Origin of the sequence: Nonomuraea sp. C10 (assembly GCF_008017515.1) — a bacterium.
Taxonomy (GTDB): Bacteria; Actinomycetota; Actinomycetes; order Streptosporangiales; family Streptosporangiaceae; genus Nonomuraea; species Nonomuraea ferruginea.
This window is the reverse complement of record NZ_VPFF01000001.1, coordinates 5,325,566-5,383,236: the sequence shown is the minus strand read 5'-3', so window position 1 is coordinate 5,383,236 and position 57,671 is coordinate 5,325,566. Positions and strand designations below refer to the sequence as shown.

31 protein-coding genes (2 of these 31 running past the window's edge) are annotated in these 57,671 nt (G+C 73.4%); 25 read left to right on the top strand and 6 right to left on the bottom strand.

What is annotated here, in order from left to right:
• The 3 genes in view from FR742_RS24670 to FR742_RS44695 are tightly spaced (at most 7 nt apart) and all read left to right on the top strand, a layout consistent with a single transcriptional unit that may run on beyond the window.
• Positions 1-1,107, top strand: partial view of an ABC transporter ATP-binding protein gene (locus FR742_RS24670; RefSeq protein ID WP_148033140.1) — the 3' portion only. Its footprint begins 579 nt before the window's first position; 1,107 of the gene's 1,686 nt are visible here — the last part of the coding sequence; the start codon falls outside the window, past its left edge; it ends in the stop codon at positions 1,105-1,107.
• Positions 1,104-2,885, top strand: a complete 1,782-nt coding sequence (locus FR742_RS24665; protein ID WP_148033139.1) for an ABC transporter ATP-binding protein — start codon at positions 1,104-1,106, stop codon at positions 2,883-2,885. The genes FR742_RS24670 and FR742_RS24665 overlap by 4 nt, the downstream gene beginning before the upstream one ends.
• Before the next feature lie 7 nt (positions 2,886-2,892).
• A complete protein-coding gene (locus FR742_RS44695) occupies positions 2,893-25,362 on the top strand; it encodes a non-ribosomal peptide synthase/polyketide synthase (protein WP_187281290.1) in 22,470 nt (7,489 codons plus the stop codon).
• Here the strand turns inward: FR742_RS44695 and FR742_RS24625 are convergent.
• The gene (locus tag FR742_RS24625) at positions 25,355-26,350 is read right to left on the bottom strand and encodes an ABC transporter substrate-binding protein (RefSeq protein ID WP_148033138.1); all 996 of its coding nucleotides are present in this window, start codon (positions 26,348-26,350) and stop codon (positions 25,355-25,357) included. The genes FR742_RS44695 and FR742_RS24625 overlap by 8 nt on opposite strands.
• Before the next feature lie 74 nt (positions 26,351-26,424).
• Here FR742_RS24625 and panD point away from each other — a divergent pair, with 74 nt between their 5' ends.
• On the top strand, positions 26,425-26,832 hold the full coding sequence (gene panD / locus FR742_RS24620; protein ID WP_148033137.1) for an aspartate 1-decarboxylase: 408 nt from the start codon (positions 26,425-26,427) through the stop codon (positions 26,830-26,832).
• On the opposite strand, the gene FR742_RS24615 is transcribed toward panD, so the two are convergent.
• Positions 26,819-27,760 carry a methionyl-tRNA formyltransferase gene (locus FR742_RS24615; protein ID WP_148033136.1) on the bottom strand — a complete coding sequence of 314 codons (942 nt, stop codon included), beginning with the start codon at positions 27,758-27,760 and terminating at the stop codon, positions 26,819-26,821. The genes panD and FR742_RS24615 overlap by 14 nt on opposite strands.
• Before the next feature lie 357 nt (positions 27,761-28,117).
• On the opposite strand from FR742_RS24615, the gene FR742_RS24610 reads away from it, so the two are divergent.
• From FR742_RS24610 to FR742_RS24570, 9 genes are all read left to right on the top strand, one after another.
• On the top strand, positions 28,118-28,384 hold the full coding sequence (locus FR742_RS24610; protein ID WP_148033135.1) for a phosphopantetheine-binding protein: 267 nt from the start codon (positions 28,118-28,120) through the stop codon (positions 28,382-28,384).
• Positions 28,381-29,556: a glycosyltransferase gene (locus FR742_RS24605; protein WP_148033134.1), complete on the top strand. Its 1,176-nt coding sequence runs from the start codon at positions 28,381-28,383 to the stop codon at positions 29,554-29,556. Before FR742_RS24610 ends, FR742_RS24605 begins: the two co-directional genes overlap by 4 nt.
• 37 nt (positions 29,557-29,593) lie before the next feature.
• Positions 29,594-31,024, top strand: coding sequence for an amino acid adenylation domain-containing protein (locus FR742_RS24600; RefSeq protein ID WP_148033133.1), 1,431 nt, complete (start codon positions 29,594-29,596; stop codon positions 31,022-31,024).
• Positions 31,021-31,200, top strand: coding sequence for an MbtH family NRPS accessory protein (locus FR742_RS24595; protein WP_148033132.1), 180 nt, complete (start codon positions 31,021-31,023; stop codon positions 31,198-31,200). Before FR742_RS24600 ends, FR742_RS24595 begins: the two co-directional genes overlap by 4 nt.
• A gap of 6 nt (positions 31,201-31,206) precedes the next feature.
• Positions 31,207-32,508, top strand: a complete 1,302-nt coding sequence (locus FR742_RS24590; protein ID WP_148033131.1) for an NAD(P)/FAD-dependent oxidoreductase — start codon at positions 31,207-31,209, stop codon at positions 32,506-32,508.
• Positions 32,505-33,155, top strand: coding sequence for a DUF6875 domain-containing protein (locus FR742_RS24585; RefSeq protein ID WP_148033130.1), 651 nt, complete (start codon positions 32,505-32,507; stop codon positions 33,153-33,155). Before FR742_RS24590 ends, FR742_RS24585 begins: the two co-directional genes overlap by 4 nt.
• Entirely contained in the window at positions 33,152-37,696 is a 4,545-nt protein-coding gene (locus FR742_RS24580; protein ID WP_148033129.1) for a non-ribosomal peptide synthetase, read from the top strand. The genes FR742_RS24585 and FR742_RS24580 overlap by 4 nt, the downstream gene beginning before the upstream one ends.
• Positions 37,693-38,982, top strand: a complete 1,290-nt coding sequence (locus FR742_RS24575; RefSeq protein WP_148033128.1) for an MFS transporter — start codon at positions 37,693-37,695, stop codon at positions 38,980-38,982. Before FR742_RS24580 ends, FR742_RS24575 begins: the two co-directional genes overlap by 4 nt.
• A 109-nt stretch (positions 38,983-39,091) precedes the next feature.
• Positions 39,092-40,102 (top strand): methyltransferase, encoded by a 1,011-nt coding sequence (locus FR742_RS24570; protein ID WP_148033127.1) that lies wholly within the window; start codon positions 39,092-39,094, stop codon positions 40,100-40,102.
• A 125-nt stretch (positions 40,103-40,227) separates the two neighbouring features.
• On the opposite strand, the gene FR742_RS24565 is transcribed toward FR742_RS24570, so the two are convergent.
• The 3 genes from FR742_RS24565 to FR742_RS24555 all read right to left on the bottom strand — a co-directional run bounded on the left by FR742_RS24565 (position 40,228) and on the right by FR742_RS24555 (position 43,204).
• Positions 40,228-41,469 (bottom strand): pectate lyase, encoded by a 1,242-nt coding sequence (locus FR742_RS24565; RefSeq protein WP_261808723.1) that lies wholly within the window; start codon positions 41,467-41,469, stop codon positions 40,228-40,230.
• Between the two features lie 276 nt (positions 41,470-41,745).
• The gene (locus FR742_RS24560) at positions 41,746-42,453 is read right to left on the bottom strand and encodes a hypothetical protein (protein ID WP_148033126.1); all 708 of its coding nucleotides are present in this window, start codon (positions 42,451-42,453) and stop codon (positions 41,746-41,748) included.
• 10 nt (positions 42,454-42,463) lie between these two features.
• Positions 42,464-43,204 carry a FadR/GntR family transcriptional regulator gene (locus tag FR742_RS24555; RefSeq protein WP_261808722.1) on the bottom strand — a complete coding sequence of 247 codons (741 nt, stop codon included), beginning with the start codon at positions 43,202-43,204 and terminating at the stop codon, positions 42,464-42,466.
• 69 nt (positions 43,205-43,273) lie between these two features.
• Between FR742_RS24555 and FR742_RS24550 the strand changes: the two genes are divergently transcribed.
• Genes FR742_RS24550 through FR742_RS24530 form a run of 5 tightly spaced genes read left to right on the top strand, consistent with a single transcriptional unit; the run spans position 43,274 to position 48,760 of the window.
• Positions 43,274-44,464 carry a (Fe-S)-binding protein gene (locus FR742_RS24550; protein ID WP_148033124.1) on the top strand — a complete coding sequence of 397 codons (1,191 nt, stop codon included), beginning with the start codon at positions 43,274-43,276 and terminating at the stop codon, positions 44,462-44,464.
• Positions 44,465-44,504: 40 nt separating this feature from the next.
• Complete coding sequence (locus tag FR742_RS24545) at positions 44,505-46,004, top strand: FAD-binding oxidoreductase (RefSeq protein ID WP_148033123.1); 1,500 nt, start codon at positions 44,505-44,507, stop codon at positions 46,002-46,004.
• The gene (locus tag FR742_RS24540) at positions 46,001-46,255 is read left to right on the top strand and encodes a hypothetical protein (RefSeq protein ID WP_148033122.1); all 255 of its coding nucleotides are present in this window, start codon (positions 46,001-46,003) and stop codon (positions 46,253-46,255) included. Before FR742_RS24545 ends, FR742_RS24540 begins: the two co-directional genes overlap by 4 nt.
• Positions 46,239-47,714: an APC family permease gene (locus FR742_RS24535; RefSeq protein ID WP_148033121.1), complete on the top strand. Its 1,476-nt coding sequence runs from the start codon at positions 46,239-46,241 to the stop codon at positions 47,712-47,714. Before FR742_RS24540 ends, FR742_RS24535 begins: the two co-directional genes overlap by 17 nt.
• Positions 47,711-48,760: an LLM class flavin-dependent oxidoreductase gene (locus tag FR742_RS24530; protein WP_148033120.1), complete on the top strand. Its 1,050-nt coding sequence runs from the start codon at positions 47,711-47,713 to the stop codon at positions 48,758-48,760. The genes FR742_RS24535 and FR742_RS24530 overlap by 4 nt, the downstream gene beginning before the upstream one ends.
• 38 nt (positions 48,761-48,798) lie before the next feature.
• On the opposite strand, the gene FR742_RS24525 is transcribed toward FR742_RS24530, so the two are convergent.
• Positions 48,799-49,485, bottom strand: a complete 687-nt coding sequence (locus tag FR742_RS24525) for a TetR/AcrR family transcriptional regulator (protein WP_396989727.1) — start codon at positions 49,483-49,485, stop codon at positions 48,799-48,801.
• A 152-nt stretch (positions 49,486-49,637) separates the two neighbouring features.
• On the opposite strand from FR742_RS24525, the gene FR742_RS24520 reads away from it, so the two are divergent.
• From FR742_RS24520 to FR742_RS24490, 7 genes are all read left to right on the top strand, one after another.
• Positions 49,638-50,852: an oxygenase MpaB family protein gene (locus FR742_RS24520; RefSeq protein WP_148033119.1), complete on the top strand. Its 1,215-nt coding sequence runs from the start codon at positions 49,638-49,640 to the stop codon at positions 50,850-50,852.
• 40 nt (positions 50,853-50,892) lie between these two features.
• Positions 50,893-52,113, top strand: a complete 1,221-nt coding sequence (locus FR742_RS24515) for an oxygenase MpaB family protein (protein WP_148033118.1) — start codon at positions 50,893-50,895, stop codon at positions 52,111-52,113.
• Positions 52,113-54,425 carry a molybdopterin cofactor-binding domain-containing protein gene (locus FR742_RS24510; RefSeq protein ID WP_148033117.1) on the top strand — a complete coding sequence of 771 codons (2,313 nt, stop codon included), beginning with the start codon at positions 52,113-52,115 and terminating at the stop codon, positions 54,423-54,425. The genes FR742_RS24515 and FR742_RS24510 overlap by 1 nt, the downstream gene beginning before the upstream one ends.
• A gap of 15 nt (positions 54,426-54,440) precedes the next feature.
• Positions 54,441-54,917 carry a (2Fe-2S)-binding protein gene (locus FR742_RS24505; protein WP_148033116.1) on the top strand — a complete coding sequence of 159 codons (477 nt, stop codon included), beginning with the start codon at positions 54,441-54,443 and terminating at the stop codon, positions 54,915-54,917.
• Positions 54,918-55,235: 318 nt separating this feature from the next.
• Positions 55,236-55,754, top strand: a complete 519-nt coding sequence (locus FR742_RS24500; RefSeq protein WP_261808721.1) for a flavin reductase family protein — start codon at positions 55,236-55,238, stop codon at positions 55,752-55,754.
• Positions 55,755-55,767: 13 nt separating this feature from the next.
• Positions 55,768-56,679 carry a glutathione S-transferase C-terminal domain-containing protein gene (locus FR742_RS24495; protein ID WP_148033115.1) on the top strand — a complete coding sequence of 304 codons (912 nt, stop codon included), beginning with the start codon at positions 55,768-55,770 and terminating at the stop codon, positions 56,677-56,679.
• On the top strand, positions 56,676-57,671 hold the 5' portion of the coding sequence (locus tag FR742_RS24490) for an NtaA/DmoA family FMN-dependent monooxygenase (protein WP_148033114.1). It continues 324 nt past the right edge of the window; 996 of the gene's 1,320 nt are visible here — the first part of the coding sequence; it begins with the start codon at positions 56,676-56,678; its stop codon lies beyond the right edge, outside the window. Before FR742_RS24495 ends, FR742_RS24490 begins: the two co-directional genes overlap by 4 nt.

Sequence of the window (57,671 nt, the reverse complement as noted above, 5' to 3'; positions counted from 1 at the left end):
GGCGAGGCCACGTCCCTGGCGGCCAACGTGGTCAGCGGGGTGCGCCCGCTGCGCGGCATCGGCGCCGAGGGCGCGGCGGCCCGCCGCTACGACGAGGTCAGCAGGCGCTCCCTGCGGGCGGCGCTGCGCGCGGCCCGCACCCAGGGCGGCTACCTGTCCGCCTCCATGTCCAGCGGCGCGTTGCTGGCGTGCGGCGTCGCGATCCTGGCCGGGTGGTTCGCGCTCAACGGGCGGATCACGGTCGGCGAGCTCATCACCGTCATCGGTCTCGCGCAGTTCCTGATGGAGCCCATCGGCCTGCTCGCGGTCGTCCCCGGCTGGGTGGCCGAGGCCAGGGCCTCCGCCGACCGCGTCGCCGGCGTCCTGGACGCCGAGCCGCTGCTCCCCGAGGGTACGGAGGAGGTCGCGGGCCCGTCCGGCCTGGAGCTGCGGACGCTCAGGTACGGCCCGCTGGACGGGGTCGACCTGCGGGTGCGGCCGGGCGAGTTCGTCGGCGTGGTGCCCCACCGGGCCGCCGACGGGGAGGCGCTCGTCAAGATCCTCTCTGGACAGGTGGCGCCGGAGGAGTACGAAGGCGGTGTGCTCGTCGGCGGCGCGCACCTGTCGCGGCTCGCGCCCGCTGACGCCCGCCGGGTGATGCTGGTGGAACCCCATCTCACCGACCTTTTCACCGGGACCGTCGAGGAGAACGTCACCGCGGGCGGGCCGCTGGACGAGGCCGCGCTGGAGGCGTCCGCGGCCGGCCAGGTCGTCTCCGCCCATCCCGACGGCCTCGCCCACCTGGTCGCCGAGCGCGGCGCCAGCCTCTCCGGCGGGCAGCGGCAGCGGCTCGCGCTCGCCCGCGCGCTGATGGCCCGCCCGCCGATCCTCGTGATGCACGACCCCACCACCGCCGTCGACGCGGTGACCGAGCACGAGATCGCCCGGGGCCTGCGCGCGCTGCGCGGCACCGGGGAGCTCACCACCGTGGTGGTGACGAGCAGTCCGGCGCTGCTCGCCATGACGGACCGGGTCGTGGTCCTCGACGGCGGCCGGGTCGCCGCCGAGGGAACCCACGCCGACCTGGCCGTGACGGACGACGACTACAACCGGGCGGTGCTGAGATGACGGCCTCCGACCAGGCGACGGGCCCGGAGCGGCTGCCCGTCGCGGACGCGCGCAGGACATGGGCGTGGCTGCGGGCGGAGCTGCGCGGGCGGTGGCGGGCCGGGGCGCTCGCCGTGCTGGTGGGCGCCGTGGGCGCCGCCGCGTCGGTGGTGCCCGTGTACGCGCTCGGCAGGCTCGTCGACCTCGTCACGGAGCGGGCTCCCGGCTCGGCGATCGTCCCCGTCGCCGCGGTGATCCTCGTGGGGGCGCTCGTCGGCGGCCTCGCCGCCGGGCCCGGCACGTACCTGATCAGCCGATTGTGCGAGCAGGTGCTCGCCGACCTGCGGGAAAGCACGGTGGCCCGCGCGCTCTCCCTCCCCGTCACCACCCTGGAACGGGTCGGCAAGGGCGACCTGCTGTCACGGGTCAGCACCGACACGGCCGCGATCGGCAAGGCGGCCTCCAACGTCGTGCCCACGATGATCTCCGCGTTCCTGCTGGTCGTGGTGAGCGTCGCCGCGATGGCAGGGCTCGACTGGCGGCTCGGGCTCGCCGGCGCGGTCGCGATCCCGCTGTACGTGATGGCGCTGCGCTGGTACCTGCCACGCGCCGCGCCGAAGTACGCCGAGGAGCGGCGCGCGGTGGCGGACAACTCGCAACTGCTGGTGGAGAGCATGCAGGGCGTCCGCACCGTGCACGCCTACCGGATGGAGCAGCGGCGCCTGCACGGCATCGGGAACGCCTCGCACGAGGTGCGCGACATCTCGGTGTCCGTCTTCACGCTGTTCACCCGGTTCGTCGGACGCGTCAACCGCTCGGAGTTCTTCGGCCTGGCCGCGATCCTCGTCACCGGCTTCCTCCTCGTCCGCCAGGGGCACGTGACCGTCGGCGAGAGCGCGGCGGCGGCGGTCCTGTTCCACCGCCTGTTCAACCCCATCGGCATGCTGCTGTTCACCTTCGACGAGGTGCAGGCGGCGGCGGCGAGCCTGGCCAGGCTCGTCGGCGTCATCGACCTCGCCCCCGCGGAGGATCCCCGCGACGGGACGGGAGAGCCGGTCGACGCGTCCCTTGAGCTGGCGGACGTGCACTTCCGTTACGACGGCGCCCCCGAGGTGCTGCACGGCGTCTCCATCAGCCTGCCGGCCGGCTCGCGGGTCGCGCTGGTCGGATCGACGGGCGCGGGCAAGTCCACCATCGCGGCGATCGCCGCGGGCATCCTCACGCCCGGCAGCGGCTCCGTACGCGTCGGAGGAGCGGCGCTCCCGCCCGGGAGCCTGCGCGAGCATGTCGCGATCATCACCCAGGAGGTGCACGTCTTCGCCGGCCCGCTCATCGAGGACCTGCGCCTGGCGCGGCCGGACGCCTCGCCGGAGGAGGCCGCCGCCGCGCTCGCCGCCGTCGGCGCCCTGGACTGGGCGACGGACCTGCCCGACGGCCTCGGCACGGTGGTCGGCGAGGGCGGGCACGAGCTCACCACCGCCCAGGTCCAGCAGCTCGCCCTCGCCCGCCTGATCCTCGCCGACCCCCCGATCGCCATCCTCGACGAGGCCACCGCCGAGGCCGGCAGCCTCGGCGCCCGCAAGCTGGAGGAGTCCGCCGCCGCGGCCACCCGCGGACGCACCACCCTGATCGTCGCCCACCGCCTGACCCAGGCCGCCTCCGCCGACCGGGTGGTCGTCCTGGAGCACGGCCGGATCGTGGAAGAGGGCGGGCACCGGGAGCTCGTCGCCGCGGGCGGCCGGTACGCGGAGCTCTGGCGTGCCTGGGAGGCGCGCACCCCCACGTCGTCATCACGTTAGGGCAGCCATGGAAGCGAACCGTCCCGCCAGGATCACCACCATCGCCGACCTTTTCATCGACCAGGTGCGCCGGACCCCCGGGGCGCCGGCCGTGGTCGCCCCCGACGTGCGGCTGACGTACGCGGAGCTGGGCACGTACGTCTTCCAACTCGCGCGGCACCTGCGCGCGCGCGGGTTACGGCCCGAGGACGTCGTCGCCGTCTCGACTCCCCGCTCCGCCGAGATGGTGGTCTGCGTGCTGGCCGTCATGGTCGCCGGCGGCGCGTTCGTGCCCGTCGACCCGTCCTGGCCGCAGGCTCGGCAGCGGCAGGTGCGCGCCGAGGCGGGGGTCGTCCACGTGCTGGACGCGCGCGAGGTCGATCTCGCCTCCTGGCGGTACGGCGACGAGCCCGCCGAGCCGCCGGCCGTGTCCATCCAGGGCGGCCGGCTCGCCTACGTGATGTTCACCTCCGGCTCCACCGGCACGCCCAAGGGCGCCATGATCCGCCACGAGGCGATCAGCCACCGCCTGCTCTGGCAGATGGAGGAGATCCTCGGGTTCGGGCCCGGCGACGCGTCGCTGTTCAAGGCGCCGCTGTCGTTCGACATCTCCGTCAACGAGATCCTGCTGCCGCTCGTCTCCGGCGGGTACGTGGTGGTCGCGGAACCCGGCGGCGAGCGCGACCCCCAGTACCTGCTGGACCTGATCGCCCGCGAGGGCGTCACGTTCGTCTACCTCGTGTCGTCGATGCTGGACGTGCTGCTGGAGATGGCGCGCGGCACCTCGCTGCTGTCCGGGCTGAAGCACGTCTGGTGCGGCGGCGAGGTGCTCACCCCGGAGCTGTTCGAGCGCTTCCGCGGCCAGCTCTCCACGACGCTCTACCACGGGTACGGGCCGGCCGAGGCGACCATCGGCGTCTCCCACGTCATCTACCGCGACACCGCCGAGCGCATCGCGACCTCGATCGGCCGCCCCAACCCGCACACCCGGCTGTACGTGCTCGACGAGCGTCTGGAGCGGGCGCCCGAGGGAGCCGTGGGGGAGCTGTACGCCGCCGGGTTCCTGCTCGGCCGCGGCTACGTCAAGGCGCCGTCGCTGACGGGCTCCCGGTTCGTCGCCGACCCGTTCGCCGCCGACGGCTCCCGGATGTACCGGACCGGCGACCTGGCCAGATGGGCGCCCGACGGGTCGCTGGAGTTCGTCGGCCGCGCCGACCACCAGGTGAAGATCCGGGGCATGCGGCTGGAGCTGGAGGAGGTCGAGGCCGCCCTCGCCGCCCACCCCCAGGTGCGGCAGGCCGTGGTCGTCGTGGACGCCACCGGCCGGCGACTCGTGGGGTACGTCCGGGCCGACGGGCCCGTCCCGGCCGCTGCGCTGCGCGACTGGTGCGCCGGCCGGCTGCCCGCGTACATGGTGCCGGAGTCGTACGTCGTCCTGGACCGTTTCCCCCTCACCGCCAACGGCAAGGTGGACCGGCAGGCGCTGCCGGAGCCCGCCGTGCGCGCCCGCACGCGCTTGCCCCGCACCCCGCGCGAGCGCGCGATCTGCGAGATCTTCGCGCGGGTGCTGGGGGTGGCCGAGGTGGGGGCGGACGACGACTTCTTCGCGCTGGGCGGTGACAGCATCGTCGCGATCGGCGTGGTCAGGCAGGCGCGGCGCGCGGGCCTCGGGGTACGTGCCAGTGACCTGTTCGCCCATCCCACGCCCGCCGCGCTCGCGGCCGTGGTCACGCCTGTGGATGTCGTCGCGGTGCCTGGAGTGAACGGGGTCGGCGCGGTCCCCGCCACTCCGATCACGTCGTGGCTCCAGGACGTCGGCCCCTCGATGGACGGCTTCGTCCAGTCGATCACCGTCCGCACGCCTCCGGGGCTCACGGGCGGCCAGCTCGAAACGCTGGTCGACGCCCTGCTGGACACCCACGACATGCTCCGCGCCCGAACGGTCGACGTCGGTGATCAGGTCGTGTCCGGGGGAGTGGGGGCGGTCGGTGGTGACGGTGGTCAGGGCGTCTCTGGGGGGTTGGGGTTGGGGGCGGTCACTGGTGATCAGGCCGGATCTGGGGGTGTGGGGCCGGTCGGTGGTGACGGTGGTCCCGTCTCCGGGGGGTTGGGGGAGCGCGGGGGGCCGTCCGGTGGTGGTCGGGATGGTCGTGGTGAGGTGCGGTGGTCGCTGGTGGTGGGGGAGCCCGGGTGGCCGCGGGCCGCGGAGGTGATCACTCGGGTCGCGACGGAGGCGGAGCTGGAGCGCCAGGCCGCCGTGGCGGCGGAACGGCTTGACCCGGGCCGTGGACGGATGATCGACCTGGTGTGGCTGGACGCCGGGGCGCACGCGCAGGGGCGGCTGACCATCGTGATCCATCACGTGGTCGTGGACGGCGTGTCGCTCCGCGTGCTCCTGGAGGACCTGAGCCAGGCGTGGGAGGCGGTGCGGGCGGGGCGTCCCGTCGAGCTGCCCCCGGTGCCCACGTCGTTCCGGCAGTGGGCGACGCTGCTCCGGGCCCGCGACTTCGCCGCCGAAGAGGACCACTGGCGGGGCGTCTGCTCGGCGCCCGACCCGATGATCGGCGACCGGCCCCTGGACCCGCGCCGCGACGTGGTCGCCACGGAGGAGTCCCTCACGGTCGAGATCCCGGCCGAGATCGCCGGGCGGCTGCTCGGCGCGGTCCCCGCCGCCGTGCACGGCGGGGTCAATGACGTGCTGGTGACGGCGGCGGCGCTCGCGCTGGGCCGATGGCGTGGTGCCGGTCCGGCCGTGCTGCTGGAACTGGAAAGACATGGACGGGAGGAGGAGGCCGTCGGGGACGTGGACCTCTCCCGTACCTTCGGCTGGTTCACCACCCTGTACCCCGCGCTGATCGACCCCGGCTCCGGCACGCCGGGCGAGGCGGTGAAAGCGGTCAAGGAACAGCTCCGCCGCGTGCCGAACCGCGGGCTCGGCTACGGCGCGCTCCGATACCTGGGGGACCGGCCCCGCCCCGACCTGACGGTCACCCCACAGGTGCTCGTCCACTACCTCGGCCGCTTCGACGCGACCCCCGACACCGACCCGGACGCCGGGCGGGGTGTCGGGGTGGTCGGTGACTGGGCGCCTGTGGGGGAGGGCGAGGTCGTGGGGGAGCGGCGCGATCCTCGGATGCCGCTGCCGCGGGTGCTGGAGATCAACTCCGTTGCCGTGGACGGGGCCGGTGGGCCGGTCCTGACGACCAGGTTCAGCTGGCCGGCGGGTGTGCTGGACGCCGGGCGCGTGCGGGAGCTGGCCGCGATGTGGACGCGGGCGCTCACCGCCATCGCCACCAGTGACACGGTCACCGGGCACACGCCGTCCGACTTCCCGCTCGTACCGCTGGACCAGGAGGACGTGGCCGCCATCGAGGCCGAGTCGCCGGGCCTGGAGGACGTGCTTCCGCTGTCGCCCCTGCAGACCGGGCTCTACTTCCACGCCACCTTCGACCCCGGACGCGACCCGTACGTCGTCCAGCAGATCATCGAACTCGACGGCCCGCTCGACGGCGAGCGCCTGCGCCTGGCCGCCGACCGGCTGATCGGCCGGTACCCCAACCTGGGCGCGGCCTTCCGCACCACGGGTGACGGGCACGTCGTGGCCGTGATCGCGGGCCGTCAGACGGTGCCGTGGCGTACCGAGGACGTGAGCCACCTCGACCACCCGCGGCCCGCCGTCGAGGCGGCGGCCAGGGCGGAGCGGTCGGCGCCGTTCGACCTCGCCCGGCCTCCCGCCATGCGCTTCGCGCTGCTCAAGCTCGGCCCTCGGCGGCACGCGCTCGTCCACACCGTGCACCACATCCTGGCCGACGGCTGGTCGGTGCCCCTGATCCTGCGCGACCTGCTCTCCCTGTACGAGGACAGGGACCTGCCCGCACCGCCGCCCTACCGCGAGTTCCTGAGGATGCTCGCGACGCGCGACCCCGGACCGGCCATCGAGGCGTGGACCGCCGCCCTGGCAGGAGTCCACGAGCCCACCCGGCTCGCCGAAGCCCTCACCGGCCCCGCCGACGGTCCAGCCGGTGGAGCCGGGTTCGGGCGTGTTGTACGGGAGTTGCCGGGGGAAGTGGGGGAGCGGCTGCGGGGGTGGGCGCGGGAGAACGGGCTCACGGTGGGGTCGGTGCTCGCCGCCGCGTGGGGGATCCTGCTCGGACGTCTGACCGGCCGGGACGATGTGACGTTCGGATCGACCGTTTCCGGACGGGCGTCCGGAGAGGTGCCGGGCATCGACGCGATGGCCGGGCTGCTGATCAACACGGTCCCGGCGAGGTTGCGGTGGCATCCGTCGGACACGCTGGCCGACGCGTTGAGCCGATTCGCCCGCGCCCAGCGGGAGGTGATGGAGCACGAGCACGTTCCGCTGGCGGCGCTGCACCGCAGGCTGGGCGTGACCGAGCTGTTCGACACGCTGGTGGTCGTCGAGAACTACCCGGAGTCCCCGGCCGGGGAGGGTGAGCTTCGGATCGCCGGGGTCGACACAATCGAGGCGCCCCACTATCCGGTGACGCTGCTGGCCAAGCCGGGGACCCGGATCGCGCTCACGCTGACCCACGACCGGCGGCTGGTCTCCGGCACGTCGGCTGCCCTGCTCATCGGTCAGTACGAGAAGCTGCTCGCCGCCGTCGCCGACGACGCCACCCGGACATGCGGCCAGGTGGAGCTGGTCTCCGAGGAGCAGTACGCGCAACTGACGGCTTTCGGCACCGGAGCCCCGGCGGTTGGTGGCACCGGTGTGAATGACGCGTTCGATCGCCAGGTCGCGGGAGTTCGGGGGAGTGGTGACGGCACCGTAGTCGGCCTGTTCGAGCGTCAGGCCGCCGAGCATCCCGCGCGCATCGCCGTCGTCTGTGCTGGTGACACGTTCACCTATGCCGAGCTGCGCGACCGTGCTGATCGGGTGTGCGGGACGCTGGCCGCTGCCAGGGTACGGCGCGGTGACATCGTCGCGGTGGCCTCCAGCCGCTCGGCGGACATGGCGGTGGCCCTGCTCGCCGTGATGCGGGCCGGGGCCGCGTACCTGCCCGTCGACCCCGGCTACCCGGCCGCCCGGATCGAGTTCATGCTCGCCGACGCCCGCCCGGTGTGCGTCCTCACGGACGAGGTGAGCGCCAGGACCCTGCCTCCGCACGACCTGCCCTCCTTCACCATCCGAGCAGCAGCCGCCGGACCGCCCGACCGTCCGCTCGCTGGGTCAACCGTCGTCGGGCCGTTGGACGTGGTGTCCGTCGTCTATACCTCCGGCTCGACCGGGTGGCCCAAGGCGGTCGTGGGCACGCACGGCGCGCTCGCCAACCGGCTCGGGTGGGCGGCGGAGGCGTGGGACGCGCGGGTGCGCCTGGCGAAGAGCTCGCTGAGCTTCATCGACGGTACGACCGAGCTGCTCGGCGGCCTGGTCGCCGGCGCCACCACGGTCATCGCGGGCGACCGGGAGGCGACCGACGGGGCGGCGCTGGCCGGGCTCGTCGAACGGTCGGGGGCGACCCAGCTCCTCGCCGTGCCCAGCCTGGCGGCGGCGCTCGCCGACACCGCGCCCGAGCGACTGGCCGCGCTCACCCGCTGGATCTGCAGCGGCGAGTCGCTCGACCGGGCCTGCGTGCGGTCGCTGAGGAAAGCCTCGCCGAACGCCCGGATCGTCAACTCCTACGGCTCCTCCGAGGTCGCGGGTGACGTGCTCCAGGGCGAGGCCGGCCCCGAGGCACCGGTGACACTGGGCAGGCCGGTGCCGGGAACGCGTCTCTACCTGCTCGACTCCACCCTCCATCCGGTGCCGCCCGGCGCGCCCGGCGAGATCTACGTCGGCGGCGTCCAGCTCGCCCTCGGCTACCTGAACCGGGCCGGGGTGACGGCGGGCCGGTTCGTCGCCGACCCGTTCGGCAGCGGCGCCCGCCTCTACCGCACTGGTGACCTCGGCCGGTGGACGCCTGACGGGCAGGTCGAGTTCCTGGGCAGGGCCGACGACCAGGTGAAGATCAACGGGCACCGGGTCGAGCCGGGCGAGCTGGAGGCCGCGCTGATGCGTCGCGCGGGCGTGGCGGACGCGGCGGTGGCGGTGCGGGGACGGGCCCTGCACGCGTACGTGGTGGCCGAGCAGGGAGAACGGCTCGACCCGCGGGCGCTCCGGGGCCTGCTGGGCGCGGAGCTGCCCGCCTACCTGCTCCCTGCGACGGTGACCGTACTGGACCGGCTCCCCACGCTGCCCAACGGCAAGCGGGACCGCCGCGCGCTGCCCGACCCCGAGGTCACCACCGGCGGCGGGAAGCCGCGGACGGCGGGGGAGGCGGCGGTCCTCGCCCGCGTCGCCGCCCTGCTCGGTATCGACGACTTCGGCGTCCACGACGACTTCTTCACCGCCGGCGGCGACAGCATCCTCGCCATCCGCCTCGTCAGCCTGCTCTCCGGGGACGGGATCGAGGTCACCACCGGCGACGTCTTCCGCCTGCGCACGCCCGCCGCCATCGCCGCCGCCGTGACGGGGACCGGACAGGATACGGCGGAGACCCTTGAGGGCGAGGTCTGGCCGCTGTCACCGCTCCAGCAGGGCGTCTACTACCAGGCGACGTTCGCCGACAGCGGCAGTACCTACATCGCCCAGAACGTCTTCGACCTCGACCGCCGCGTCGACGTGCCGGCCATGACGGCGGCGTTCGCGGCCCTGCTCCGCCGTCACCCCACCCTGCGCGCCTCCTTCGCCGCCGACGGCGCGTCCCAGCGCATCGCCGCCACGGTGCCCGCCGAGGTGCGGGTGGTCGATCTGACCGAAACCGCCGCGAGACCGGCTGAGGTCCGGGCGGCCGCCGTCCGCGACGAGGAACTCGCTGGGGCGAAGGCGGACGAGCTGGGTGCCGTGCGCGGCGGGGCGAAGGCGGACGGGTTGGGTGCCGCCGACGGCGAGGGGCTCGCTGGGGGGGAGGTGCCCGGGCTGGGTGCCGTGATCGAGGCGGTGACGCGGGCGGATCGGGAGGAGCCGTTCGATCTGGCGCGTCCGCCTCTGGTCAGGGTGACCGTGGTGCGGGTGCCGGGCGGGCGGGACCGGTTGCTGCTCACGTCCCACTTCCTGCTGTGGGACGGGTGGTCGCGGGAGCTGGTCCTGCGGGAGCTGTTCGCGCTGTACGACTCGCGTGGCGCACGCGGCGCGCTCCCGCCCGCGGAGAGCACGTTCGCCGACTACCTCGCCTGGGTCGGCGGAAGGGACCGTGACGCCGCCGCCGCGGCCTGGGGCGCGGCTCTCGCGGGCGTCCGGGAGCCGACCATCCTGGCGCCGGAGGCCATCGGCCGCGAGCCGGTGGTGTCGGAGCGGATCGTCGCCGCGCTGCCCGCCGAGGTCACCACCCGGCTCGGCGAGCAGGCCGGCCGCGGCGGCGTCACGCTCAACGCGCTCCTGACCGCCGCGCTCGGCATCCTGATCGGGTACGAGGCCGGCCGCACCGACGTGGTGTTCGGCACGACCGTCGCCGGGAGGCCCACCGAGCTGCCCGGGATCGAGAACGTGGTCGGCCTGTTCCTCAACACGGTCCCGGCCAGGGTGGCGGCCACGCCGTCGGCCACCGTGATCGAGCTGGCCCGCCGGGCCCAGGACGACCGCGTCGAGCTGGCGCCGCACGAACACCTCGGGCTCGGCGACATCCATCGCGCCTGCGGCCAGGAGCAGCTGTTCGACACCCTGTACGTGCTGCAGAACTTCCTGAACGACAGCACGTTCACCGAGCTGGAGCGCGAGCACGGCATCGTCGGCGTGGAGTACACCGACACCACCCACTACCCGTTCACCTGGGTGCTCACCCCCGGCGCCAACCTGCGGATCAAGCTCGAATACCGGCCGGACGTGGTGCGCGAACGCGACGCCCGGCGGATGGTGCGCCGCTTCACCCGGCTGCTGGAGCACCTCGCGGGCGGCCTGTCGGCGCCGGTCGGCGCGCTCGATCTGATGCTGGACGAGGAGCGCGCCGAACTGGCCGGGCAGTGGGCGGCGGCCGAGCATCCGATCGGCACGGCGACGATCGCCGGACTGCTGGCCGAGCGGGCCCGCGCCTGCCCCGACCAGGTGGCGCTGGTCTTCGGCGCGCGCTCGCTGACGTACGCCGAGCTGGACGGCCGGATCAACCAGTGCGCCAGGCTGCTGCGGTCGCAGGGCGCGGGGCCCGGCGAGATCGTCGCGCTCGGCCTGCCGCGCGGCGTCGAGATGGTCGTCTCGATCTTCGCCGTCCTGCGCACCGGCGCCGCCTACCTGCCGCTGGAGCTGGACCATCCCGTCGAACGGCTGGCCGTCATGCTCGACGACGCGCGTCCCGTCCTGCTGGTCTGCGCCGACCCCGATGGCGACCTGGCCGCGCACCAGCGGCGGCTGGGCGGGCGGTGCGTCGTCCCGGACCGGCTCGCCGGCTTCCCGGCGGAACCGCTGGACGTGGACTTGCCGGGTGACCTGCCCGCCTACGTCATCTACACCTCGGGGTCCACCGGGCGGCCCAAGGGCGTGGTCACCCCGTACCGGGGTCTGACCAACATGCAGCTCAACCACCGGGCCGAGATCTTCGGCCCGGCCGCGCGCCGCACCGGGCGGGACCGGCTGCGCATCGCGCACACCGTGTCGTTCTCGTTCGACATGTCGTGGGAAGAGCTGCTGTGGCTGGTCGAGGGCCACGAGGTGCACATCTGCGACGAGGAACTGCGCAGGGACGCCACCGCGCTCGTCGCGTACTGCCGGGACCACCGGATCGACGTCGTCAACGTGACCCCGACCTACGCCCACCTGCTGTTCGAGGAGGGCCTGCTGGACGGCGACCACGCGCCCTGCCTGGTGCTGCTCGGCGGCGAGGCCGTCGGCGACGCCGTCTGGGACCGGCTGAGGCGGCCGGGCGGGCCCGAGGGCTACAACCTGTACGGGCCGACCGAGTACACGATCAACACGCTCGGCGCGGGCACCCGCGACAGCGCCACCCCGACCGTGGGCCGCCCCATCTGGAACACCCGCGCGTACGTGCTGGACCGGTGGCTCCGGCCGGTGCCCGCGGGCGTGGTCGGCGAGCTGTACGTCACGGGCGCCGGGCTCGCCCACGGCTACCTGCACGCGCCCGGTCTGACGGCCGGGCGCTTCGTGGCCGACCCCTTCCTGCCCGGCGGGCGCATGTACCGCACCGGAGACCTCGTCCGCCGGCGTGACGACGGCAACCTCGACTTCCTCGGCCGTGTCGACGACCAGGTGAAGATCCGCGGCTACCGGGTCGAGCTCGGCGAGGTCGAATCCGCCCTGTCGGCGCTCCCCCAGGTACGGCAGGCCGCCGTCGTGGCCCGCCCCGACCCCCGCGCGCCCGGCCTCAGGAAACTGGTCGCCTACGTGGTCCCGACCTCTACCGCCGCCACTGGGTCGGTTGGTTCGGTGGGCGATGACCCGGCCGCCGCCGGGCCGGGCGGGGCCGAGTTCGCGGCGCGGTTGCGGGCGGCGCTGGCTGAGCGGTTGCCCGGCTACATGGTCCCCGCGCTGTACGGGATCACGCCCGAGTTGCCGCTCACCGTGAACGGCAAGCTCGACGTCGCCGCGCTTCCCGAGCCCGTGGCGCCGGGAGGCGGGGCACGGCAGGAGCCGCGCGGCGCCGCGGAGCGGACGCTGTGCGGCGTGTACGCCGAGGTGCTCGGCCTGCCGGAGGTGGGGATCGACGACGACTTCTTCGCCGTCGGCGGTGACAGCATCTCCTCCATCGCGGTGGCTGGTCGCGCTCGCGCGGCCGGGCTGAACCTCACCCCGCGCGACATCTTCCGCCGCCGCACCGTGCGCGCGCTCGCCGCCGCCCTGCCGCAGGCGGCCCCCGAGGCCGCGCACGACCCCGGCGCCGGGACGATCCCGCTCACCCCGATGCTGGCCGAGACGATGCTCGCCCGCACCCCGCTGGAGCGCTTCTACCAGTCCATGGTCCTTCCTGCCCCGGCAGGGCTCGACCGGGAACAGGTGGAAGGGGCGGTACGCGCCCTCTGCCTCCACCACGACCTCCTCCGGGCCAGGCTCGACCGCCACGACGACACATGGACGCTGTCGGTCCCCCCGCCCGCGGAGTTCGACCCCTCCACCCTCTGCATGAACGCGGACCCGCAGGCTGAAGAGGAGGCGGCCGGGCGGCTCGACCCGGAGCGCGGGATCATGGTCCAGGCGGTCTGGTTCGACGGCGGCCCGCGCCCCGGACGGTTGCTGCTGGTCATCCACCATCTGGTCGTCGACGGCGTCTCCTGGCGGGTGATCGCCGAGGACCTCGCGCGCGCCTGGACGGACGTGCGGGCGGGCCGCGAACCCGCCCTGGACCCCGTCCCCACCTCCTTCCGCGCCTGGGCGGAGAAGATCCAGGACACCCGGGCGAGCTTCCGCGACGAGGCAGGCCACTGGCGCGACGTCCTCGCCACCGACGACCCGCCGCTGGGCGCCCGCCCGCTGGACCCCGCCGTCGACACGGCCGCCACCGTCAGGTCGCTGACGGTGGCGCTGCCCCCGGACACGAGCGCGGCCCTGCTGTCCGCCGTGCCCGCCGCGATGCACGGCGGCGTCAACGACGTGCTGCTGACCGGCTTCGCCGTGGCCCTCGCCCGGTGGCGGCGCACGCACGGGCGCGGCGGCGGCTCCGCCGTACTCCTCAGCCTCGAAGGCCACGGCCGCGACGGCGAGCTCGCCGGCGGCGCGGACCTGTCACGGACCGTGGGCTGGTTCACCGCCATCCACCCCGTGCGGCTGGATCCCGGGCCGCTGAGCTGGGACGAGGTCATGGCGGCCGGCCCCGGGCTGGCCGGCGCGGCCAAGGCGGTCAAGGAGCAGCTGCGCGCGGTGCCGCGCAACGGTCTCGGGCACGGGGTCCTGCGCCACCTCGACGGCCTGGACCTGCCGCGGCCGCCGCAGATCCTCTTCAACTACCTGGGCCGGTTCGCCGCCGGCGGGAGCACGCTGCGCGAGGGCGTGCACCCGGACAACCCCGCGATGGGGCTGGAGATCAACGCCCTGGCCCAGGACGGGCCGGACGGGACCACGTTCACGGCCACGCTCTCCTGGCCGACCGGCGTCATGCCCGCCGAGGACGTCGCCGAGCTGGCGGAGCTCTGGACGGCCGCGCTGACGGCGCTGACCCGCTGCGCCGAGCTGGCCGGGCACACCCCGTCGGACTTCCCCCTGGTCAAGCTGACGCAGCGGGACGTGGACCGGTTCGCGGGCGCGCGTGACATCCTCCCGCTGCTGCCGCTCCAGCAGGGCATGTACTTCCACGCGTCGTTCGGCGCCGCCCACACGGACACGTACGTGGTGCAGCAGGTCGCCGAGCTGTCCGGGACCGTGGACCGGGCGGCGCTGCGCCGCGCGGTGACCGCGACCGTGCACCGCCACGACGCCCTGCGCGCGAGCTTCCAGGAACTGGCCGACGGGCGGGTGGTCCAGGTGATCGCCGAGACGGTCGAGGTGCCGTGGCGCGAGGCCGACCTGAGCGGCCTGCCCGCCGAGGAGGCCCGCGCCCGGCTGGCCGAGCTGACCGCCGCCGAGCTGGCCGAGCCGTTCGACCTGGCCGCCGCGCCGCTGGTGCGCTACGCGCTGGTCTCGCTCGGCGACGCCGACCACCGGCTGGTGGAGACCATGCACCACATCGTCGCCGACGGCTGGTCGTACCCGCTGGTGTTCGGCGACATCGTCGAGTCGTACGAGCGCGGGCGCGCGCTGCCCGCGCCGGCGGTGACGTTCCGCGACCACGTGGAGGCGGTGGCCGGGCTCGACCGGGCGGCCGCCCGCGACGTGTGGGCCGCCGCGCTGGCCGGCGTCTCACCGGCCCGCCTGTACGACGGCGCGTACGCGGTGTCCAGGCACGACGGCGTGCACCGGGACCTGCCCGTCGGCGAGGTCCTCGCGGCGGCCCGCGAGCGGGGGGTGACGCTGAGCACGTTCGTGCACGCGGCGTGGGGGCTGGTGCTGGGCGGGCTGCTCGGGCGCGCGGACGTGGTCTTCGGCTCCACGGTGTCGGGGCGCGGCGGCAGCCTGCCCGGCGTCGAGACGATCGTCGGCCTGCTGATCAACACCATTCCCGTGCCGATGTCCTGGGACCCCGGCGCCACGCTGGGCGACGTCCTCGACCGGCTGCACGCGCGGCAGAGCGACCTGCTCGACGCGCAGCACGTCGGGCTCGCCGAGCTGGCCCGTCTCACCGGGGTCCGCGAGCTGTTCGACACCATGGTCGTGGTCGAGAACTTCCCCGCCGTGCCCGCCGGCGAGCGCTCCGGGCTCACCTTCCGCGGCTTCACCGGCACCGACTCGCCGCACTACCCGGTCTCCCTGGTGGCCTTCCCCGGCGAGCGGCTCACCCTGGAGATCAAGTACGACGTCGCGCTGGTCGGCGAGGAGCGGGCCGGGCGGCTGCTCGACCTGGTCGTCCGGGTCCTCGGCCAGCTGGTCCACGCCCCCGGCACGCCCGTCTCGCAGCTGGACCTGCCGTCGCTCGGCACGTCGCCGGACCGGGCGGGTGCGGCGGCATCCCGTACGGCGTTCCTCGGGGCGGCGACGCTGGCGGACGCGTACGCCGCCGCTCGGCCGGAGGCCACCGCCACGGCCGTGACCTGGCGCGACACCTCGCTCACCCACGCCGAGCTGGACGAGGCCGCCACCAGGCTGGCCAGGACGCTGGTCGCCAGGGGAGTGGGGCCCGAGTCGAGGGTGGCCGTGGCGCTGCCGCGCTCGGCCGATCTCGTCGTCGCGCTGCTCGCCGTCGTCAAGGCCCGCGGCTGTTACGTGCCGCTGGACATCGACGCCCCCGCCGCCCGGCTGAGGTTCGTCATGGACGACGCGGCCCCGGTGTGCCTGCTGACCGATCCCGCGACCCTGGCCCGCCTGCCCGAGCCCGCCGTACCGGTCGTCCTGCTGAACGAGCCGCCCCAGGACGGCCATCAGTACGGTGCGGATCTGGACGGACCCGGTGCCGCGGACAGTGCGGCGTACATCATCTACACCTCCGGGTCGACGGGGCGGCCGAAGGGGGTGGCGGTGACGCATCGCAACGTGCTGTCGCTGTTCGGCGCGGCCGGTGAGGTCTTCGACTTCGACGTCTCGGACGTGTGGACGATGTTCCACTCGGTCGCGTTCGACTTCTCGGTGTGGGAGCTGTGGGGGGCGCTGCTGCACGGCGGGCGGCTGGTGGTCGTCGACCAGGAGGTGGCCCGCGACCCGCGGCGCCTCCTGGACCTGCTGGAGCGCGAGCGGGTGACCGTGCTCAACCAGACCCCGTCCGCGTTCTACCCGCTGATCGAGGCGGCGCGGGGCGAGCTCGCGCTCCGCTACGTGATCTTCGGCGGCGAGGCGCTGGACCCGGGCCGCCTGGCCCCGTGGCGGCGGCGCCATCCCGCCACGGCCCTGGTCAACATGTACGGGATCACCGAGACGTGCGTGCACGTCACGTTCCACGCCCTGACGTCGGACGACACCGCGAGCGTCATCGGCGGGCCGCTGCCCGGCCTCCGCGTGCACGTGCTCGACCGCCACCTGCGGCCGGTCCCGCCGGGGGCCGTGGGCGAGGTGTACGTCGCGGGTGACCAGCTGGCCCGCGGGTACCTCGACCGCCCGGCGCTGACCGCCGCCCGCTTCGTCGCCGACCCGTTCACCCCGGGCGGGCGGCTGTACCGCAGCGGCGACCTCGCCCGCCGCACCCCCGGCGGGGACCTCGTCCATCTCGGCCGCGCCGACCGGCAGGTGAAGATCCGCGGCTACCGGATCGAGCTCGGCGAGGTCGAGTCCGCCCTGCTGACGCTCGACGGCATCGCCGACGCCGCCGCGGTCGTCCGAGAGGACCGGCCGGGCCGCCGGCGCCTGGTCGCGTACGTGGTCGCGCGTCAGGGAGCGCGGGTGGACCTGGCCAGGGAGCACCTGGCCAGGCTGCTGCCTTCCTACGCCGTCCCGGCCGCGTTCGTCCCCCTCGACGCGCTGCCGCTCACCGTCAACGGCAAGCTCGACCGCGACGCCCTGGCCGCCCTCCCGCCTGCCCCGGCTCCCGCCGGGCCGGGCGCCGGAGGGGGCGCGGCGGAGGTGCTGCGGGCGCTCTTCGCGGAGGTTCTCCAGCTCGCCTCGGCCGGGGGCGACGACGACTTCTTCCACTTCGGCGGCGACAGCATCATCGCCATCCAGCTCGTGAACCTCGCCAGGCGCCGAGGGCTGCGGCTGTCACCGCAGGACGTGTTCGTGCACAGGACCCCGGCGGCCCTCGCGGCCGCGGTCGCTCCGCGGCCGGTCGAGCCGGTGGCGGACGCCGAAGAGGGAGACGGCGTCGGCGAGATCATGCTGATGCCGATCGTGCACCGGCTGGCCGAGCTGGGCGGGAGGATCTCGCGGCTGAACCAGGCCGAGCTGCTCCGCACCCCGGCGGGGATGACACGAGAGCAGGTCGCCGCGCTCGTCCGGGCGCTGGTCGACCGGCATGACGCGCTGCGGTCGCGGCTGAGCAGGCCGTCGCCGTTGCTGTGGTCGCTGGAGGCGCGAGCGGCCGGTGACACCCCGGATCCCGGCGTGCTCGCGGTCGACGCGACGGGGCTCGGCGACGAAGGCCTGAGCGCCGCGATCGCGGCCGAGTCCGACGCCGCCGCCGACCGGCTCGACCCCGACGCCGGGCGGATGGTCGAGGCGGTGTGGTTCGACAGGGGGCCGGACCGGCAGGGCAGGCTGCTGATCGTCGCCCACCATCTGGTGGTCGACGGGGTGTCCTGGCGGATCCTCGTGGAGGACCTGAGGCAGGCATGGGACGCCGTCTCGGCCGGGGAGCGGCCCGTGCTCGACCCGGTCGGCACCTCCCTGCGCGCCCACGCGCGCTCGCTGGCCGAGAACGCCGCCCAGGCCGCGAGGCTGGCCGAGTTCGAGCACTGGGCGGCCACGCTGCGGCCGGGCGGCGAGCTCGACCCGTCGGCCACGACCACCGGCCTGACGGTGGGCGCCACCCGGGACCACGTCCTCCGCGTGCCCGGCGACGTGACCGGGCCGCTGCTCACCACCGTCCCGGGCAGGCTGGGCGTGGACGTCACCGAGGCGCTGGTCGCCGCGCTGCGCACGGGGGTCGCGCGCTGGCGGGCGGCGAGGGGCGGGGACGCCGGGGCGCCGCTGGTGATCGACCTGGAAAGGCACGGCCGCGAGGGCGACGCCGACCTCTCCCGTACGGTCGGCTGGTTCACCGCCATCGCGCCCGTACGGCTGCCGGGCGGCTCGGCCGGTCCCGCCGAGGTACGGCGAGCCGTGCGGGCTGCCCCGGACGGCGGGCTCGGGTTCGGGCTGCTGCGCTACTGCAACCCCCGGACCGCGGCCCCGCTCGCCCGGCTCGGCACGCCCCAGCTGCTCTTCAACTACCTCGGCAGGTTCCCCGTCGGAGGGGAGGGGGATTGGGACACGGCGCCGGAGACCGCCGCGCTGCGCCTCGCCCCCGACCCTGACCTGGGCACCCCGTACCTGCTGGAGATCAACGTCGCCTGCCACGACACGCCCGACGGGCCGGAGCTGCGCGCCGTCCTCACGTACGCGGAAGGAGGACTGGGCGCGGACGACGTGCGCGCGCTCGCCGACGACTGGGCCGCCGCGCTCCGCGACCTCATCCTGGAGAAGGCCGAGCCGCGAGCACTGACCGCGGCCACCCGGGAGCCTCGGACAGCTGCCGGGACCGCGGCGGCGCCGGGGGACGGGCCGCGGACGTGGGCGCTGTCCCCGTTGCAGGAAGGGCTGTTCTTCCAGGCGCGTTACGCCGGGGACGCCGACGTGTACGTGGCGCAGAACGCGTTCGACTTCGCCGGACGGCTGGACCTCGGGCGTCTGCGCCGGGCCTACGCGGCGCTCCTCGACCGGCACGCGACGCTGCGTCTCGGGTTCGTCGCGGACGGCGGGCACCGGCCGGTCGCCGTGGTCGGGAGCGGGCTGGACGCCGCCGTCGGGGAGATCGACCTGTCGGCGGACGGTTCCCGGCTGCCGGAGGTGATGGAGGAGGACCGGCGGCGGCCCTTCGACCCGGCCGCGCCGCCGCTCTGCCGGTTGACCGTGGCCCACCTGCCCGGCCGTGACCGCCTGCTGCTCACGTACCACCTGCTCCTGTTCGACGGCTGGTCGCGGGAGCTGGTGCTGCGCGAGCTGTTCGCGCTGTACGAGTCCGGCGGCGAGCGCGGCGTCCTCCCCGAGGGCGGGGCGGTCTACACCGGCTACCTCGCCTGGCTGGCCCGCCAGGACGGCGACGCGGCGGCGCGGGCCTGGGCGGAGGCGCTCGCGGGCCTGGAGCCCACCATCCTGTTCCCCGCGGCGGCGGGGACCGCGCCGGTGCCCGCGACCAGCCTGGCGTTCCGGCTCACCGAGGAACAGACGCGGCGCGTCACCGGCCAGGCCCGCCGGTCCGGAGTGACGCTCAACGCGCTGCTCACCACCGCGCTCGGCCTGGTGCTGGCCCACGCGTCCGGCCGCCGCGACGCGATCTTCGGCACGACCGTCGCCGGGCGGCCGACCGAGCTGGAGGGCGTCGAGTCGGCGATCGGCGTGTTCCTCAACACGGTGCCCACGGCGGTCCGGCTCGCCCCGGACGAGAGCGTGCTGGACGTCATGCGGCGGGTCCAGGCCGACCGCGTCGCGCTGATGCCGCACGAGTATCTGGGGCTCGGCGACATCCAGCGCGCGGCGGGCCGCGACCAGCTGTTCGACAGCCTGTACGTGCTGCAGAACTTCCTCGGCGACGACACGTTCACCGATCTGGAGGAGGCGCACGGCATCGTCGGCGTGTCCAGCGTGGACGCCACGCACTTCCCGCTGACCTGGGTGGCCACCCCGGGCGCGCGGCTCTCCGTGCGGCTGGAGTACCGGGCCGACGTGGTGGCGCGGGAGCGGGCGGAGGCGCTGCTGGCCCGGCTGGAGCGGGTGCTGCTCCGCCTCGTGGACGACCCGGCGGCGACCGTGGCCGACGTGCCGCTGCTGCTGCCGGGGGAGAGCGCCGTGCCCGCCGGGGCGGTGCGGCCCATCGGCGAGGACACGATCGCGGACCTCCTGGCGGCCCAGGCGCGGCGCACCCCGGAGCGGCCCGCGCTCACCTCGGGCTCGCGGACCCTCACCTACGCCGAGCTGGACGCCCGGGTGAACCAGATCGCGCGCTCGCTGCTGGCCGGGGGAGCGGGACCTGAGAAGATCGTCGCGCTCGCCGTGCCCCGGTCGGCCGACATGGTCGCCGCGCTGTTCGCCGTGCTCCGCACCGGGGCGGCCTACCTCCCGCTCGAACTCGACAACCCCGGCGACCGGCTGCTGGCGATGCTGGCCGACGCCCGCCCGGTGCTGCTGGTGACCACGCGGGCGGTGGAGCCCAGGCTCGCCTCCCACCCGGTGGCGCGGCTGTGCCTGGAGGACGTGTCGGGACCCGCCGATCCGGTCACCGTCGCGCGCGGGCCGGGTCACCTGGACCATCCCGCGTACGTCATCTACACCTCCGGCTCCACCGGCCGCCCCAAAGGCGTGGTCACGCCGTACCGGGGGCTGACCAACATGCAGCTCAACCACCGGGAGGCGATCTTCACGCCGGCCGTCGCCGCGACCGGCGGGCGGATCCTCACCATCGCGCACACCGTCTCCTTCTCCTTCGACATGTCGTGGGAGGAGCTGCTCTGGCTGGTCGAGGGCCACCACGTGCACATCTGCGACGAGGAGCTGCGCAGGGACGCCACCGCGCTCGTCGCCTACTGCCACCGCCACCGCGTCGACGTGGTGAACGTGACGCCCACCTACGCCCGGCACCTGCTCGACCAGGGCCTGCTCGACGGCCCGCACCGCCCGCCGCTGGTGCTGCTCGGCGGCGAGGCGGTGCCCCAGTCCCTGTGGTCGGAGCTGCGCGACGCCGAGGGCGTGAGCGGCTACAACCTCTACGGGCCGACCGAGTACACGATCAACACGCTCGGCGCGGGCACCGGCGAGAGCGCCACCACCACGGTCGGGCGGCCGATCTGGAACACCCGCTGTCACGTGCTGGACGCCTTCCTGCGCCCGGCCCCCGTCGGCGAGCTCTACATCGCGGGGGCGGGCCTGGCGCGCGGCTACCTCGGCCGCGCCGGGCTGACCGCCGGGCGGTTCGTCGCCGACCCGTCCGTCCCGGGCGGGCGCATGTACCGCACCGGCGACCTCGTCCGCGTCCGGGAGGACGGCAACCTCGACTTCCTCGGCCGCACCGACGACCAGGTGAAGATCCGCGGGTACCGGGTGGAGCCGGGCGAGGTCGAGGCCGCCGTCACCGCCCGGCCCGGGGTGCGCCGGAGCGCCGTCCTCGCCGTCCCCGACGGCTCCGGCGCCAGGCGCCTGGTGGCCTACCTCGTCCCCGACGGCCCCGCGGGCGCCGAGCTGGCCGCCGCCGTGCACGCCGGGCTCAAGGAGGTGCTGCCCGGCTACATGGTGCCGGCGGCGTACGCGGTGGTGGACGCGCTGCCGCTGACCGTGAACGGCAAGCTCGACATCGCCGCGCTGCCCCCGCCCAGCGCGCCGGCGTCACGTTCGCGACCGCCCGCCGACGAGCGGGAGCGGCTGCTGTGCACGCTGTTCGGCCGGGCGCTCGACACCGGCGACGTCGGGCCCGACGACGACTTCTTCGACCTGGGCGGGCACTCCCTGCTGGCCATCCGGCTGCTCGGGCTCGTGCGCGCCGCCACGGACGCGGACCTCACGCTGCGCGACCTGTTCGACGCGCGCACCCCCGCCCGGCTCGCCGCCCGCCTCACGAGCGGCGCGGCCCCGTCACGGGTGAGGTCCGGGCGGCCCCCGCTCACCCGGCGGCCCCGCCCCGACCGGGTGCCGCTGTCGCCCGCGCAGGAGCGGCTCTGGCTGCTCCAGCAGCTTGACCCCGGCTCGACCGCCTACACCTACCCGCTGCTCGTCCGGCTGCGCGGCGCGGTGGACGCCGCCGCCCTGCGCGCCGCGCTCGGCGACGTGGCGGCCAGGCACGAGGTGCTGCGCACGGTCATCGACGACGAGCCCGCGCAGCGGGTGCTCGCCGCACCCCGGATCGACCTGGACGTCGTACGATGCCCGGACGCGGGCCCGGTGCTGGCCGAGGCGCTCGCCCGTCCCTTCGACCTGGCCGCCGGGCCGCCGCTGCGGGCCACCCTCGTCGAGGAGCACGACACCGGCCACACCGTGCTGGCGCTGGTGCTGCACCACATCGCGATGGACGAGTGGTCCGACGGCCCGCTGCTGCGCGACCTCGGCGCCGCCTACGCCGCCCGGCTGGCGGGCCGGGCCCCCGACTGGGAGCCGCTGCCGGTGCAGTACGCCGACTACGCCCTCTGGCTGTCGCTCGACGACCGGCCCGACGACGACCGCGCCTACTGGGAGCGGCGGCTGCGCGGCCTGCCCGCCGAGATCGCCCTGCCCGCCGAGAGTTCGCAACGGGTACGGACCGGGCGCCCCGCCGGGCAGGTGACCGCCGCGATCCCGCCGGAGCTGGCCGCGTCGCTGCGGGAGCTGGGGCACGCCGAGTCGGCGAGCATGTTCATGGTGCTCCACGCGGCGCTCGCCACCCTGCTCAGCCGTCTCGGCGCCGGTACGGACATCCCCATCGGCACCCCCGCCTCCGGCCGCGCCGATCCCGCCCTGCACGACCTCGTCGGGTTCTTCGTCAACACCGTCGTGCTCCGTACGGACCTGTCCGGCTCGCCTGCCTTCGCCGAGCTGCTGCGGCGGGTGCGCGAGACGGACCTGGCCGCGTTCGAGCACGCGAGCCTGCCCTTCCAGCAGGTGGTCGAGGCGGTCAACCCGGCGCGGGCGCAGGGCCGCAACCCGCTGTTCCAGGTGATGCTCGGCTACCTGCACCGCCCGGCCGGGCGTGACACCGTGCTCGGCCTGCCGGTGGGGGAGGCGCCCCCGGTCGCCGCCGACCCCAAGGTGGACCTGAACCTCACCTTCGTCGACGGCGAGCCGTTCGAGATGGTCCTGGAGTACGACGCGGACCGCTTCCACCCCGCGACCGCGCGACGGCTGGCCGACCGCCTCCTGGTGCTGCTCGCCGAGGTCGCCGCATGCCCGGAGCAGCCGATCGAGTCCCTGGACGTCCTGTCGGAACGCGACCGGACCGACCTGGCCGACTGGCAGACCGGCGGCCCGGCCCCGATCGGCGGAGCGCCGTGGCACGCCCGGTTCTCGGCGCTGGCGAGGGCGACTCCGGAGGCGGACGCCTGCGTGTTCGAGGGCGGGACGATGAGCTACGCCGAGCTGGACGCCGCCTCCGACGCCTTCGCCGCCAGGCTCGCGGGGCTCGGGCCGGAGGATGTGGTCGGGATCGCCCTGCCTCGGTCGGCGGAGCTGCTGGTGGCCGTGCTCGGCGTGGCCAAGGCGGGCGCCGCCTACCTGCCGCTCGACCCCGCGTTCCCGGCCGAGCGGCTGCGCTTCATGGTGGAGGACGCGCGACCGGCCGTGATCGTCGTGGACGACCGCACCCGCGACCTCTTCCCCGGCGGCATCACGCTCGACGGCCCCCCGGCCCCCGCCCGGGAGAGCGCGCCGTGGGATCCGCGGACGGCGGCGTACGTCATCTACACCTCCGGTTCGACCGGACGCCCCAAGGGCGTGGTGGTGACCCGGGGAGACCTGGAGTGCTTCCTCGGCGCGCTGCCCGTGACCGGGCCGGGCGACCGGCTGCTCGCCGTGACCACGCTCTCCTTCGACATCTCGGTCCTCGAACTGATGGGGCCGCTGCGTACCGGAGGCTGCGTGGTCATCGCCTCGGACGCGCAGGTGAGGGACCCGCGGCTGCTCGCGGGGCTGATGCGGGACGAGCGGGTCACGATCGTGCAGGCCACCCCGTCGCTGTGGTCGGCGCTGCCCGCCGACGCCGAGCTCGGCGGGGTGCGCGTGCTGGCCGGCGGCGAGGCGCTGCCCCCCGCCCTGGCGGAGCACCTGGCCGAGCGGGCCGCGAGCGTGACCAACCTGTACGGCCCCACCGAGGTGACCGTCTGGGCCACCGCCGCGGCCGTCCGCCCGGGTGAACGTCCCGCGCTCGGCCGCCCGCTGCCGGGCACGGCCGCGTACGTGCTGGACGCGGCGCTGCGCCCGGTGGCTCCCGGCGTCGCGGGGGAGCTGTATCTCGGCGGTGCCCAGGTCACGCGCGGCTACCTGCGCCGCCCGGGGCTCACCGCGGCCAGGTTCGTCGCCGACCCCTTCACCGGCGGGCGCATGTACCGCACCGGTGACCTCGCCAGGTGGAGCGCCGACGGGGAGCTGGAGTTCCTGGGGCGTGCCGACCACCAGGTCAAGGTGCGGGGCTTCCGCGTCGAGCTCGGCGAGATCGAGGCGGTCGCCGCCACCTGCCCCGGCGTGGCGGCGGTCGCGGTCGCCGCCCGCCGGGACCGGATCGTCGCCTACGTCACCGCGCCGGCCCCCGGGCTCCGCGACCACCTCGCGGAGCGGCTGCCGTCCTCCATGGTCCCCGCCGCCGTCGTCGTGCTCGACGAGCTGCCGCGCACCCCCAACGGCAAGGTGGACCGGGCCGCGCTGCCCGACGTGGACCTCGCGCCCTCGGCCGCCGGCGTCGCGCCGCGCACCCGTGCCGAGGCGGCCGTCTGCGCCGTCATGGCCGAGGTGCTGGGCGTCGGGCGGGTCGGCGTGGACGACGACTTCTTCGCCCTGGGCGGCCACTCGCTCCTGCTCGTCAGGCTGGCCGCCGCCCTGCGCGCGGAGCTGGGCGCCGAGATCCCGGTCGCGGACCTGTTCACCGCCCCCACCGCCGCCGCCCTGGCCCGGCGGATCGCCGGCGGCGCCCCCGCCGGCGACGCGATGGCTGAACTGCTCGTCCTGCGACCGGGCGGATCGCGGCCGCCCCTGTTCTGCTTCCCGCCCGCGAGCGGGCTCGCCTGGCAGTTCGCCGCGCTCAAGCGCCACCTGCCGGAGGACGTCCCGCTGTACGGGCTGCAGTCGCCCCGCCTGAGCCGCGACACCGCCCTGCCCGAGACCATGGACGAGCTGGCCACCGAGTACGCCGGCCTGATCGGACGCACCGCCCCGGAAGGCCCCGTCAGCCTGCTCGGCTGGTCGTTCGGCGGCGCGGTGGCCCACAAGGCCGCGGTGCTGCTGGCCGCGGAGGGTCGTGAGATCGGCCTGCTCGGCATGCTGGACACGCCGCTGGAGGTGCCCGGAGGGGCGGACGACGTCGCCGCGCTGCTGGCCGAGATGGGCTACCGGGTGCCGGACGGGCGCATGTCGGTCGCCGACGCCGTCGCGTTCCTGCGCGGCCTCGGCGACGGCGTCGCGGTCCTGGCGGACGAGCAGATCGGGCGCGTCGTGGAGAGCTACCTGGACAGCGACCGCATGATGGCGCGGGCCGGGTACGACGTGTTCCCCGGCGACGTGCTCTTCGTCGACGCCACCGTGCCGGAGCCGGGCTTCACCGGGAGGGCCTCCGGCCGGTGGCGCCCCCACGTGGCGGGCGAGCTGCGCGCGGTCGCCGTGGAGTGCCGCCACTCCGAACTGCTGGACGCCCGCGCGCTGGAGATCGTCGGCCCGCTGCTGGCCCGCCTCATGTGATGGCGGACAGGTCCTTGACCGGGGTGGAGGGGTCCATGTCGGCGGCGTTCGCGAGCTGCGGCACGAGCACGTCGAGCGCGTACAGCAGCGCGTCCGGCCCGCTGTAGGAGAGCGCGCCGCCGAGCGGGGTGGAGAAGTCCGTGTAGATCGTACGGTCGCTCTCGACCACCTTCAGCCGGGAGAAGACCGGCGAGGCCAGCATCTTCTCCTTCGTCGAGCCGTTGACGAACAGCACGTCGCGGTCGATCAGGTCCAGCCGCTCCTCGCTGATCTCGTTGGCCTCGCTCTGCGCGGCGAAGCCGAGCGCGTCGAACAGCGCGCGGCGCGGGTCGCGGGCCGGGATCAGCCAGTGCTGCCCGTTCTCCGGCCCGAAGTCGACCACCAGGACCTTGCCGGCGAACTCGGGGTGCGCCCGCTTCGCCTCAGTGATCTTCGCGTTGACCTTGTCGACGAGGGCCTGAGCCGCGGCGGCCTTGCCCAGCGCCTTGCCCGTGGTGATCGTCTGGACGTCCCAGGGGGTCTGCTCGTCGGCGTAGGCGTCCGACTGGATGACGGTGGGCGCGATCTGCGAGAGCTTCTCGTACGTCTCCTTGTTGATCGTCTCGTAGATCGCGATGATCACGTCGGGGCGCTGCTTGATGATCGCCTCGAAGTTGAGCTCCGCCGAGAACGTGGACAGCTCCTGGCCGCCCAGCGCCTTCTTGACCCACGGGAAGGTCGCGTACGCGTCGAACCACGCGCGGGTGCTGACCGGGACGACGCCCAGCGCGAGCGCGAAGTCCTGGTCGTTCCAGCCGACGGTGACGACCCGGGCGGGCCTGGTCTCGATCGTGGTGCTGCCGAACTTGTGCTCGATGGTGACCGGGAACGCGGTGTCCGCCGGCGCGGAGGCACTCGGGGCGGCGGGCTCCGGGACCGCGCAGGAGACCAGCGAGGCCGCCAGGAAGAGGGATAAGAAGGCTCGCGGAACCGCACGGGAACTGATCATGGGGATTCCTTCTGGCCGGAGGGCTGCAATCAACTTAGGATAGCATTACCTAACTTTGATCAAGGAGGCTGGAGATGCAGCGCACCCTGCTCGGCGGGAAGATCCATCGGGCCACCGTGACCCAGGCCCACCTGCACTACGTCGGCTCCCTCACGATCGACAAGGTCCTCATGGACGCGGCCGGGCTCGTCGAGGGCGAGCAGGTGCACGTCGTCGACATCGACAACGGGGCACGGCTGGTCACCTACGCCATCGAGGGCGCCCCCGGCTCCGGCGTCATCGGCGTCAACGGGGCGGCCGCCCATCTGGTGTCGCCGGGCGACCTCGTCATCGTCATGTCCTACCGGCAGGTGACAGAAGGCGAGCTCGGCTCGTACGTCCCGTCCGTGGTGCACGTCGACGGGTGCAACCGGATCGTCGCGCTCGGCGCGGACCCGGCCGCCCCGGTGCCCGGAGCGGCCCGGCAGGTCACCGGCCGGTGAGGTAGCCGCCCATGGTGCGGAAGACCTCGGTGGCGGGCAGGTCCGCGCCCTCGTCGGTGCGGACCCGCTCGATCACCAGCCCCCGGCTGCGCCCCCGGCGGGCGTCGGCGCCGGCGACGATGACCACGCCGTCGCCCTCGCGGATGAAGACCCGCCCGGGAGTCCCTCCGTAGACGCCCTCCGACACCGACGCCTTCAGCACCCGTACGCGCTCGCCCCGGTAGAAGGTGAAGGCGTTCGGATACGGGTCCGACTGGGCGCGCACCAGCCGCTCGATGTCCTCGGCCGGCCAGGTCCAGTCGATGCGGCTGTCCTCCGGCGAGCGTTTGTGGAAGAAGCTCGCCCTGGACCGGTCCTGCGGGACCGGGACGGCCCGGCCGGTGTCGATCAGCGTGAGCGCGTCCCGCACGATCGGCTCGATCAGCGCGACGGTCCGGTGGAACAGGTCGGTGGCCGTGTCGGACGGTCTGACGGGGACCGCGCGCTGCAGGAGGATGTCGCCGGCGTCCAGCTCCTCGTCCATCAGGTGGGCGGTGACGCCCACCTCCTCCTCGCCGTTGATCAGGGCCCAGATGAGCGGGGAGAAGCCCGCGTAGGCGGGCAGCAGCGAGTCGTGCACGTTCAGCGTGCCGTGGCGGGGCAGCCGGAAGATCTCCGGCGGGATCCAGGTGCGCCAGTTGTTGGCGACGATGATGTCCGGCTCGGCCTCCTTGAGCGCGGTGACGAGCTCGTCGTCGGGCCGGGCGCGCAGCAGCACGGGCACGCCGTGCTCGGCGGCCAGGCCGGCGACGGAGTCGTCCCAGATCTTCTCGTAGGCGTGTTCGCTCTTGGGGTGGGTCACGACGAGCGCCACGTCGTGGCCGGATCCCAGCAGTGCCTGCAACGTGCGGTGTCCCCAGGTCTGGTAGCCGAACATCGCGACCCGCATCTGCGCCTCCTGGTGGGGAGAATCCCTGATTAGGTGAGCCTAACCTAAATAAGGTCGGTCAAGGAGGGCAGTTTTCCGAGCCCTGCTCGGAGTTTCCGACGCCTTCCTGGTAGGAGGACTATGCGGTTGGGAGCGCTCCCAACCGTCGTCCTAACAGAAGCGCAGATGGCGGTGAAAAGGTTGACTCGCGTGCTGACGCGAGCCTAGCGTTCCGTTTGGGAGCGATCCCAACGATCTTGCGAGTGGGGCGCGTGGCTGCCCCTTGCTGAACCCCATCACCGGCGATGAGCGCCCGTTTCCTGGCGCACGGTTCCCTTGGTGACGGGTGTCGTTTCCGCGCTACGAGGAGAATGCGTCATGGCTGTGCTCGGCGTGCTCGAAAACGAGGTCATGCGGTTGTGGTCCGAGATCCTCGGGGTCGAGGTCGCGTCCGCGGACCAGGATTTCTTCGAACTGGGCGGCCAGTCGCTGGCGATGGTCCAGTTCCTGGCCATGGTGGAGAGTGAGTTCCGGATCGAGTTGCCGGTCGAGGTGCTCTTCGTCGACGGGTTGACGGTCGCCGAGGCGGCGCGGGCCATCGAGGAGGGGTCGCGGGCCCAGGCCGCGGCCGGGGAGTCCCCTTGACCACCGTCATCATGGTCACCCACGGCACGCACGGCGACGTCCTGCCGTTCGTGGGTCTTGGACGGATCCTCCGGGAACGCGGGCACCGGGTGGAGATCCTCACGCACGCCCCCTTCGAGGCGGTGGCCCGGCGCGAGGGCCTGGAGTTCACGCCCATCGACACCGAGCGTGAGTACGAGCGATACCTCTCGGACACGCCGATGCTGCTCGGCGCCGGGATGGACCGGTGGCGGCGCTTCTACGACGCCATCGGGCTGTTCGACCAGATCCGGTTCGAGTGCGAGGTGCTCAAGGCCCGTCACGTGCCGGGGGAGACGGTGTTCGTGGGGCGCCACACCACGGCGATCTCGACGCTCTTCGCCGGCGAGGTGCTGGACGTGCCCACCGCGTGGGTGGCCGTGACGCCGGTGCAGTACATGTCAGAACGCCCCGCCGTGCACATGTACCGGGAGACCATGAGCGACCGGCTCGACGCGGTGCGGGCGACGCTCGGGCTGGCGCCTGTCGGCGACTGGACGTCCTGGTTCACCTCGGCCCGGCTCCACCTGGGGCTGTGGCCGGAGTGGTTCGACCGGGCGGGGGTCGCCGCGCCGTCGCGGGTCCGGCTGACGGGGGCGCCGTACGGCGACGACACCTTCACCGACCCGGTCCCGCCCGAGGCCGATCGCCTGCTCGACCGCGGCGCGGTGATCGTGACGGGCGGCACCGGCCGCATGATCCACGAGCGGTTCTACGCCGCCGCCGTCGCGGCGTGCGCGGCCGCGGGCGTGCCCGCCCTGGTCGTGGCCAGGCATCGGGACCTGGTGCCCGCCGACCTGCCCCAGGACGTCTCCTGGTTCCCGCACCTGCCCTTCCACCAGGTCATGGGCCGCGCCAGGGCGGTGCTGCACCACGGCGGCATCGGCACCGTGGTCAGGGCGGTGGCCGCGGGGGTCCCGCAGGTCCTGCTGGCGCACGGTTTCGACCGTTCCGACAACGGCATGCGCCTGGCCAGGCTCGGGCTCGGCTCCTGGCTGCCCGAGCGGCGGTGGACGACGGAGGAGATCGTCCCCCTGCTGAACGAGGCGCTGGCCGCCGACGGCCACCGTGAGCGGGTGGCCCCGTACGCGGGGGCGGCGCGGCCGGGGCTGCGGGCGGCCGCCGAGGCCGTCGAAGAACTGCTGCACGTCTGATCCCACCGGAGCTGACCATGTCGAACCGGAGTTGACCATGCCAGTTTTGGGAGCGCTCCCAACTCTTGTCGAATCGTTCGGGCGCCAGGCGGCGAGCACCCCGGACCGGATCGCGCTCGTCGCCGGCGACGAGCGCCTGACCTACGCCGCGCTGGACGAGGCCGTGGACCGGCTGGCCGCCAGGCTCGCCGCCGCCGGAGCCCGCCCCGGCACCCTCGTGGGGATCTGCGCGGCCAAGTCGGCTGCCTGCGTGACGGCGATGCTCGCCGTCCTGCGGACCGGCGCGGCCTACCTGCCGCTCGACCCCGCGCACCCGGCGGCCCGCGTCGAACTCGTCCTGGCGGACTCGCGCGCGGACCTGCTGCTGACCGAGGGCGAGCCGGTCACGACCGCGGTGCCGGTGCTCCGGCTGGACGGGGAGCACCCCCCGGCCGCGCCGCTCCCCGCCGCGCCCCCGGACCCCTCGTCCCCGGCGTACGTGATCTACACCTCGGGCTCGACCGGCACGCCCAAGGGGGTGGTGGTGCCGCACCGGGCGCTGGCCAACCTGCTCGCCGGCATGCGCGAACTGGTGGGCTCGACGGCCGAGGACGTCTGGCTCTCGGCCGCCTCCCTCACCTTCGACATGTCCGTGCCCGAGCTCTACCTGCCGCTCGTCACCGGAGGACGGCTGGTCCTCGTCGACCCCAGGACCGCTCTCCTCGGCAAACGGCTCGCCGCGCTGATCGAGCGCGAGGGCGTGACCCACATGCAGGCCACCCCTTCGGGCTGGCGGGTCCTGCTCTACGCCGGGTTCCGCGGCCCCCGGCTGACCGCGCTCGTCGGCGGTGAGGCGCTGCCCGCGGCCCTGGCAGGCGACCTGCGTTCCCGGGTCGGACGGCTCGTCAACATGTACGGCCCGACCGAGGCCGCCGTCTGGGCCACCTCCTGGGAGGTGCCGATCGAGCCGGGGACGGTCTCGATCGGCGACCCGCTCCCCGGCGCCACCGTCCACGTCGTGGACGACGGGCTCGACGAGGTCGGCCAGGGCGAGCTGGCGATCGGCGGCGTCTGCGTGGCCGACGGCTATCTCGGCAGGCCGGCCCTGACCGCCGACCGATTCGTCCCCGACCCCTACGGCGAGCCGGGCAGCAGGCTGTACCTGACCGGCGACGTGGTGCGGCGCACCGGCGCGGGACTGGAGTACCTGCGCCGGGCCGACACCCAGGTGAAGCTACGCGGCTACCGGGTGGAGCTCGGCGAGGTGGAGGCCGCCATGGACGGCCTGCCCGGCGTGCGGCAGTCCGTGGCGGCCGTGTCCGGCGACGCCCTGGTGGCGTTCGTCGTCGGCGACTGCCCTGACCTGCGCCGCCGGCTGGCCGCGATCCTGCCCGCGTACATGGTGCCGACCAGGGTGATCCCCCTGGACTCCGTGCCGCTCACCCCCAACGGAAAGATCGATCGGCGCGCTCTTGAGGAGAAGATATGAGCGATGTTCTGGTGGTCGTCAACCACGAGGAGCAGTACTCCGTCTGGGCCGCGGGACGGGAGCTGCCTCCCGGCTGGCGGGCCACGGGCTTCGCCGGCACCCGTGAGGAATGCCTGGCGCACATCGAGACCGTGTGGACCGACATGCGTCCCCTCAGCGTGCGCGGCGGGGGGTGACGCGGCATGGACTCCAACCCTGACGCCGTCATCGTCGGCGCGGGCCTGGCCGGACCCCTGCTGGCGAGCATGATCGCACGGCGCGGGTACCGGGTCGACCTGGTCGAAGGCCGCCCCGACCCGCGCTCGGCCCGCCACGACAGCGGCCGATCCATCAACCTGGGCATGTCGGCGCGGGCCATCGCGGCGCTGCGCGAGGTGGGCCTGTGGCAGGAGGCGCGGCGGCTGTCCGTGCCGATGCGCGGGCGCATGGTGCACACCGCCGGCGGACGGTCGGCGTTCTACCCGTACGGCAAGGACCCGTCGCAGATCCTGCACTCCATCAGGCGGGACGCGCTGGTCTGCCTGCTGGTCGAGCACGCGGAGAAGCAGCCCGGCGTGCGGCTGCGCTTCGGCACCAGGTGCGTGGCCGTCGACCGGGACGCCGCCGCCGTCACCATGGAGGACGGTAGCAAGCTGACGGCCGGCTTCGTGGTCGGCGCCGACGGCGCCTCCTCGCTCGTCAGGACCGAGATGCAGCGCGGCCTGCCGGCCGGCTTCAGCCGCGAGTACCTCGAATGGGGCTACAAGGAGATCACGATCCGGGCCAGGCCCGACGGCACGCCCGCCGTACCGCTGGAGGCGCTGCACATCTGGCCGGGCGAGCGCGGTCTGGGGGTCGCCCACCCCAACGTCGACAACAGCCTGACCTGCACGCTCTTCCTGCCGCGCGACGAGCCGCCGGACCGGGCGTCCGACGCCTTCCCGCACCTGGCGGAGCTGGTGCCCGACCTCGACGAGCAGGCGTCCGCCGCGCCGATGGGGCACCTCACGACCGTACGCACCGCGCCCTGGCACCACCGGGACACGATGGTCCTCGTCGGCGACGCGGCGCACGCCGTCTACCCCTTCTACGGCCAGGGCATGAACGCCTCGTTCGAGGACTGCCTGGCGCTCGACCGGATGCTGGCCCGGCACCCGCGCGACCGGCGGGCCGCCTTCGCCGCCTACGAGCGGTCCCGCAAGCCGCACACCGACGTGCTGGCCGAGCTGTCCGCGCAGAACTTCCTGGAGCTCCGCGACGGCATGCGCTCCCCGCTGCGGCTGGCCAGGAAGCGCCTCGACCTGCTGCTGCACAAAAAGTTCCCCGGCACCTGGGTGCCGCTCTACACGCTCGTCTCGCACACCACCGTGCCCTACGGCGAGGCGCTGCGGCGCGCTCGCCGCCAGGACCGGGTGGCCGCCGCGCTGACCGTGACCGGGGCGGGCGCGGCCGTCGCAGGCCTGCTCGCCGTGCTCGCGCGCCGCCACGGGAGGACCTCTCGATGATCACACATCCGCACGACGCATCCCTCGTGCTGTTCGACCCGGCCGACGTGGAGGCGGACCCCGCCGCGCACCCCCTGATCGGCGAGCACCGGGCCGACCTGCGGGCCGTCGTCGAATGGGCGCGCGCCTACCTGTGCCGGCCGCACCCGGAGCTGGGCCGGCTCGGGCCGGTGTGCCCGTACGCGCAGGCGTCGCTGGACCGCGGCGCCTTCCGCCTGGCCGTCCAGCCGGGCGGCGGCCACACCGTCGAGTCGTTGAGCGCGCTGCTGGCGCCCTACCGCGACTGGTTCCTCGACCTCGCCCCCCGCAGGATGCCCGCCGCGCAGTCGACGACCATCCTCGTCCTGCTGCCCGGCATGCGTGACGCGCGGGAGGTGATCGACGCCGCGCAGTGCGCGCTCAAGGACGCCTACGTGGGACACGGCCTGATGATCGGGGAGTTCCACGACGGGCCGCCGGACAAGGCGGGGCTGTGGAACCCCGGCTTCCGCCCGCTGCGCAGCCCGGTGCCGATGCTGGTGATCAGGCACATGGTGCCGACCGACCTGCCGTTCCTGATCTCCGAGGAGACGCATCTGGCCGCCTACCGGGATCTGTTCGGCGAGCAGGTGCCCGGGCACCTGCGTGACCTGGTGGCCAAATCATGACCGGCACGAGCTTCCCCCTGACGCCCGCCCAGGAACGGCTCTGGTTCCTGCACCAGGCCGGCCACGACCCGTCCGGCTACCACGTCTGGGGCGGGCACCGGTTACGCGGGCCCCTGGACGCCGGACACCTGGGCCGGGCGCTGAACCGCCTGGCCGCCAGGCACGAGGCGCTGCGCACCGGGCTGGCCGACACCGGGGACGGGCGCCCGATCCAGATCGTGAGCGACGCGGCCGAGGTGGACCTGGAGGTCGTGGAGGTCCAGGGCGAGGCCGCGGCGCACGCGGCGTGCGAAACGTTCGTGGCCCGGCCGTTCGCACTCGGCCGGGCGCCGCTCATGCGGGCGCTGCTCCTCCGGCTCGCGCCGGACGACCACGTGCTCGTCCTGTGCCTGCACCACACGATCTGCGACGGGCGCTCGCTGCAGGTCCTCTTCACCGAGCTGTACGGGATGCTGGCGGGGACCTTCGAGCCCGCCGAGCCCGCCGTCCCGTTCTCGGAGTACGTCGCCCGGCTCCGCGGGGGCAGCCGGGAGCGGGCCCAGGCGGCGCGCGACTACTGGCGTTCCCGGCTGGCCGGCGCGCCCTCCCTGCTGGGCCTGCCCACCGACCGGCCCCGTCCCGCCGTACCGAGCGGGCGCGGCGCGCAGCATCGCTGGACCCTGCCCGAGCACCTGCGCGCCGGCCTGGTGGACGGCGCGCGCAGGACCAGGACTACGGTGTTCGCCATGGTCCTGGCGGCCCTGGGGGTCACCCTCGGCCGGTGCGCCGACCAGGACGACATCGTGGTCGGCTGCCCGATGGACGGCCGTACCGGGCGGGACGGCGGGACGGTCGGCATGTTCGCCAACACCGTCGCGCTGCGGCTCGACCTCGGCGGCGACCCGGCCGTGACGGACCTGCTGCGGCAGTGCAGGCGGACCGTGGCCGAGGCGCTCGCCCACGGCGGCACGCCGTTCGACGAGGTGGTGGAACTCGCCGGAGGCCGCCGCGACCTCAGCCACAACCCGCTCTTCCAGGTCATGCTCGTCATGGACCACCTGGACGGCCGGCCCAGGACCGCGGGTGACCTCCTCGTCGAACACTGGGAACTGCCCGCGCCCGAGGCCCGCTTCGACCTCACCCTGTTCGTCACCGTGGGCGACGACATCGAGCTGTACCTGGACTACGCGGCCGACCTCTTCGACGCGGACACGGCGGCGACCCTGGCGCACCACCTCACCACCGCCCTCGAAGCCCTCACCGGCGACCCGTCCCTCCCCCTGAGCCACATCCCCTTCACCACCACCCCAACCGGAACGACCGTGGCCGCCTCCGCCGTTCCGGTCCCGGGGCTGGTTTCCGGGGAGGACGGTCCGACCGGGGCCGCCCCGGTGCCGTCCGGGGTGCAGACCGTCATCCCGCGGCTGTCCCGGGCGGGGCACCCCGTTCTGGGGGGCGGGTCATCCGGGGTGGCGGGCGAAGGTTCCGCCGAGTCCGCGCACCCCGTTCCGGAGGGTGGGGCGTCTGCGGCCGGATCCTCCGTTCCGGCCGATGGGTTGTCTGTGGCGGGGAGTGTCGCATCCTCCGAGGTGCCGGCCGGGGGCTGGGCCGGGGTGGCGGAGCTGGTTGTGCGTCAGGCTGAGCGGGGTCCGGATCGGGTCGCGGTCATGGCCGCGGGGGAGCGGTTGACGTACGGCGGGCTGGTCGCGCGGGCGCGGGAGGTGGCGGCGCGGTTGGGGCCGCTCAGCGGAGACCCTGACGCGCGTCCGGTGGTCGGGGTGTCGCTCCCGGCGGGGCCGGACGGGATCGCCGCCGTCCTCGGTGTGCTGCTCGCCGGTGCCGCGTACCTGCCGCTCGACCCCGGCCACCCGCCCGCCCGTGTCACGCACCTGCTGCGGCGGGCACGGGCTGTCGCGGTGATCGCGCCGTCCGGCAGGCTCGCCGAGCTGGACGAATTCCCGGGAGCGAAACTGCCGGTCACCGACCAGACAGGACCGAGCGGCGAGTTCGTGACAGGCCGGACGCGTCGGGTCGGTCCGGGACGTCTTGAGGGCGGGATCACGGGCGAGGTACGTCCCGGCTCCGCAGACCTGGTGGGTGCTGCCGTGCGGCCGGGGGATCCGGCGTATGTGATCTTCACGTCCGGGTCGACGGGGGCGCCCAAGGGGGTGGTGGTGTCGCACGGCGCCGTCGCGGAGTTCACCCGCTCGTTCGCCGACGTGCACGGCTTCGGCCCTGAGCACCGGGTGCTGATGCTGCCGCCGCTCACCTTCGACGCCTCCGTGGGAGACCTGTTCCCGGTGCTCACCACCGGCGGCACCCTGGTCGTCCATCCGGAGCCCGCCCGGCTGGACGGCGCGGAGCTCGTACGGTTCTGCGCCGAGCACGGCGTGACCGCCGTCGACGCGCCCGTGGCGTTGTGGCGGCGCTGGGTCACCGACCTGGCCGAGCCGGGCGTACCCGAGAGCTGGCCGGTCGAGATCATGATGGTCGGCGGCGAGCAGGTGCCGGTCGAGGACGCGCGCACCTGGCAGCGGGTGACACGCGGCAGGTGCGCCCTGTTCAACCACTACGGCCCCACCGAGGCCACCGTCTGCGCCACCGTGCACCGGATCGGCGGCACGGACGAGCTCGGCGACCTGGGCCGGGTGCCGATCGGCGCGCCGCTGCCGCACGTGCGCGCCCGCGTCCTGGACCGGTCGGGGCGCGCGGTGCCGACCGGCGGGGTGGGCGAGCTGCACCTGGGCGGAGCCGGCCTGGCCGACGGGTACGCGGGCGAGCCGGCGCTGACCGCGGCGGCCTTCGTGCCCGACCCCGACGGCCCCGCCGGAGCGCGCCTGTACCGTACGGGCGACCTGGCGCGGGTACGGCCGGACGGCGCGCTCGAGTTCCTGGGCCGCCGCGACCGCCAGGTGAAGATCCGCGGCCACCGGATCGAACCGGCCGAGGTCGAGCACGCCATCATGGAACATCCGGACGTCACCGACAGCGCGGTCGTCGTCTCGGAGGACCGCCTCGTCGCCTACGCGGCGACCCGCACGCCGGACCTGACGCCGGGCGCGCTCCGCGAGTTCCTGCGCGAACGGCTGCCCGGATACCTGGTGCCCGGGGCCTTCGTGCCGGTCGCCGCCATCGCGCGCACCACGCACGGGAAGGTGGACCAGGCGGCCCTGCCGCCCCCGCCAGGACCCGCGGGCGAGGCGCCCGCGACCGCCACCGAGTCGGCGCTGGCCGCGGTGTGGCAGCGGGTCATCGGCGTGCCCGACGTGCGCAGGTCGGACAACTTCTTCGAGGTGGGCGGGCACTCGTTGCTCGCCGGCCGGGTGGTGGCCGAGATCAGGCGCGAGCTCGGCGCCGACGTGTCCCTGCGCGCGGTCCTGGAGACGGCCGACCTGGCCGAGCTCGCCGCCGCCGTGGAGCGCGGCGCCGACCGGGAGCATCTCGACCTCGAACCGCTCGCCGTCCTGCCGCCCGACCTCGCCGTGCGGCCCACGCTCCCGTCTCCGGTACGGCGCGGCTCGGCCATCCTGCTGACCGGCGCCACCGGGTTCCTCGGCGCCCATCTCATCGGCGAGCTCCTGGCCCGCACCGATGCCGAGATCATCTGCCTGGTCAGGGCCGGCGACGAGCACCGGGCCGGGGAACGGGTGCTGGCCAACCTGCGGGCGTACGGGCTCGACGCCCCGCCGGGCAGGCTGCGCGGGCTGCCGGGCGATCTGGGCTCGTCCCGGTTCGGGCTGGACCGGGAGCGGTTCGGCGAGCTGGCCCGCGAGGTGGAGGTGATCTGCCACAACGGCGGTCAGGTGAACTTCTACGAGAGCTTCCACCGCATGCTGCCGGTCAACGTCGGCGGCACGGTCGAGGCCCTGCGGCTGGCCGGGCTCGGCGGCGCCCGCCTGCACGTCGTCTCCACCCTCGGCGTCTTCCTGGGCCTGGCCCACCGGGGCCGGGTGGTGACCGAGGCGACCGCTCCCGACGACCCGGCCGGCCTGGAGACGGGCTACGACCAGAGCAAGTGGGTGGCCGACCGGCTGGCGCGCCGGGCCAGGGACGAAGGGCTGCCGGTCGTGGTGCACCGGCCCGCGCGGGTCAGCGGGCACAGCGCGACCGGCCTGGGCAACCCGGGCGACTACTTCAGCCGCCTGCTGGCCACGTGCGTCCGCCTGCGCATGGTGCCCGACCTGCCGATAGAGGAGGACCTGGCGCCTGTGGACCATGTCGCCGCGGGCATGGCCCGCCTGATCACCGACCCCGCGACGGCCGGCGACTTCCACTACTTCAACGGCGCGACGATCTCCTACCGGGAGATCGCCGAGGCGCTCGGCGCGGACTGCGTACCGTGGGACACCTGGCGGCGCGAAGCCGCCGGCCTGGGCGCGGACAGCCCGTTCGCGCCGTTCGCGCCGGTGCTGTCCGCGGCGGACCCGCAGTTCCGGCGGCCCGTCTTCGACTGCGGGCGCACCGAGCGGGCCCTGGCCCGCGCCGGGCTCGCGTGCCCGCCCGCCGACGGCGCGCTCATCAGGCGCTACGCCGGCCGCCTGGCCGAGGTGGTGCACGCATGAACATCGTCAGGTTCGCGCTCATCTGGACGGCGTCGCTGCTGTCGTCCGTCGGCTCCAGCCTCACCACCTTCGTCCTGGGCGTCTGGGTGTACCAGACCACCGGGTCGCCGACGGAGTTCGCGCTGGTCGTGCTCAGCGGCATGCTCCCGGGCATCCTCATCGGGCCGTTCGCCGGGCTGGTCGTCGACCGGTTCGACCGGCGCAAGGTGATGATCCTCACCGACTGCCTGGCGGCCGTGTCCACGGCCGCCGTCGGCTTCCTGATCTGGGCGGACGGGCTGGCCGTGTGGCACGTCGCCCTGGCCGGAGCCGTCAGCGGCGCGTGCGGCGTCTTCCACCTGACCGCCTACCAGGCCATGACGCCGCTGCTGATCCCCGAACGTCACCTGGGCCGCGCCAACGGGCTCATGCACCTGTCCAGCGGCATCCAGATCGCCGCGCCCGTCCTCGGGGCCACGCTCCTGGCCACCGTGGGCATGGCCGGGGTGGTGGCGATCGACCTGAGCACCTTCGGCGTGGCGATGCTGGCCCTGCTGCTGATCCGGCTGCCCGCCGCGGTGCTGCGGCCCAACGTGGCCGCCGAGCGACCCGCCGTGCTGGAGGACCTCGGGGCCGGGTGGCGCCACCTGCGGTCGAGGACGGGACTGACGGCGCTGGTGGCCGCGCTGACCGGCTTCAACTTCACCTTCGCCGTCGCGGGGGTGCTGGTGCAGCCGCTGATCCTGTCGTTCGCCGGGCCCGGGGTGCTGGGCGTGCTGATGTTCGCCGGAGGCGCGGGCATGCTCGCGGGCGGCCTCGTCATGGGAGCCTGGGGCGGGCCCCGCCGGAAGATCGGCGGGATGACGGCGTTCATGGCGCTCGGGGGCGTCTTCCTCGTGCTGCACACGGTGAGCCCGTCGCCGCTGCTGGTGGGGGCGGCCGCCGCCGGGTTCCTGTTCACGCTGCCCGTGGTGAACGGCTGCGCGCACGCCGTGCTGCAGAGCCGCGTCGATCCGGCCCTGCTGGGACGGGCCATGGGCACCGTGCACACCCTCGGCTCGGCCGCCGTCCCCGTCGGTTACCTGCTGGCCGCGCCCGTGGCCGAACACCTGCTGAACCCGGCGCTGCTGCCCGGCGGGGCCCTCGCCGGCAGCGCGGGTCTGATCGTCGGCGTCGGCGAGGGACGCGGGATCGCCCTCGTGTTGCTCCTCGACGGGCTGCTCCTGCTGACCCTGGCCGGCGTCCTGGCCGCGCTCCCCGCCCTGCGCCGCCTGGACCGCCGGCCCGTCCCGGTCCCCGTCGCCTGAGAAACCCCGGGAGCCGCCCGGACCCCGGGAGTCGCCCGGACCCGGGAGCCGCCGGTTCCCGAGAGCCGCCGTTCCCGAGAGCCGCCGAGAATCGCCTGAGAGGAATCGCATGCCGGTCGACCTGCCGCCCGACGAGGTGGACGCCTTCCGCAGGGGTGACGCCCCGGCGCCGATGCTGGACCTGATCGGCCTGATGGCCTGCCATGCCGTCGGGGCCGCGCGCTCGCTGGGCGTGTTCGACGCGCTCGCGGCCGGGCCGTCGACGACGGACGAGCTCGCGGCCGCCGTCGGCGCCGACCCGACGGGGCTCGACCAGTTGCTCGGCGTCCTCCGTACCACCGGATACGTGCGCCGCCACGAGGGCCGGCACGCCAACACGCCCGCCACCGCGGCGTGGCTCTGCTCCGGCTCGCCCACCGACTACGGGCGGATCCTCGGGCTGTGGCAGGCCATCGTCGAGGAGCGGTGGGCCGGGCTCGCCGGCGCGGTGCGCTCGGGGACCCCCGCGGGGGGCTTCTACGACTGGCTCGCAGGCCGTCCCGACCTGTCCGCCGCCTTCCACGACCTGCAACGCGGGCTCGCCGAGTGGCTGGCGGACGAGGTCGTCTCGCTGGTGCCAATGCCGGAGGGCGCCAAGAGCCTGCTCGACCTGGGCGGCGGCCACGGGGCGTACGCCGCGGCGTTCTGCCGGGCCCACCCCGGGCTGTCGGGCACGATCGTCGACGGCGCCGTCACGGACGGCTCCGACGGGAGCCTGACCTGGCGGGCCGGCCACCTGCTCACCGCCGATCTGCCCGGTGAGCAGGACGTGACCGTGCTCTTCAACGTGCTGCACGGGTTCGCCGCGCGGGACGCCGCCGCGCTCGTCGCCAGGGCGGCGGGCACGCTGCGGGCGGGAGGGCTGCTGGTCGTCCTGGAGAGCATGCCCGAGCCCTCGGGAACCGCCGCCGACCTGGCCTTCGCCGCCGGGTTCTCGCTCAACCTGTGGCACACGCAAGGCGGCGCCCTGCACCCGTTGGAGACGATCCGCGGGTGGCTGAAGGCGGCGGGATGCGCCCCCGGTCCGTGGACGGAGCTCACCCGCTCGCCGTCGCACGCCCTCGTGATCGCGACCACGTAAGCGCCCGGGGCTCGCCGTCACGTCGTCCTGGTCGCGGCGACAACCGGTCGACCGCGCCGACCAGCTCAGGGCTGAGATGGTCGGCGCGGTCGAGCGTGGTCGTCCACGGGCCGGGGCCGCGGCTTCTACCGGTAGGTGATGTCGGACGAGGAGTACAGGCAGTTGACGCCGTCGGCGCCTTCGCCGATCTTGGTGGGCTCGCTGCCCTTGGGCACGCCGCGGTACTTCTCGCAGATCGTGGCGCTGCCGTACACGGTGATCCGGCTGAACCTGGCCGTGTCACCCCAGTTGGTGTTGATCCCGGCCAGCACCTTGGTGGAACGGGCGGTGATGCCGTCCATGACCACGTGCCGCTGGTAGGAGGTGGAGCAGTTGCCGCAGGCCCGGTAGAGCTTGCCGGCGCTGTGCACCTGGAAGTTGCGGATGGTCAGGGTGCCTGCGCCGTTGTGCTGGAAGACCTTGTCGGAGGCGGACTTGGCGCCGCCGCCGTCCACCAGGTAGGCAGCCGAGCTGCTGGAGCTGCGGAAGGTGGCGGCGTCCTCGCCGACGTCGTTCCACCACACGTTCCTGATCGTGCAGGAGCCTTCGCAGTGGATGCCGTCACCGGCCGGCGCGTCGATGATGACGTTCTGGATGGTGCCGCCGTTGGCCACCACGAACATGGGGTCCTGGCTCTCGCTCTGGCCGCCGTCGCCGATGCCGTAGTAGCGCTTCATGCCGCCGTCGAAGAACGTGCCGGCGTTGCGGGTGGTGGTCTGGTGCACGCTGCCGGTGTCGGACGGCCAGGCGCCGCTGCCGTCGCCGCCGCCGCTGGTGGGGGTGATGGTCGGCGTCGGGTCAGGGTCAGGGTTGCCGCCCCCGTTCGCGGGCCGCAGCGTCCACTGCTTGGTGGCGACCGAGTCGCAGCTGTTCTGCTGGAGCGCGGCGCCGGAGGAGGTGGAGTTGTCCTTGACGTTGAGGCACTTGGCGCTGTTGGCGTTGACGATCCGGTAGTTGCTGCCCGAGGTGGTGAACTGCCAGCTCTGGGAGGCGGCGGAGGTGCACGTCTCCTGCTGGACGGCCTTGCCCGCGCTGGTGGAGGCGTCCTTGACGCCGAGGCACCTGCCGCTGTGCGCCGCCTTGAGCTGGCCGCCGCTGAGGGTGAAGACCTGTCCGGCGGCGCCGGTGCAGGTGGCCTGGGTGAGCTGCACGCCGTCGCCGGTGCTCGCGCCCGGCACGGCGGCGCACAGCCCGCTGCCCGCGTTGACCAGCGTGTAGGAGCCGTTGGACGGGGCCGCCGAGGCGGCGCCCGCCATCACGGCCACCAGCCCGCTGCTCGTCACGAGAGCGGCGGCCAGCGATAGCGCCAATCTTCTTTTTTCGCGCACGGAGAACTCCAGTTCGGTAGGGGGAGCACGGCGAGCGGGTGGATGGGTAAGCGCTTTCCCGTCAGTGCTTCGCAGTGAAGCACAGGCGGCCGAGGCCGGGAAGGCCCAGCCGGGCGAAGCGTCCCGCCGTGAACCGTCCCGGCTGGTCAGGAGCCCTTCGGGAGAGCGGCCCTGAGCGCGGGCCGATGAAACTTTCATGGAGACCGATTGCAAGCGGTTGCCGCGCGAACGCTCCCGATTCCACCGTTCGGCGTCCGCCGTATCTGCAACCGGTTGTCAGCGAGGGCTGGTCGCGCGGTCCCTGGTGGAGGTGACGATGCTCCACGGCAGCTCGGGCAGCGGATGCCGGTCCGGCCCCGGGTCCAGGAGCAGGGAGCCCGCGGGTAACCGCGGCGAGTTGGTCACCACCACCCTGCCCTCGCCGTTCACCAGCGTGATCTGCGTGGGACTGGCCGCCAGCACGCCGAGCAGCAGCGCCTCGAACCTGGCCGCCCGTACGTCGGCGCCCACCACCCCGAGGAAGCGCCCGTCCACCTCGGCGGGCGTGGTGAAGGTCAGCATGTACGTGTCGGTGCCGCCGAAGTCGACGTACGGGCCCACGATGTGACGGCGGCGGGTGCGCTCGGGCACGGCGAACCACTCGGCGGCGGTGTAGTCGTAGAAGTCGAGGCTCTCCGGGTCGAGGTCCACGTCGAGGAAGATCGGATCCTGCTCGGGCGGCGCCTGCCACCACTCCAGCCAGCGGCGGCGGTCGGCCAGCACGCCCGGCGCGACGATGACGCCCGCCCCCGCCAGCACCTCCCGCCGCCCGCCCAGGCAGGCGAAGATCTCCGGCCGGACCGCGGCCAGGTCGGCGGAGGCGAACGAGCCGGAGGCGCGATAGCACGCCACGACGCCCGCCAGGATGCGATCCAGCGAGCGGAAGATGTCCGCGACGATGGTATGGACCCGGTCCGCCACCTGATCGACGTGCCGAACGCTCATCGTTGCCTCCTCACCCGGATGCGACGAGCCGCCAATGGAACTCCATCAGACGCTCTATCCCCTTGTCGATGTGTTCCTCGGTGATGGACCTGGCCCGGTCCGGATCGCGGGCCTCGATGGCGTCGATCACCTGCGTGTGGCTGCGCACCACGTCACGCGGGCCGACGGCCTCCCCGTACGGGAGCCAGAGCAGCTCGCCCACCTCGGCCTGGATGTCGATCTCGGCGCGTGTCAGCCGTACGGACTGGGCGGCTGCGGCGACCTCGATATGGAAGCGGCCGTCGGCGCGGCGGCGCTCGCCCACGGAGGCGGCGGCGTCGAGGCGGGCGAGCACCTGGCGCAGGCGCGTGACGTTGTCGGCCGAGGCGCGCAGGGCGGCCAGCCGGGCGGCGGTGCCGGCGATCGCGGAGCGGTAGTCGCCGATCTCGCGCAGCTCCGACGTGCTCAGCTCGCGCAGGCGGCGGCGGAGCCGGGCCGTGGACGGGTCGGCGGGCGCGAGCACGAACGTGCCGCCGCCGCGCCCCCTGCGGGTCTCGACCAGGCCGCGCTCGCGCAGCGCGGCGAGGGCCGCGCGCAGGGTCACGGTGGAGACGTTGAGCGCGCCGGCCAGCTCCAGCTCGGCGGGGAGCTGGTCGCCGTCGGCGATCAGGCCGAGCGCGATCGCCTCGGCCAGCCGGCGCACCACGACCTCCACCCGGCCGGACCCGTCGTCGACCGGGGCGAACACCGCCGCCTTGGGGAGCTGGCTCACACGCTCCAGCATATTGCCTTTTGAAATATGAACTCATAGTTGTAAGCGCAACCCACCGAGGGAGGCCAGATGCCGGATCCCGAGAAGAGGTTCGCCGAGGAGTGGCGCAACAGCGCCTACAACTGCTTCTCCTCAGGCCACAAGTTCTGCCGCGAGGTCTGCCCCGTCATGCAGGTCACGCGGAACGAGTCCTGGAGCCCCACCGCCTTCCACGCCAACGTCGTGGCGATGGAGAAAGGCGAGCTCGAGGTCGCGGACGTCGCGGCCGACTACGTCAACTGCACCGGATGCGGCGCGTGCGAGCTGCGCTGCCCCAACTCCCTGTTCACCGGCGACTTCTACCGTTTCCGCACCCGTACGGTCGACCTGGTCAAGGCCGTGCGCGGATTGGCCGTCGAGCAGGGCGTGCACCAGCCGGGCTGGCAGCGCTGGAACCTGCTCACCGACGAGCGCCGGCACGAGCCGGTGCTCGACGGCACCCCCGTCGACCAGGAGCGGGTGCGCGACTGGGCCGAAGGGCTCGACCTCAGGATCGGCGGGGAGACCATCCTCTTCGTGGACTGCGAGGCGGCCTTCTACCGCACGTCGGTGCCGCGCTCGGTGGCCCGGATCCTGAATCTGGCCGGCTACGAGTTCGGGCTGATGAACGAGCAGTGGTGCTGCGGCGGCCCGGCCGCCGAGATGGGGTACGAGGAGCAGGCGCGCCGGTTCGCCCAGCACAACCTGGACGACTGGCGGGCGGCGGGGGTGCGCCGGGTGCTGGTGCTCGACCCGCACGACTACATCACGTTCACCGAGGACTATCCGAGATACTTCGGCGACGCGTACGACATCGAGATCGTGCTGGTCGTGGAGCTGCTGGCGGAGCTGATCAGGGAGGGCAGGCTGACGCCGCACGTCCCGGTCGAGCGCACGGTGACCTACCACGACCCGTGCCGGCTCAACAAGCGCAAGGGCGTCTGGCGGGAGCCGCGGGAGATCCTGCGGGCCATTCCCGGGCTCACGTTCGAGGACGTGGACCGGGTGACGCAGTGGTCGTACTGCTCGGGCGGGGGCGGCGGGCTGCCCGTGGAGAAGCCCGAGCTGACCGCGAAGATCAGCGAGCAGCGGGTCGGGAAGGCCGCCGAGCTGGGCGTGGACACGCTGGTCAGCGCCTGCCCGTGGTCGGAGCGGCCGTTGTCGGAGGCCGGCCGGGCGCGGTCGATCGACGTCGTGGACCTGCACGAGCTGCTGGCCGAGTCGCTGGGGGTGGCGCCATGAGCGGCGTGCTGCCCGGCGGTCCGGTGGCGGAGGTGGCGTCATGACGGTCCTGATCGGCGATCCCGTGCTGGACGAGCTCCGGCGGATCCTCGGCCCGGAGCACGTGCTGACCGGCAAGGCCGACCGGCTCAACCGGGCGCGGGTGCCGGCGCCGTTCCCGGTGCACCGGTGGGCGGAGCGGATGCCCGACCTGGTGGTGCTGCCGGGCTCCACCGAGGAGGTCGCGGAGGTGCTCAGGCTGGCGAACAGCCTGCGGATCCCGGTCGTGCCGCGCGACGGCGGCACCGGCCTGACCGACGGCGCGGTGCCGCTGCGCGGCGGCATCGTGGTGGACGTCAAGCGGATCAACCAGATCAAGGAGATCGACCTCGACAACCGCACCTGCACGGTCGGGACCGGCATCAACGCACTCAAGCTGAACGAGGTCCTCGCCCGGCACGGGCTGATCTATCCGGACGACCCGGCGTCCTACCCGTGCTCGCTCGTCGGCGGCCGGATCGGCACCAGCGGCTGGTCGCTGATCGGCTCCCGCTACGGCCACTCCCGCGACCTGGTGCTCAGCTTCGACCACGTGCTGCCGACCGGCAAGGTCATCCACGTCGGCGACGGCATCGGGCGGAAGATCACCAAGAGCTCCAGCGGCTACCAGCTCAAGCACCTGTTCATGGGTCACCAGGGCACGCTCGGCATCGCCACCGAGGCGACGCTCAAGCTGTTCCCGAAACCGGAGGCGGAGTTCTCGCCGTTCTGGGCGTTCGAGGACTACGACAGCGCCTACCGCGCGGTCGGCGCGCTGGCGCGGGCGGGCGTGGCCACGTTCGCCGGCGCGGTGCTGTTCGACGAGTGGAAGGTCGCCTACCTGCGGCGCGACGACGAGGCGTACATCCCGCAGCCGTCGTCGGTGCGGGCGCTGGTGTGCGCCGCGATGTACGGCTACGAGGACGAGGTCAGGGCCGGTGGCAGGAGGCTGCTGCGCATCGCCCGCGATCTCGGCGCCCGCTACCTCGGCGACGAGATCTCCGAGGGCGACTGGGCGGCCAGGCACGACAGGTACGCCACGCCGCTGCACGGCCGCACCCGCTCGGGCCAGGTCGTGCCGATGAGCTGGCACTGCGAGGACGCCTCGATCAACTACACGAACCTGCCCTCCGTCAGGCTGGCCTGGCACGAGATCGCCGACCGGCTCCGGCGGGAGAGCGACGTGTTCGACGACTGGGGCATGTTCGCCTACACCAACGGCTCGACCGGCGCCGACTACCTCACCGAGATCGACATCGGCATCTGGGAGCAGCGGCTCGACGACGCCGCCTGGGCCGCCTGGGTCCGAGCCAAGCGCGACCTCGCCGCGGTGGCGCTGGCGCACGGCGGCTCGATCAGCGCCTGCCACGGCTCCTGCCGCGAGGGCGAGGTGGACCTGGTGCCGGAGGAGCTCGGCGGCGGCTTCGACGTGATGCTCGACATCAAACGGGCCATCGACCCGAACAACATCATGAACCCCGGCAAGTACCTGCTCGACCAGGCGTACGCGGAGCAATCATGAAATATCGCCATCAGGAGGAGATGTCGCATCCGCCGGCCCAGCGGGTGACCGACGTCGCGATCACCCGGTTCGAGCACGTCTTCGAGGTCGAGCCCGGCCTCATGACCGACCACGTGACCCAGCAGACCTTCCCCAACTGGGACACGCTGCGCCTGGTCCGGTCCCGGGCCGACCACCTGGCCTGGATGCACCGGCACTTCGCGGACAAGGTGATCTCTGGCGAGGAGCTCCTCCATGACCTCGACGAATGACGCCCCGCGCGACGACGCCGAACTGGCCGGCCTCGGCTACACCTCCGAGTTCCGCAGGAACATGAGCCTGTGGGCCAACTTCTCCCTCGGCTTCACGTACCTGTCTCCCGTGGTCGGCATCTACACGCTGTTCGCCTCGTCGCTGGCCGTCGGCGGCCCGCCGATGATCTGGAGCCTGGTCATCGTGGGCGCCGGGCAGTTCCTGGTGGCGCTCGTCTTCGGCGAGATCGTCTCGCAGTACCCGCTGACCGGCGGCATCTACCCCTGGGCCAGGCGGCTGTGGGGGCGGCGGTGGGCCTGGATGACGGGCTGGGTGTACCTGGTCGCGCTGCTGGTGACGATCGCGAGCGTGGCGTACGGGGCGGGGCCGTACCTGTCCGCCCTCCTGGGGATCGAGGTCAGCACCTGGAACACGATCCTCTGCGCGCTGGTCATCCTGGGCGTGGCGCTGGTCATCAACCTGGGCGGGACCAGGGCTCTGGCGATGGCGGCGATCATCGGGTTCGCCGCCGAGCTGGTCGGGGCGCTGGCCGTGGGGCTGTGGCTGCTGCTGACCCAGCGGCACCACGGGCTGGGGGTGCTGTTCGACACGTTCGGCGCGGGTTCGGAGTCCGGATATTTCGTGGCGTTCCTGGCTGCCGGGCTTATCGGGATTTTTCAGTATTACGGTTTCGAGGCGTGCGGTGACGTGGCCGAGGAGGTGCCCGACCCGACCCGGCGCATCCCCAAGGCCATGCGCATGACCATCTACGTGGGCGGCGCCGCCGCGACGTTCGTCTGCCTGGCGCTGCTGCTCGCGGTGCCCGACTTCGCCGCCGTCATCTCCGGCGCCGACGCCGACCCGGTGACGAACGTGCTGACCGCCGCGTTCGGCCCCGTGGGCCTGAAGGTCGTGCTCGGCGTGGTGCTGCTGTCGTTCCTGTCGTGCGCGCTCAGCCTGCAGGCGGCCGCGAGCCGGCTGCTGTACTCCTACGCCAGGGACGACATGATCGCGTTCAGCCGCGTGTTCAGGAAGTTCTCCCCGGTCAGGCACATCCCGCCGAACGCCATGCTGGTCGCCGCCGCCGTGCCCGCGGTGATCGTGCTCGGCTCGATCGTGTCGGAGGACGCCCTCATCAAGATCATCTCGTTCGCGGTGCTCGGCATCTACCTGGGCTTCCAGATGGTGGTGCTGGCGGCGCTGCGGGCCAGGTTGCGCGGCTGGCGCCCGGCCGGCCCGTTCACGCTCGGCCGGGCGGGGCTCGCCGTCAACGTGGCCGCGCTGGTCTACGGGGTGCTCGCCATCCTCAACATGACCTGGCCGAGGACGCCCGACGCGCCCTGGTACGACAACTACCTGGTGGCCCTGTCCGGGCTGGTCGTGGTCGCCGCCGGGCTGGTCTACCTGCTGATCGCCAGACCGTACGACAAGGGCGACGCCCCTTCCGGCGACGCCATCCCCCAGGAGGTCCGACGATGAAGTTCAGTTACGTCATGCTGCCCGATTACCCGCTGCGCGACTCGCTGGCGTCCATCCGCCTGGCCGACGAGCTCGGCTTCCATGCCTGCTACGCGGCCGACGAGACCTGGCACAAGGATCTGTGGCTGCTGTTCGCCGCCGCCGCGCAGCAGACCTCCCGCATCCGGTTCGGGCCCAGCGTCTCCTCGGTGGTGCTGCGCGAGCCGTCCCTGATCGCGCAGGCGGCGGCCACGCTCGACGAGCTCAGCGACGGGCGCGCCGAGGTGGTGCTGTCCAGCGGCAACTTCGGGCTGCTCGCTCAGTACGGCATCGACTGGACGGTCACCAAGCCGCTGTCGCGCGTGAAGGAGGCGGCGCACGTGGTGCGCACGCTGCTGGACGACGGCGCGATCACCTACGACGGCGAGTTCTTCAAGTACGACGGCCTGTTCACCTTCGCCCGCCCGGTGCAGGAACGCGTGCCGGTCAAGCTCGGCGCGATGCGCGGGCCGCGCTCCTTCCGTGCGGCCGGCGAGCACTCCGACGGCGTGCACCACGCGCTCAGCTACACCCGTGAGGCCTACGACTACCTCGTGGAGCACTTCACGGCCGGGGCCGAGAAGGCGGGCAAGGACGCCGCCGCGATGGACATCGGCGCCTGGGTCGTCTTCGCCACCGGCCCGGACTCGGCCGTGGCGAAGGAGGCCGCCCGCAGCATGGTCGGCCTCTACGCCTCCTCCATGCCCGCCGAGCAGCTCGAACGCAACGGCGTCGAACCGGGCGCCATGAAGCCCATTGTCGACGCGCTCGGCGCCGGCGACCTGGCCAGGGCGATCGAGCTGACCACGCCCGAGGTGGGGGAGCGGCTGTCCATCGCCGGCACTCCGGAGGAGTGCGTGGCCAAGATCAAGCGCGAGATCGAGCCGGCCGGCGTCAACCACATGATCCTGGCCATCACCGACGCGACGCTGGTCAAGCAGTTCATGGGGCGGGAGCTGCCCGAGGTGGCGGACGTGGACACCCAGCTCAGGCTGATCCACGACCAGATCATGCCCGCGTTCGCCTGACCGGGGGGAGGGGCGCGGCGGACCGCGCCGTGCCCCTCTCAGGACGGCCGGGAGCCGCCCAGCATGGGCACCAGGAACTGCCGGGCGACGGCGGCCAGCTGCTCGTCGTCGTCGAGGTCGATGAGTTGGCTGGGGGTCGACAGGAAAGAGGCGGAGATCCGTACCATCAGCTCGGCCACCAGGTCGGCGTCGAGGTCGGCGGCGACGTGGCCCGCGCGCTGCTCGCGGCGGAGCTGGCCGGCGACGAACCGGCGCACGGTGGCGAGAGTGCGGCCGCCATCGGTGATCATGGAGGGGATGAGCAGGTCGGGTTCGGCGGCGATCAGGCCGCCGATCAGCGGGTTGTCCCGGATGGTGCGAAGCGAGCTCACGAAGCCCAGGACCACGCGGTCGGCGGCGGTGCCGGCCTGTTCGATGTCGATGAGGAACTGGTCGAAGTAGCGGCGGAACTCTCTCCGGACGACGTGCTCGACCAGCGCGTCCTTGGTGGCGAACCGCCGGTAGACGGTGATCCGCGAGACCTTGGCCCGCCGGGCGACGTCCTCCATCGTGGAGCGCCGGATGCCCATCCGGCTGAACTGCTCGTATGCCGCGTCAAGGATGCGCGCACGGGTCTCGTCCAGGTCGCCGACCTGTTCGACGGCGTCAAGGTAGGCGCGCTCCAGCAGGGACTCCGAGTCCGCCGGCTGTGACGGCGACATGAGCACGGACAGCGCGGATTCCACGACCACCTCCCAAATCGATGATGCCTATTGTGATGGTCCTCACAGTGTGCTGTCATGATGCTGATACGCAGATCTGACATCTGTTTCATCGTATCAGTACGTGCTCTCGGATCCCACGAAGCTGGCTCCCTACCAGGAGGAGGAACGACGGCATGGACAAACCCAGCAGACGCAACGTGCTGAAGGCGGGCGGCGCGCTCGGCGCGCTCGGCGCGCTGAGCGTCACGACCCCGGCGTACGCGTGGACCTGGTCGCCCAAGGGCTCGGTGGCGGGCACGGGCGTCGGCGCCGACCCGCGATGGGTGTGGGACGCGGAAGCGGACCCACTCGTCGCCTCGCTGCTCGACCGGGGCGACGTGCCCCTGGTCAACCGGCTCTTACGCAACTGGACCAAGAACGGCCAGCCGCTGCCCGACGGGCTCCCGGCGGACCTGCGGGCGTTCATGGAGGACGCCCGGCGGCTTCCGGCCTGGACCGACCACGGCAAGCTGGCCACCTCGTTCAGGTTCACCGAGAAGCGGGGACTCTACCTCGGCGTCCTGTACGGCATGGCCAGCGGCATGATGAGCACGGTCATCCCCCGGGAGGCCCGCGCCGTCTACTACTCGCAGGGCGGCGCGGACATGAAGGACCGCATCACCAAGACCGCCAAGCTCGGTTACGACATCATGACGCGCAACGCCTTCGATCCCGACGGCGAGATGATCGTGACCTGCGTCAAGACCCGGCTGGTGCACGCCGCGGTGCGGCACCTGCTGCCGCAGTCCCCGTACTGGCCCCCGGTCGCCGACGAGGAGATCCCGATCAGCCAGGCGGACATGATGGTCACCTGGCACAGCCTGGGCACGACCGTCATGCAGAAGATGCTCGACTGGAGGGTGCCGATCCCCAGCTCCGAGTCCACGGCCTTCCTGCACTCGTGGCAGCTCACCGCGCACATGCTCGGCATCAGGGACGAGTACATCCCCGCGTCGTGGGCGCAGGCCAACTCCCAGGCGGAGCAGGTTCTGACCCCGATCCTGGCGCCGACCCCCGAGGGCATCAAGCTGGCCGACATCCTGCTCAACCTCGGCGCCGAGGTCGACGGCGCCATCCTGTCCAAGCCGATCCTCGGCGCGTTCACCCGCTACGTGCTCGGCGACCAGATAGCCGGCTGGCTGAAGATCCCGAGGGAGCCCGTCTGGGACTCGCTGCTCCGGCTGTCCTGGCGGCCGTTCATCGCCATCCGCGAAGGTCTGCTCAACCTCCCGCTGGCGCCGGAGACGTACTGGCTCTTCGACGAGTTCCTGCGCAAGGCGACCCTGCTCTTCCTGTCCGAAGCGCAGCCGATCAGGATCGAGATCCCGGAAACCAACCGGCCGTCCTGATCGACCCCTTTCACCCGGCACACGGAGAGGAGTACGCGCAATGGCGGAGTTGAGCAGGCGCAAGATCCTGATCTCGGGCGGAACGCTGGGAGCGCTCGGCGCCCTGGGGCTCACCCCTCCGGCGGAGGCGAGCCAGACGCCCTGGACCTGGTCGGCGCGCGGCTCGGTCGCGGGCTCCGGCGCCGGCACGGACCCGCGATGGGTGTGGGACGAGGAGGCCGACGCGCTGGTCGCCTCGCTGATCGACCGGGGTGACGTGCCCGAGGTCAACCGCCTGCTGTGGGACTGGAACCGGAACGACCAGCCGTTGCCCGACGGCCTGCCGGCGGATCTGCGGGACTTCATGGAGCGGGCCCGCCGGCTGCCGTCGTGGGCGGACCGCGGCAAGCTGGAGACCGCGGCCGACTTCAACAAGTCCAGAGGGCTGTACCTCAACCTGCTCAACGGCGTGGGCGGCGGCATGCTGAGCACCGCCATCCCCAAGGAGGCCCGCGCGGTCTACTACTCCAAGGGCGGCGCGGACATGGAGGACCGCGTGGCCAAGACGAGCATCCTGGGGTTCGCCGTCGGGTCGCTGAACGCCTACCGGCCGGACGGCTCGTGCGTGGTCGAGGCGGTGAAGACCCGGCTGGTGCACGCCGCGGTGCGGCACCTGCTGCGGCAGGTGCCCCACTGGCCCTACGGCATCCCGATCAGCCAGGAGGACATGCTGGTCACCTGGCACACCCTGCCGACCTTCGCCATGCGCAAGATGCTCGAATGGAAGGTGCCGATCAGCTCCGCCGACTCCGCGGCGTACCTGCACGTGTGGCAGGTGACCGCGCACATGCTCGGCATCAAGGACGAGTACATCCCCTCCAACTGGGACGAGGCCTACGCGCAGTCGGACCAGGTCCTGCCCCGCAACATGGGGCCGACCCCCGAGGGCGTGGCGCTGACCGACATCCTGCTGGACCAGCTCGCCGAGCAGACCAGCCCCGGCAGCATCAGCCGGCCGCTCTGCAACGCGCTCGCCCGTTACCTGGTCGGCGACCAGGTGGCCGACTGGGACGGCATCGAGCGTGAGCCGGTGTGGGACCCGCTGATCAGCTCGGCCTGGCCGAAGCTGGTCAGGTTCCGTGAGGGGCTCATCCCGCTGCCGCTGGTGCCGCAGATCGCCTGGGTCATCGACGAGGCGGTCCGGCAGTACATCATGTTCTTCCTCACCAAGGGCAAGGAGACCAAGATCGAGATCCCCACGACCAACCGGCCCGGCACCTGATGACCGGACCGCAGGACGACGGGCCGGGCTCGGCCATCGGGCGGCGGCGCTTCCTCGGGTACGTGCTGGCGGCCCCGACCCTGGTGGCCGCCGCCGAGCTCGCCCCGGCGCCGGCCGGAGCCAGTGCCCCGGCCGGGGCCGGGGCACTGGCCGCGCCCGAACTGACCGAGCTGGTCGACCTCAACGACCTGATGACGGCGGCGGCGCTGCCCACCTCGAACCTGATCTCGGTCGAGGTGCGGCAGGACGGCACGGTGGCGTTCGCGCTGCCGCGGGCCGAGGTCGGCCAGGGCATCACCACCTCGACGGCCATGCTGATCGCCGAGGAGCTGTCCGTGCCGCTGGACCGGGTGCGCGTCACGCTGGCCGACGCCCGCCCCGAGCTGGTGTTCAACCAGCTCACCGGCGGCTCGAACACGACCATCGCCACCTACACCCCGATCCGGGTCGCCGCCGCCGTCGCCCGGCAACGCCTGCTGACCGCCGCGGCGGCCGAACTCGGCACCGACGCGGGCAACCTGACGATCGAGGACGGGGTGGTCAAGGACCGCGCCGGCCGGAGCGTCGGCATCGGCGCGCTCGCCTCGAAGGCCGCGAGCACGCGGACCGAGCGGGTGTCCGTGGAGCTCGCGCCGCGTGAGAGCTTCACCGTCATCGGCAGGCCGCACAACCGCGTCGACGCCCTGGACGCGGTCACCGGGCGCAAGAAGTTCGCGATGGACCTCGACGTCCCTGACGCCAAGCCGGCGATGGTGTGCCGCCCGCCGACCATCAACGGCAAGGTCGGCTCGGTGGCGAACCTCGCGCAGGTCCGCGCCATGCCCGGCGTCACCGACGTGGTGACGATCTCCACCGGGGTCGCGGTCCGTGCCGAGACCTTCGGGCAGTGCGTCGACGCCGTACGCGCCCTGCAGGTCTCCTGGAGACCGGGCACCGCGGAGGGGAAGTCCGACGCCAGTGTGCTGCGGCAGCTCGAAGCGGCGGAACTGCCGATGGGGCTCAGGCCGCCGACCCCCGTCGTCGAAGGCAAGTTCACCTTCTACTTCCGCAGCAACAGCGCGCTCGAACCCAACTGCGCGATCGCCGACGTGCGGGCCGGCCGGGCCGAGATCTGGTCGGCGCTGAAATCGCCGATCGTCGCCCAGCAGGCCATCGCCGCCAAGCTCGGGCTGCCTGCCGGCAAGGTCACCGTGCACGTCACCGAGGGCGGCGGCTCCTTCGGGCGCAAGCTGTTCTTCGACGCCGCGCTCGAAGCCGCCGAGATGTCACAGAAGATCGGCAAACCGGTCAAGCTCATGTGGCACCGCGCCGACGACTCCCGCCAGGGGCGCACCCACCCGATGGCCACCTCGCGGGTCCGCGTCGCCTACCTCGGCGACACCGTGCTGAGCTACAAGCAGCGGCACACCAGTGTCTCCACGGACCTCGGCCACGGGCTCGGTGAGATCATCACCGCCCTGGCCGCGAGGCTTCCGGTGGGCGACATCGGCTTCGCCCAGACGTTCTTCCATCTCAGCCAGGCGACGTCCTACCGGTTCGGGGTCGTCAGCCGGCTGCTCAGCGAGACGGACAAGGGCTTCAACACCGGCAGCATGCGCAACGTCTACTCGCCGGACGTCACCTGCGCCCGCGAGCTCATCGTCGACCAGCTCGCGGCGAGGATGGGCAAGGACCCCTACCGGTTCCGGCGCGACTTCCTCCAGGACGACCGGTCCAGGGCGGTGCTGGCGGAGGTGGCGGAGGCCGGGAACTGGGGCCGGTCCATGGCGCCCGGCACCGCCCAGGGCATCGCGTTCCACGCCGAGTACAAATCGGTCAGCGCCGCGCTGGTGGAGATCGACTGCCGGCCCGCGACGGTCGACCGGCCCATCCGCGACGGCGTGGCCGGGCCGCGCGTCACCAAGGTCGTCTTCGCCGTGGACGTCGGCCTGGCCGTCAATCCCCGCGGCCTGGAGGCCCAGATGATGGGCTGCGTCATGGACGGCATCGCGCTGGCCCTGACCTCCAGCCTCCACCTGCACGACGGCCACTTCCTGGAGGCGAGCTGGGACAACTACTTCTACACCCGCCAGTGGAACACCCCGCCGGAACTCCAGGTCATCGTCATGCCCAGCACGTCCGACCAGCCCGGGGGCGCGGGGGAGCTGGGCGTCGCCGCGTCGATGGCCGCGGTCGCCTGCGCGTACGGCCGCGCCACCGGCACGATGCCCACCAGCTTCCCGATCAACCACGGGACGCTCTCGTTCACCCCCAAGCCCACCGTCCCGCCGATCCCGCCGTCGCCGACCGACGGCCTGGACCACGCCCGCTGAACCAAGGAGATCTGAGTGCCCGAGCACACGTTCCGCGTCAACGGCGAGCAGGTCACCGTCGACGTCGCCGGCGACGTCCGCCTGCTGTGGGTCCTGCGCGACATCCTCGGCATCACCGGGCCGAAGTACGGCTGCGGGATCAACGTCTGCAAAGCCTGCACCAGCCACCTCAACGGCAAGGCCGTCAACCCCTGCGCGATCCCCGTCCAGGATCTCCAGCCGACCGACGAGGTCACGACCATCGAAGGGCTGGCGGCCACGGTCGGCCGGGACCTGCACCCCATGCAGCAGGCCTGGCTCGACCACGACGTCGCCCAGTGCGGCTACTGCCAGCCGGGCCAGATCATGGCCGCCGTGGCGCTGGTCCGCCGCGTCGCCGCCGAAGGCCGCTCGATCACGGACGCCGACCTCGACGGGCTGCGCAACATCTGCCGCTGCGGCACGTACCCCCGCATCCGCGAAGCCATCAGAGCCGGCGCCGAAGACATGTGAGGCCGTGCCCCGTCCGGGGCACGGCCTTTCGCGCGCGTAAATCCCCTAAAAGCTAGTAGGAAATATTGACTTCGCCGGGGCCGCGGCCTAACGTCGTTCCCATGAGGCAGGGTCTCCTCCTGACTAGGCGCTCCCACGTGGATTTCTGCCACGTCGCCAGCGCGCAGTGTCGTTGATCACGCATCCGTAGCCGCCACCTCCGTGCTCCCGGCGCGGCCGAAGCCGCCCGCGCCCTCGTCGACGACTTCCCCTTCTCCGCGACCCCGGACCGTCACTGGGGCGCCGCGCGAGCATGCCTTTCTCCTGTGAGGAACTCCCGTGACCGTTTCATCCCTGACCGACGGCCACGCCGTCGAAGCCGCCCGGTTCAGGCGGGCGCTGGCCGTGCACGCCAGCGGCGTCGTGGTCATCACCGCCCAGAGCGACGGCGTCCCCGTCGGTCTCACCGCCACCTCCTTCTCCTCCGTCAGCCTCGAACCGCCCCTCGTCTCCTTCTACGTGGACCGCTCCTCCACCACCTGGCCCAGGCTCGGCGCCGCCGACCACTTCGCGGTCAACATCCTGGCCAGCGACCAGTCCGAGCTGGCGGCCCGGTTCGCCAGGAAGAGCGTCGACCGCTTCGCCGAGCCCACCCGCTGGCGCCCGGGGCCGCTGGGCGCGCCGCTGCTGCAGGACGTCTCCGCGCACCTGATCTGCCTGCCCTACGAGACGGCGCAGGTCGGTGACCACGTGCTGGTGGTCGGCCTGGTCGCCGAGGCCGACGTCCACCGGCAGGGCCGCCCGCTCCTCTACCACCAGGGCCGCTTCGGCCGCTTCCTGGCCCACCCCGACTCCTGAACCCGGAGATCCCGTGTCCACACCCACCCGGACGGGCGCCTACGCGAGCCCCGTCGACCTCGTCGCGTACGGCCACTACGGGCCGGGCCGCCTGCACCTGTCGCCCGACTGGAACCGCCCCGTCTACCCGTTCCAGGGCCGGATCACCGCCGACGGCTCCAGCGGCCACCGCGCCGAGCCCGGCCGCTACCACCTCTACGTCTCCTGGGTCTGCCCGTACGCCCACCGCGCCGCGATCGTCCGCAAGCTCAAGGGCCTGGAGGAGGTGATCTCGCTGTCGTACGTGGACGACGAGCGCGACGGCCGCGGCTGGGCGTTCAGGGAGCGCCGCGGCGCCGACCCGGTCAACGGCTTCACCCTGCTGGAGGAGGCGTACGACGCCACCGAGAAGGGCTACGGCGGCCACGTCTCGGTCCCCGTGCTCTGGGACCGGCACACCGGCACGATCGTCAGCAACCACTTCCCCGACATCACGATCGACCTGGCCACCCAGTTCGAGCAGTGGGCCGGCACGCCGATCGACCTCTACCCGGACGCGCTCCGCCCGGAGATCAACAAGCTGAACGCCTGGATCTACCACGACGTCAACACCGGCGTCGCCAGGGTGGCCCGCGCGGCCACCGAGGACGACCGCGAGCGGGAGCGGCGGGTGGTCGTCTCGGCGCTGGAGCGGCTGGACGAGCGCCTGGCCGGGCAGCGGTTCCTGGCCGGCGACACGATCACCGAGGCCGACGTGCGGTTCTGGGTGACGCTGGCCAGGTTCGACGCCGAGCACAACCCCGGCCACCTGATCAGCGAGCGGGGGCTGTCCGGCTTCGAGCATCTGTGGCCGTACGCCCGCGACCTCTACCGGCTGCCGGCCTTCCGCGAGACGACCGAGGGCTTGCCCCCGAGCTGGGACGCGCCGCACGGGCGGGACCGATGAGCCGCAAGCGGGTTCACCTGGCGGCCCACTTCCCCGGCGTGAACAACACCACCGTCTGGACCGACCCCCGCTCCGGCAGCCAGATCGACTTCGCCTCGTTCGTCCACCTCGCCAGGACGGCCGAGCGCGGCAAGCTCGACTTCCTCTTCCTGGCCGAAGGGCTGCGGCTGCGCGAGCTCAAGGGCCGCGTGCACGACCTCGACGTGGTCGGCCGGCCGGAGTCGCTCACCGTGCTCAGCGCCCTGGCCGCGGTCACCGACCGGCTCGGCCTGGCCGGGACCGTCAACACCACCTTCAACGAGCCGTACGAGCTGGCCCGGCGGCTGTCCACGCTCGACCACCTGAGCGACGGCCGGGCCGCGTGGAACGTGGTGACCACCTCCGACGCGTTCACCGGCGAGAACTTCCGCCGCGGCGGCTACCTCGACCGGGCCGACCGGTACGAGCGGGCGGCGGAGTTCGTGCGGCTGTCACGGGAGCTGTGGGACTCCTGGCGGCCGGACGCGGTCGCCGCCGACCGGGAGACGGGCACGTTCGTCCGCCCGGGAGCCATCGGCGACGTCGGGCACCGGGGCGCGCACTTCTCCGTCGAGGGCCGGTTCACGCTGCCCCGCAGCCCGCAGGGGCACCCCGTGGTCATCCAGGCGGGGGACTCGGACGAGGGACGCGAGTTCGCCGCCGCCCACGCGGACGTGATCTTCACGCCGCACGGCAGGCTGGAGGACGGCAGGCGCTTCTACGCCGACGTCAAGCGCCGCCTGGCCAGGTACGGCCGTGAGCCGCACCAGCTCAAGATCATGCCGGGCGTGACGTTCGCGCTCGGCGACACGGACGAGGAGGCCGCCGAGAAGGCCGCCGCCATCCGCCGGCAGCAGGTCGGGCCGCGGACCGCGATCGCGTTCCTGGAGCAGGTGTGGGGCCGCGACATGTCGGCGTACGACCCCGAAGGCCCGCTGCCCGACATCGAGCCGGACCCGGCGGAAGGCGTCTCC

Coding starts and splice junctions, on each gene's coding strand:
- FR742_RS24665 (WP_148033139.1), top strand. CDS start 1,104: ATGACGGCCTCCGACCAGGCGACGGGCCCGGAGCGGCTGCCCGTCGCG.
- FR742_RS44695 (WP_187281290.1), top strand. CDS start 2,893: ATGGAAGCGAACCGTCCCGCCAGGATCACCACCATCGCCGACCTTTTC.
- FR742_RS24625 (WP_148033138.1), bottom strand. CDS start 26,350: ATGATCAGTTCCCGTGCGGTTCCGCGAGCCTTCTTATCCCTCTTCCTG.
- panD (WP_148033137.1), top strand. CDS start 26,425: ATGCAGCGCACCCTGCTCGGCGGGAAGATCCATCGGGCCACCGTGACC.
- FR742_RS24615 (WP_148033136.1), bottom strand. CDS start 27,760: ATGCGGGTCGCGATGTTCGGCTACCAGACCTGGGGACACCGCACGTTG.
- FR742_RS24610 (WP_148033135.1), top strand. CDS start 28,118: ATGGCTGTGCTCGGCGTGCTCGAAAACGAGGTCATGCGGTTGTGGTCC.
- FR742_RS24600 (WP_148033133.1), top strand. CDS start 29,594: ATGCCAGTTTTGGGAGCGCTCCCAACTCTTGTCGAATCGTTCGGGCGC.
- FR742_RS24595 (WP_148033132.1), top strand. CDS start 31,021: ATGAGCGATGTTCTGGTGGTCGTCAACCACGAGGAGCAGTACTCCGTC.
- FR742_RS24590 (WP_148033131.1), top strand. CDS start 31,207: ATGGACTCCAACCCTGACGCCGTCATCGTCGGCGCGGGCCTGGCCGGA.
- FR742_RS24585 (WP_148033130.1), top strand. CDS start 32,505: ATGATCACACATCCGCACGACGCATCCCTCGTGCTGTTCGACCCGGCC.
- FR742_RS24580 (WP_148033129.1), top strand. CDS start 33,152: ATGACCGGCACGAGCTTCCCCCTGACGCCCGCCCAGGAACGGCTCTGG.
- FR742_RS24575 (WP_148033128.1), top strand. CDS start 37,693: ATGAACATCGTCAGGTTCGCGCTCATCTGGACGGCGTCGCTGCTGTCG.
- FR742_RS24570 (WP_148033127.1), top strand. CDS start 39,092: ATGCCGGTCGACCTGCCGCCCGACGAGGTGGACGCCTTCCGCAGGGGT.
- FR742_RS24560 (WP_148033126.1), bottom strand. CDS start 42,453: ATGAGCGTTCGGCACGTCGATCAGGTGGCGGACCGGGTCCATACCATC.
- FR742_RS24550 (WP_148033124.1), top strand. CDS start 43,274: ATGCCGGATCCCGAGAAGAGGTTCGCCGAGGAGTGGCGCAACAGCGCC.
- FR742_RS24545 (WP_148033123.1), top strand. CDS start 44,505: ATGACGGTCCTGATCGGCGATCCCGTGCTGGACGAGCTCCGGCGGATC.
- FR742_RS24540 (WP_148033122.1), top strand. CDS start 46,001: ATGAAATATCGCCATCAGGAGGAGATGTCGCATCCGCCGGCCCAGCGG.
- FR742_RS24535 (WP_148033121.1), top strand. CDS start 46,239: ATGACCTCGACGAATGACGCCCCGCGCGACGACGCCGAACTGGCCGGC.
- FR742_RS24530 (WP_148033120.1), top strand. CDS start 47,711: ATGAAGTTCAGTTACGTCATGCTGCCCGATTACCCGCTGCGCGACTCG.
- FR742_RS24520 (WP_148033119.1), top strand. CDS start 49,638: ATGGACAAACCCAGCAGACGCAACGTGCTGAAGGCGGGCGGCGCGCTC.
- FR742_RS24515 (WP_148033118.1), top strand. CDS start 50,893: ATGGCGGAGTTGAGCAGGCGCAAGATCCTGATCTCGGGCGGAACGCTG.
- FR742_RS24510 (WP_148033117.1), top strand. CDS start 52,113: ATGACCGGACCGCAGGACGACGGGCCGGGCTCGGCCATCGGGCGGCGG.